Origin of the sequence: Mycolicibacterium novocastrense (assembly GCF_001499835.1) — a bacterium.
In the GTDB taxonomy this organism is placed as follows: domain Bacteria; phylum Actinomycetota; class Actinomycetes; order Mycobacteriales; family Mycobacteriaceae; genus Mycobacterium; species Mycobacterium novocastrense.
Map to the genome: position 1 here is coordinate 1 of NZ_LQIH01000066.1, position 57469 is coordinate 57469.

The 57469-nt window shown below is 67.1% G+C and carries 54 protein-coding genes and 3 pseudogenes (1 of these 57 cut by a window edge); 40 read left to right on the forward strand and 17 right to left on the reverse strand.

All coding sequences use genetic code 11. The annotated features are described in order from the left end of the window. The 3 genes and pseudogenes from AU072_RS26360 to AU072_RS26370 form a co-directional block, all read right to left on the reverse strand. A pseudogene (locus AU072_RS26360) lies at positions 1–220 on the reverse strand (phosphatidylserine decarboxylase family protein); the annotation flags it as partial. 68 nt (positions 221–288) lie between these two features. Further along, positions 289–1482, reverse strand: a complete 1194-nt coding sequence (gene moeA / locus AU072_RS26365; RefSeq protein ID WP_064416497.1) for a molybdopterin molybdotransferase MoeA — start codon at positions 1480–1482, stop codon at positions 289–291. Further along, a complete protein-coding gene (locus AU072_RS26370; RefSeq protein ID WP_064416654.1) occupies positions 1482–2393 on the reverse strand; it encodes an SDR family NAD(P)-dependent oxidoreductase in 912 nt (303 codons plus the stop codon). The genes moeA and AU072_RS26370 overlap by 1 nt, the downstream gene beginning before the upstream one ends. 55 nt (positions 2394–2448) lie before the next feature. On the opposite strand from AU072_RS26370, the gene AU072_RS26375 reads away from it, so the two are divergent. Both AU072_RS26375 and AU072_RS26380 read left to right on the forward strand, forming a co-directional pair. Then, on the forward strand, positions 2449–2943 hold the full coding sequence (locus tag AU072_RS26375) for a PH domain-containing protein (RefSeq protein ID WP_064416498.1): 495 nt from the start codon (positions 2449–2451) through the stop codon (positions 2941–2943). Positions 2944–2999: 56 nt separating this feature from the next. Further along, complete coding sequence (locus tag AU072_RS26380) at positions 3000–4418, forward strand: PH domain-containing protein (RefSeq protein WP_064416499.1); 1419 nt, start codon at positions 3000–3002, stop codon at positions 4416–4418. Here the strand turns inward: AU072_RS26380 and AU072_RS26385 are convergent. Beyond that, positions 4328–5755, reverse strand: a complete 1428-nt coding sequence (locus tag AU072_RS26385; RefSeq protein WP_064416500.1) for an FAD-dependent oxidoreductase — start codon at positions 5753–5755, stop codon at positions 4328–4330. The two genes, AU072_RS26380 and AU072_RS26385, sit on opposite strands and share 91 nt — an antisense overlap. A gap of 153 nt (positions 5756–5908) precedes the next feature. On the opposite strand from AU072_RS26385, the gene AU072_RS26390 reads away from it, so the two are divergent. From AU072_RS26390 to AU072_RS26400, 3 genes are read left to right on the forward strand one after another with little or no spacing between them, the layout of a single operon-like run. Then, positions 5909–6724, forward strand: coding sequence for an HAD-IIA family hydrolase (locus AU072_RS26390; RefSeq protein ID WP_064416501.1), 816 nt, complete (start codon positions 5909–5911; stop codon positions 6722–6724). 9 nt (positions 6725–6733) lie between these two features. After that, positions 6734–7000 (forward strand): hypothetical protein, encoded by a 267-nt coding sequence (locus AU072_RS26395; protein ID WP_064416502.1) that lies wholly within the window; start codon positions 6734–6736, stop codon positions 6998–7000. A gap of 36 nt (positions 7001–7036) precedes the next feature. Beyond that, positions 7037–7534, forward strand: a complete 498-nt coding sequence (locus AU072_RS26400) for an SRPBCC family protein (protein ID WP_064416503.1) — start codon at positions 7037–7039, stop codon at positions 7532–7534. A 15-nt stretch (positions 7535–7549) separates the two neighbouring features. Here the strand turns inward: AU072_RS26400 and AU072_RS26405 are convergent, their stop codons facing one another. Further along, entirely contained in the window at positions 7550–9247 is a 1698-nt protein-coding gene (locus AU072_RS26405) for a DEAD/DEAH box helicase (protein ID WP_064416504.1), read from the reverse strand. Between the two features lie 221 nt (positions 9248–9468). Here AU072_RS26405 and AU072_RS26410 point away from each other — a divergent pair, with 221 nt between their 5' ends. Beyond that, a complete protein-coding gene (locus AU072_RS26410) occupies positions 9469–12009 on the forward strand; it encodes an excinuclease ABC subunit UvrA (protein WP_064416505.1) in 2541 nt (846 codons plus the stop codon). Here the strand turns inward: AU072_RS26410 and AU072_RS26415 are convergent. After that, positions 11999–12508, reverse strand: a complete 510-nt coding sequence (locus AU072_RS26415; protein WP_064416506.1) for a cupin domain-containing protein — start codon at positions 12506–12508, stop codon at positions 11999–12001. The genes AU072_RS26410 and AU072_RS26415 overlap by 11 nt on opposite strands. 142 nt (positions 12509–12650) lie before the next feature. On the opposite strand from AU072_RS26415, the gene AU072_RS26420 reads away from it, so the two are divergent. Both AU072_RS26420 and groL read left to right on the forward strand, forming a co-directional pair. Then, positions 12651–13214 (forward strand): TetR/AcrR family transcriptional regulator, encoded by a 564-nt coding sequence (locus AU072_RS26420; protein WP_064416507.1) that lies wholly within the window; start codon positions 12651–12653, stop codon positions 13212–13214. 190 nt (positions 13215–13404) lie between these two features. Further along, a complete protein-coding gene (gene groL, locus AU072_RS26425; RefSeq protein ID WP_064351252.1) occupies positions 13405–15030 on the forward strand; it encodes a chaperonin GroEL in 1626 nt (541 codons plus the stop codon). A 142-nt stretch (positions 15031–15172) separates the two neighbouring features. Here groL and AU072_RS26430 read toward each other — a convergent pair whose 3' ends face one another. Then, positions 15173–15547 (reverse strand): hypothetical protein, encoded by a 375-nt coding sequence (locus AU072_RS26430; protein WP_064416508.1) that lies wholly within the window; start codon positions 15545–15547, stop codon positions 15173–15175. 42 nt (positions 15548–15589) lie between these two features. On the opposite strand from AU072_RS26430, the gene AU072_RS26435 reads away from it, so the two are divergent. Beyond that, positions 15590–16414, forward strand: a complete 825-nt coding sequence (locus tag AU072_RS26435; protein ID WP_064416509.1) for an SDR family NAD(P)-dependent oxidoreductase — start codon at positions 15590–15592, stop codon at positions 16412–16414. Positions 16415–16421: 7 nt separating this feature from the next. Here the strand turns inward: AU072_RS26435 and AU072_RS26440 are convergent, their stop codons facing one another. Next, entirely contained in the window at positions 16422–18146 is a 1725-nt protein-coding gene (locus AU072_RS26440; protein ID WP_064416510.1) for an N-acyl-D-amino-acid deacylase family protein, read from the reverse strand. A 22-nt stretch (positions 18147–18168) separates the two neighbouring features. On the opposite strand from AU072_RS26440, the gene AU072_RS26445 reads away from it, so the two are divergent. From AU072_RS26445 to AU072_RS26475, 7 genes are all read left to right on the forward strand, one after another. After that, positions 18169–18558 carry a VOC family protein gene (locus AU072_RS26445; RefSeq protein ID WP_064416511.1) on the forward strand — a complete coding sequence of 130 codons (390 nt, stop codon included), beginning with the start codon at positions 18169–18171 and terminating at the stop codon, positions 18556–18558. A gap of 17 nt (positions 18559–18575) precedes the next feature. Then, positions 18576–19091 carry a mycothiol transferase gene (locus AU072_RS26450; protein WP_064416512.1) on the forward strand — a complete coding sequence of 172 codons (516 nt, stop codon included), beginning with the start codon at positions 18576–18578 and terminating at the stop codon, positions 19089–19091. Then, a complete protein-coding gene (locus tag AU072_RS26455) occupies positions 19088–19648 on the forward strand; it encodes a phosphatase PAP2 family protein (protein ID WP_082680707.1) in 561 nt (186 codons plus the stop codon). Before AU072_RS26450 ends, AU072_RS26455 begins: the two co-directional genes overlap by 4 nt. 25 nt (positions 19649–19673) lie before the next feature. Further along, positions 19674–20267 (forward strand): TetR family transcriptional regulator, encoded by a 594-nt coding sequence (locus tag AU072_RS26460; protein WP_064416513.1) that lies wholly within the window; start codon positions 19674–19676, stop codon positions 20265–20267. A 53-nt stretch (positions 20268–20320) separates the two neighbouring features. After that, positions 20321–21838, forward strand: a complete 1518-nt coding sequence (locus AU072_RS26465; protein ID WP_064416514.1) for an aldehyde dehydrogenase family protein — start codon at positions 20321–20323, stop codon at positions 21836–21838. A 92-nt stretch (positions 21839–21930) separates the two neighbouring features. Next, on the forward strand, positions 21931–22776 hold the full coding sequence (locus AU072_RS26470) for a hypothetical protein (protein ID WP_064416656.1): 846 nt from the start codon (positions 21931–21933) through the stop codon (positions 22774–22776). A 28-nt stretch (positions 22777–22804) separates the two neighbouring features. Continuing rightward, positions 22805–23794, forward strand: a complete 990-nt coding sequence (locus tag AU072_RS26475) for a DUF2889 domain-containing protein (RefSeq protein ID WP_064416515.1) — start codon at positions 22805–22807, stop codon at positions 23792–23794. Here the strand turns inward: AU072_RS26475 and AU072_RS26480 are convergent. Beyond that, complete coding sequence (locus tag AU072_RS26480; RefSeq protein WP_064416516.1) at positions 23774–24688, reverse strand: crotonase/enoyl-CoA hydratase family protein; 915 nt, start codon at positions 24686–24688, stop codon at positions 23774–23776. The two genes, AU072_RS26475 and AU072_RS26480, sit on opposite strands and share 21 nt — an antisense overlap. A 41-nt stretch (positions 24689–24729) precedes the next feature. Between AU072_RS26480 and AU072_RS26485 the strand changes: the two genes are divergently transcribed. The 3 genes from AU072_RS26485 (at position 24730) to AU072_RS26495 (ending at position 28365) form a co-directional block, all read left to right on the forward strand. Then, positions 24730–26073 (forward strand): cytochrome P450, encoded by a 1344-nt coding sequence (locus tag AU072_RS26485; protein ID WP_064416517.1) that lies wholly within the window; start codon positions 24730–24732, stop codon positions 26071–26073. A gap of 106 nt (positions 26074–26179) precedes the next feature. Further along, entirely contained in the window at positions 26180–27112 is a 933-nt protein-coding gene (locus AU072_RS26490) for an EfeM/EfeO family lipoprotein (protein ID WP_064416518.1), read from the forward strand. Next, positions 27109–28365, forward strand: a complete 1257-nt coding sequence (locus AU072_RS26495; protein ID WP_064416519.1) for a Dyp-type peroxidase — start codon at positions 27109–27111, stop codon at positions 28363–28365. The genes AU072_RS26490 and AU072_RS26495 overlap by 4 nt, the downstream gene beginning before the upstream one ends. Here AU072_RS26495 and AU072_RS26500 read toward each other — a convergent pair. Next, the gene (locus AU072_RS26500; RefSeq protein ID WP_064416520.1) at positions 28358–30364 is read right to left on the reverse strand and encodes a prolyl oligopeptidase family serine peptidase; all 2007 of its coding nucleotides are present in this window, start codon (positions 30362–30364) and stop codon (positions 28358–28360) included. The two genes, AU072_RS26495 and AU072_RS26500, sit on opposite strands and share 8 nt — an antisense overlap. Before the next feature lie 251 nt (positions 30365–30615). Here AU072_RS26500 and AU072_RS26505 point away from each other — a divergent pair, with 251 nt between their 5' ends. Next, the gene (locus AU072_RS26505; RefSeq protein ID WP_064416521.1) at positions 30616–31491 is read left to right on the forward strand and encodes a phytanoyl-CoA dioxygenase family protein; all 876 of its coding nucleotides are present in this window, start codon (positions 30616–30618) and stop codon (positions 31489–31491) included. Here the strand turns inward: AU072_RS26505 and AU072_RS26510 are convergent. Beyond that, positions 31481–32968 carry an MFS transporter gene (locus AU072_RS26510; RefSeq protein ID WP_064416522.1) on the reverse strand — a complete coding sequence of 496 codons (1488 nt, stop codon included), beginning with the start codon at positions 32966–32968 and terminating at the stop codon, positions 31481–31483. The genes AU072_RS26505 and AU072_RS26510 overlap by 11 nt on opposite strands. A 164-nt stretch (positions 32969–33132) precedes the next feature. Between AU072_RS26510 and adh the strand changes: the two genes are divergently transcribed. The 4 genes from adh (at position 33133) to AU072_RS26530 (ending at position 36033) form a co-directional block, all read left to right on the forward strand. Beyond that, complete coding sequence (gene adh / locus AU072_RS26515; RefSeq protein ID WP_064416523.1) at positions 33133–34656, forward strand: aldehyde dehydrogenase; 1524 nt, start codon at positions 33133–33135, stop codon at positions 34654–34656. 119 nt (positions 34657–34775) lie between these two features. Next, positions 34776–35240, forward strand: coding sequence for a DUF779 domain-containing protein (locus AU072_RS26520; protein WP_064416524.1), 465 nt, complete (start codon positions 34776–34778; stop codon positions 35238–35240). Between the two features lie 36 nt (positions 35241–35276). Beyond that, positions 35277–35555: a putative holin gene (locus tag AU072_RS26525; RefSeq protein ID WP_064351265.1), complete on the forward strand. Its 279-nt coding sequence runs from the start codon at positions 35277–35279 to the stop codon at positions 35553–35555. After that, complete coding sequence (locus tag AU072_RS26530; protein ID WP_064416525.1) at positions 35548–36033, forward strand: hypothetical protein; 486 nt, start codon at positions 35548–35550, stop codon at positions 36031–36033. The genes AU072_RS26525 and AU072_RS26530 overlap by 8 nt, the downstream gene beginning before the upstream one ends. Before the next feature lie 8 nt (positions 36034–36041). On the opposite strand, the gene AU072_RS26535 is transcribed toward AU072_RS26530, so the two are convergent. Continuing rightward, complete coding sequence (locus AU072_RS26535; RefSeq protein WP_235629814.1) at positions 36042–36722, reverse strand: TetR/AcrR family transcriptional regulator; 681 nt, start codon at positions 36720–36722, stop codon at positions 36042–36044. A gap of 188 nt (positions 36723–36910) precedes the next feature. Between AU072_RS26535 and AU072_RS26540 the strand changes: the two genes are divergently transcribed. The 4 genes from AU072_RS26540 to AU072_RS26555 are packed head-to-tail and all read left to right on the forward strand — an operon-like array spanning position 36911 to position 41954. Next, a complete protein-coding gene (locus AU072_RS26540) occupies positions 36911–37330 on the forward strand; it encodes an MmpS family transport accessory protein (protein ID WP_064416526.1) in 420 nt (139 codons plus the stop codon). Further along, positions 37327–40239 carry an MMPL/RND family transporter gene (locus AU072_RS26545; RefSeq protein WP_064416527.1) on the forward strand — a complete coding sequence of 971 codons (2913 nt, stop codon included), beginning with the start codon at positions 37327–37329 and terminating at the stop codon, positions 40237–40239. The genes AU072_RS26540 and AU072_RS26545 overlap by 4 nt, the downstream gene beginning before the upstream one ends. 9 nt (positions 40240–40248) lie before the next feature. Further along, a complete protein-coding gene (gene lpdA / locus AU072_RS26550; RefSeq protein ID WP_064416528.1) occupies positions 40249–41643 on the forward strand; it encodes a dihydrolipoyl dehydrogenase in 1395 nt (464 codons plus the stop codon). A 20-nt stretch (positions 41644–41663) separates the two neighbouring features. Beyond that, the gene (locus AU072_RS26555; protein WP_082680703.1) at positions 41664–41954 is read left to right on the forward strand and encodes a hypothetical protein; all 291 of its coding nucleotides are present in this window, start codon (positions 41664–41666) and stop codon (positions 41952–41954) included. Here the strand turns inward: AU072_RS26555 and AU072_RS26560 are convergent. Together AU072_RS26560 and ramB are read right to left on the reverse strand one after the other, a co-directional pair. Beyond that, on the reverse strand, positions 41951–42502 hold the full coding sequence (locus AU072_RS26560) for a carboxymuconolactone decarboxylase family protein (protein ID WP_064416529.1): 552 nt from the start codon (positions 42500–42502) through the stop codon (positions 41951–41953). The two genes, AU072_RS26555 and AU072_RS26560, sit on opposite strands and share 4 nt — an antisense overlap. A gap of 28 nt (positions 42503–42530) precedes the next feature. After that, entirely contained in the window at positions 42531–43958 is a 1428-nt protein-coding gene (gene ramB, locus AU072_RS26565; protein WP_064416530.1) for an acetate metabolism transcriptional regulator RamB, read from the reverse strand. A 131-nt stretch (positions 43959–44089) separates the two neighbouring features. Here ramB and AU072_RS26570 point away from each other — a divergent pair, with 131 nt between their 5' ends. The 3 genes and pseudogenes from AU072_RS26570 to AU072_RS26580 all read left to right on the forward strand — a co-directional run. Continuing rightward, positions 44090–44866 (forward strand): acyl-[acyl-carrier-protein] thioesterase, encoded by a 777-nt coding sequence (locus AU072_RS26570; RefSeq protein ID WP_064416659.1) that lies wholly within the window; start codon positions 44090–44092, stop codon positions 44864–44866. 267 nt (positions 44867–45133) lie between these two features. Further along, positions 45134–46420 (forward strand): isocitrate lyase, encoded by a 1287-nt coding sequence (aceA, locus tag AU072_RS26575; protein WP_064416531.1) that lies wholly within the window; start codon positions 45134–45136, stop codon positions 46418–46420. Between the two features lie 82 nt (positions 46421–46502). Then, a pseudogene (locus tag AU072_RS26580) lies at positions 46503–47378 on the forward strand (3-hydroxybutyryl-CoA dehydrogenase); the annotation flags it as partial. 16 nt (positions 47379–47394) lie between these two features. On the opposite strand, the pseudogene AU072_RS26585 reads toward AU072_RS26580, so the two are convergent. The 3 genes and pseudogenes from AU072_RS26585 to AU072_RS26595 form a co-directional block, all read right to left on the reverse strand. Further along, a pseudogene (locus AU072_RS26585) lies at positions 47395–48234 on the reverse strand (endonuclease domain-containing protein). Between the two features lie 95 nt (positions 48235–48329). After that, a complete protein-coding gene (locus tag AU072_RS26590; RefSeq protein ID WP_064416533.1) occupies positions 48330–49184 on the reverse strand; it encodes a polyphosphate kinase 2 family protein in 855 nt (284 codons plus the stop codon). After that, positions 49181–49888 carry a TetR/AcrR family transcriptional regulator gene (locus AU072_RS26595; protein ID WP_064416534.1) on the reverse strand — a complete coding sequence of 236 codons (708 nt, stop codon included), beginning with the start codon at positions 49886–49888 and terminating at the stop codon, positions 49181–49183. The genes AU072_RS26590 and AU072_RS26595 overlap by 4 nt, the downstream gene beginning before the upstream one ends. A gap of 103 nt (positions 49889–49991) precedes the next feature. Between AU072_RS26595 and AU072_RS26600 the strand changes: the two genes are divergently transcribed. From AU072_RS26600 to AU072_RS26640, 9 genes are all read left to right on the forward strand, one after another. Continuing rightward, on the forward strand, positions 49992–51332 hold the full coding sequence (locus tag AU072_RS26600) for a DUF445 domain-containing protein (RefSeq protein ID WP_064416535.1): 1341 nt from the start codon (positions 49992–49994) through the stop codon (positions 51330–51332). A gap of 89 nt (positions 51333–51421) precedes the next feature. After that, entirely contained in the window at positions 51422–51850 is a 429-nt protein-coding gene (locus AU072_RS26605; protein WP_064416536.1) for a helix-turn-helix domain-containing protein, read from the forward strand. 57 nt (positions 51851–51907) lie between these two features. After that, complete coding sequence (locus tag AU072_RS26610; RefSeq protein ID WP_064416537.1) at positions 51908–52540, forward strand: hypothetical protein; 633 nt, start codon at positions 51908–51910, stop codon at positions 52538–52540. 66 nt (positions 52541–52606) lie between these two features. Continuing rightward, complete coding sequence (locus tag AU072_RS26615) at positions 52607–52891, forward strand: DUF2516 family protein (RefSeq protein ID WP_064351279.1); 285 nt, start codon at positions 52607–52609, stop codon at positions 52889–52891. Beyond that, a complete protein-coding gene (locus tag AU072_RS26620; protein ID WP_407937629.1) occupies positions 52891–53325 on the forward strand; it encodes a DUF2599 domain-containing protein in 435 nt (144 codons plus the stop codon). The genes AU072_RS26615 and AU072_RS26620 overlap by 1 nt, the downstream gene beginning before the upstream one ends. After that, positions 53325–54017, forward strand: a complete 693-nt coding sequence (gene deoC, locus AU072_RS26625; RefSeq protein ID WP_064416538.1) for a deoxyribose-phosphate aldolase — start codon at positions 53325–53327, stop codon at positions 54015–54017. The genes AU072_RS26620 and deoC overlap by 1 nt, the downstream gene beginning before the upstream one ends. A 101-nt stretch (positions 54018–54118) precedes the next feature. Continuing rightward, positions 54119–54415: a hypothetical protein gene (locus AU072_RS27815; protein WP_407937630.1), complete on the forward strand. Its 297-nt coding sequence runs from the start codon at positions 54119–54121 to the stop codon at positions 54413–54415. Further along, entirely contained in the window at positions 54357–55985 is a 1629-nt protein-coding gene (locus tag AU072_RS26635) for a S53 family peptidase (RefSeq protein ID WP_064416540.1), read from the forward strand. The genes AU072_RS27815 and AU072_RS26635 overlap by 59 nt, the downstream gene beginning before the upstream one ends. Positions 55986–56050: 65 nt before the next feature. Continuing rightward, a protein-coding gene (locus tag AU072_RS26640; protein WP_235629813.1) for a zinc ribbon domain-containing protein crosses the window boundary here: on the forward strand, positions 56051–57469 show its 5' portion. The gene runs 33 nt beyond the window's last position; the window shows 1419 of its 1452 coding nt (coding positions 1–1419); it begins with the start codon at positions 56051–56053; its stop codon lies beyond the right edge, outside the window.

The following is a 57469-nucleotide window of genomic DNA, read 5'->3' on the forward strand; positions in this document are numbered from 1 at the left end:
GGGGGGGGGGCGGGCGGGGGGGGTGGCGGAAGAACGCCGCGTTGGCCGCGGCCGATGCGAGCCCGGCGCCGCGTAGCCACCGGTTCCTGCTCCCGAGGGCGGCCAGCGCCAGGCTTGCGCCGACGAAGGGCAGCCCCGCCGGATGCATCGGAGGGATCGTGGTACGGGCCAGCGCCAAAAGCCGCGCGGGGCCGGATTTCAGGTCGGGGCGTCTGGCCATCGTCCCGCGATTCTACGGGCCGGGTCTCGATCGAGGCATGCGCCGCCTCGGCGCGGAGATTGCGGGGGTCAGGTCAGGTCCCACACCTGAACAGTCGACCCGGCCGAGAGTGCGTCGACATCCTCGGCGATCTCCAGCAGACAGTTCGCCGAGGCCAGCCACCTCAGGTGGTGCGAGGCGGGCGGGCCGTAGCTGGTCACCGTGCCAGCGGCGGCATCCAGCACGCCGCGGCGGAACTGGCGTTTCCCGCGTGGCGAGGTGAGGTCCTCGGTCAGCACGGCCGCGCGGCGGGGCCGGGCGGGGTTGGGTAGCCCCATCGCGGCGCGCAACGGGGCCCGCAGGAACACTTCGAACGACACGAGCGCGCTGACGGGGTTGCCGGGCAGGGTCACGATCGGAACGCCGTCGACGACGCCACAACCCTGCGGCATGCCCGGTTGCATGGCCACCTTGACGAACTCGACGCCTCCCGCGAGCGCGTCCTTGACGACTTCGTACGCACCCGCGCTCACCCCTCCCGTCGTGATGATCAGGTCGGCGTCACCGGTGTGCTCCGCCAGGGCCGCGCGGAAGGATGCGACGTCGTCGCCGGTCATGGGGGAGGCCACCACGTCGGCGCCGGCGTCGCGCAGCGCCGCGGCGAGCATCACCGCGTTCGATTCGTAGATCTGACCGGGTGCCAGCGGTGTGCCGGGCGCGACGAGTTCGGTGCCGGTCGACATCACCAGCACGCGCTGGCGCGGTATCACGGTCAGCTCGGCAAGGCCCAGTGCGGCGGCCAATCCGAGTGCGGCCGGTGTGACGACCTGCCCGCCGCGCAGCACGGCCGTACCGGCGGTGACGTCCTCACCGGCGCGCCGGATGTGCTGGGCGTCTCTGGCGGCCGAGCGGATCTCCACGGTGTCGACCGCCGCATTCGTCGCCTCCACCGGCACCACCGCCGTCGCACCCGCCGGAAGCATCGCGCCGGTCATGATCCGGTGCGCCGTACCGGGTTTCAGCGTCAGAAGGTCGGTGCGGCCGGCGGGGATGTCCTCGGCCACGGGCAGCCGGACCGGGTTTTCGGGCGTGGCCGACGCCACGTCGTCGACCATGACGGCGTACCCGTCCATCGCGGAGTTGTCGAAGCCGGGCAGCGACAACGGCGCGACGACGTCTTGCGCCAACACCAGGCCCAGCGCGTCGGCGATGGGCACGGCGACCGGTGAGCGGGCGGTGATCAACGCGGCGACCACGCGCTGATGTTCCTCGACGGTTCGCATCAGACGGGGTACGTGACGCCGGTCAGTTCCTCGGACATGTTCCACAACCGGCGCTGAATGTCTTGGTCGCGCGATTGTGCGCTCGAGGCAACGAGTTTCGGATGGCCCTTCACCTCGCCGATCCCGTCGGGGCCGTAGTACTGGCCACCCTGCGCATTCGGGTCGGTGGCCGCGCGAAGCGTCGGCAACGCACCCTTGTCTGCGGGCTGGGTGAAGATCTTCCACACGATGTCCGGTACGAAAACCGGTATGTAGCGCATCAATTCGGTGTCTGAGAAGCCGGGGTGGGCGGCGGTCGCGATGGTCGGAGCGCCCGCGGCCGCCAGGCGCCGCTGCAGTTCGAAGGTGAACAGCAGGTTGGCCAGCTTGGACTGTCCATAGGCTTGCACCCTGTTGTATCCGGTCTCGAAGTGGGGGTCCTCGAAGCGGATTCGGGCCATGATCCGGTGGCCGACGCTGCTGACCGTCACGACACGTGACCCCTCGACGCTGCGCAGGTTGTCCAGCAGCAGGCCCGTCAACGCGAAGTGGCCGAGGTGGTTGGTGCCGAACTGCATCTCGAAACCGTCTTCGGTGGTTTCGCGGGTCGGCACGTACATCACGCCCGCGTTGTTGATCAGCAGATCGATACGCGGGTGCGCGGCGCGCAGCTCGTCGGCGGCCCTGCGCACGCTGTCCAGCGCGGACAGGTCGAGTGCCTGCACGCTGACCGCGGCCTCGGGGTTCGACCTCTTGATGCGGTCGAGAGCCTCGTTGCCCTTGTCGAGGTTGCGCACCGCGAGCACCACCGTGGCGCCCGCGCCGGCCAGGGCGGCCGCGGTGTCATAACCGAGCCCGCTGTTCGCGCCGGTCACGATCGCGGTCCGCCCGGACTGGTCCGGAATGTCGGCCACGGTCCATTTGCTGCCCATGACGATCAACATACTCAGCGGCCGATGGACTCGCGGTTACCTAGGCTGACCCCTGATGACCGATCTCGTGGATTTCTCGGACCCCGCGAACAAGCCGAGTCGCAAGGCCCCGCTGGTATGGGCGATCGGCGCGGCGATCTCGTGGTCGTTCCTGGTGCTCGGCCAACTGGTGTGGTACGCGGTCGACCCGCGCCCGTGGTGGGTGCATGCGCTCGCGGCGCTGGGCACGCTGCTCGGCATCCTGCTGTTCGTCGTCGTCGTCCCGTGGTGGCGCTACCGGGTGCACCGGTGGGCCATCGATCCGCGCGCGGTGTACACCCGCACCGGTTGGCTGACCCAGGAGCGCCGCATCGCGCCGATCTCGCGCGTGCAAACCGTCGACACCGAACGCGGTCCGCTGGACCGGTTGTTCGGGCTCGCCAACGTGACGGTGACGACCGCGTCGTCGGCGGGCGCGGTCCGCATCATCGCGCTGGACACCGAGGTGGCCGACGCGGTCGTCGCCCGGCTCACCGACATCGCCGCGCTGGGAACCGAGGACGCGACGTGACAGACGTCGGTTGGGCACAGCCCCCTGCCGAGTCGTGGCAGCGTCTGAGCCCCCGGATGCTGTTGGTGCACCCCGTGCACGAGGTGGTGCGCCAGATTCCGGTGATCGCAGGGACGCTGGTGCTCGGGACGGCGACCGGCAACCCGCTTCTGGCCGTTGCGGTAGTGGGGATCACCGTCGCCGTCGGCCTGGCCCGCTGGTTCACCACCACCTACCGCGTCGGGCCGAGCGACGTGCAGCTGCGCACCGGTGTGTTGCAACGCAAGGTGCTCTCGGTGCCGCGCAACAGGATTCGGTCGGTATCCACCGACGCCCGACTGCTGCACCGGTTGCTGGGTCTGACGGTGCTGCGGGTCAGCACCGGCCAGGAGGCCAGGGGCGACGCCGCATTCGCGCTCGACGCCGTGCCCACCGACCAGGTCGGCAGGCTGCGCGCACTATTACTGGCCGAATCCCTTGCGGCAGAGGAGGACAAGCCATCGGCGCCCGGTCGCGTGCTTGCGCGGTGGACGCCGTCGTGGTTGCGCTACAGCCCGCTGAGCTTCACCGGGCTGGCGATGATCGCCGCCGCGGTCGGCGTGGTGTATCAGGTGGGCGTCGACACCGGCGTGCACGAATCGGGCCTGGCCCAGTCGTGGCTCGACACGGCCAGGGGTCTCGGGGCGGCGGCGGGCATCGCGCTGGGGGCGACGGTACTGCTGCTGGCCTCCGTCGTGCTCTCGGTGCTGCAGTCGTTGTTGACCTACGGCAACCTCGAACTGCGACGCGACTTCGAGGTGCTGCATCTGAAGTACGGGCTGATTCGCATCCGCGAACACACTTTCGACATGCGCCGCCTGCGCGGGGGCACGCTGCGGGAACCGTTGCTGGTGAGGCTGTTCGGCGGCGCCCGCCTCGACGCCGTGATGACCGGCGTCGGCGGCGAGGGTGAATCGTCGTTGTTGTTGCCGCCCTGTCCCAAGCGCACCGCCGACGAAGTCCTGACGGGTCTGATCGAGCGCCCCGACGCGGTGACCGGGCCGCTTCGCGCACACGGCCCGGTCGCCTCTCGAAGGCGCTGGACCCGGGCGATGGCGCTGCCCGCTGCGGTGGCGGTGGCGCTGCTGGTGGCGCCGACCCTGGTCGCGTCGCCGCCGCTATGGGTGTGGGTGCTCTGGGTCGTGCTCACCGGGTGTTGCGCGCTGCTCGCGTTCGACCGCGCACGGTCGTTGGGGCACCGCGTGGGCGACGGTTGGTTGGTCGCGCGCACGGGGAGCCTGCAGCGCCGCCGCGACTGCATCGACGCCTCGGGCATCATCGGCTGGACCGTGCGGCAGACCTGGATGCAGCGGCGCGCGGGGGTGGCGACACTGGTGGCCGCGACGGCCGCCGGGGTCAAGCACTATCAGGTGATCGATGTACCCGCGGCACTGGCATGGTCGATCGTGGCGGAGGCGTCGCCGTGGGTGGCCGACACGGCTTGGATGCGACGATAACCGGACCCCTGGGCTCGCAGGACCCGCCACATGAACGAGGGTGAGAAGAGTTTCGCCGGCGGATCCACCATGCCCAGCACGCGCAGGAATCGCAGCGTGACGGCCTCGTCTGTCTCGCATGCCGTCAACACGCGGTCCAGGTAGGCGTTGCTGAGCCGTATCGACAGCGGCGCAGTCCCTTCGACTTCGGGCAACGCCAGATCCGATCCGACGGCGGTCTGCCACGCGATGCGGATCGGCTTGACGCTGGATCGGAAGAAGCGGCGGGCCAGATCGTCGTTGCCGTGCCGCAGGCAGTCTCGCAGCACGGTCGCCTCGACGGCCGCGACGGTCATGCCCTGTCCGTAGATCGGATTGAAGCTGCAAACCGCGTCGCCGAGCACCAGCAACCCGTCGGGTAACCGGCGCAGCTTGTCGTAGCGGCGCCAGCGGTTGGACGGCACCCGGTAGTTCACCACCGGCCCAAGGGGTTCGGCGTTCGCGAGGGCGGCTAACACATTTGCCGGCACGAAATCGGCTACGAAATCGCGCATTTCATCGGCCGTGTCCGGCACCTCGTGGCCCGCCATGGCTCCGATCGCGAACATCGTCGCGTCGTCCTCGTAGCACGCGGCCGCGAACATCCGGGGCCTGCCGTGCTCCGGCATGATCGCGATGAAGTGCTCCGCGATCGCGCCCGGCCTGATGCGCACCGGCTGGCAGGCATAAGTCAACCGCACAACCACTTCGTCCACCGGCGGCCGGTCATAGCCCAACTGCTCGAGGAACAGCGGTGTGCGGGAGCCACGCCCGGTCGCGTCGACGACCAGGTCGGCGTCGAGCATCGACACCTCGCGGCTGTCGCGATTGATCACGTCAACACCCATGACCCGGCTACGGTCGGCGGTCGCCGACAGAGAGACCACGTCGTGGCGCTCCAGGATCGTCACGTTGGGAACGTCGCGCATGCGCCGCAGCACATGCCAATCCAGAAACGGCCGGCTCTGGAAGTAGAACGGCATCGAGTCGGGAGACGGGCATCGGCCAGATTGCACGAGCCGGTGACCACCGGGAGAGAAGTGGAGCTTGGAGAAGTCGCCGTCCCACTTGACTGCGCCGTCCGCGACGAGTTCGTCGAGGATGCCAGGCAACAACTCCTCGAGCACCTGTGCTCCGCGCGCGAGCAGGGCGTGGATCAGCCTGCCCTGAGGGACTCCACGCCTGGGCGTCGGTTCGGTGGGCAGGGCGTCTCGCTCTACCACGGTGACGGTCCGGTAGCTGTCCGCGAGCACTCTGGCGGCGAGCAGGCCCGCCATGCTCGCGCCGAGGACCACCGCTCGTTCGCCTACGACTGGCATCGCCCACCCCTCACCTCGAAATCTGTGGCCGTTATCGGCCCTGGTAAGGGATAGTTTTCGACGAGCACCGACGGCGCACTAGCGTAGGCGACTACTCGAATTCGCGCGGCCTCCCCGATTTGCGCTGACGCATGCGCCGTTTACTGTCGGGCCATGGCTATCGGTGGGGTGCTGTTCGACATCGATGGCGTGCTGGTGACCTCGTGGCGCCCGATCGAAGGTGCGGCCCAGACCGTCGCGACGTTGACCGACAACCAGATTGCCAGCGCCTACCTGACCAATACGACGACCAAGACCCGCGTGCAGATCGCCGAACTGCTTTCCGCAGCGGGGATGGCCGTCCGCCCCGACGAGGTCATCACCGCCGCGGTGCTGACCGCGCAATACGTGCGCGACCGGTATCCCGATGCGCGGTGCTTCCTCGTCAACAGCGGGCAGATCGCCGAGGACATGCCCGGCATCGACATCGTCTATTCGCACGAGTACAGCGGTCCGCGCGCACCGGAGACCCCGGACGTCATCCTCCTTGGCGGCGCGGGCCCGGAGTACAGCCACCTGACGTTGTCGTGGGTCTACGACTGGATGGCCCACGGCGTGCCGGTGGTCGCGATGCATCGCAGCACCGCATGGACGACGACCGACGGGTTGCGCGTGGACACCGGCATGTACCTGCTCGGCATGGAGGAGACCTCCGGGCGCAAGGCCACAGCGGTCGGCAAGCCCGCCCCCGAGGGCTTCCTCGCCGCGGCGAGGCGGCTCGGGGTAGAACCCGACGAGATGTACATGGTCGGCGACGATCTCAACAACGACGTGCTGGCAGCGCAGGTGGTCGGTATGACCGGCGTGTTGGTGCGTACGGGCAAGTTCCGACAGGATACGTTGGATCGTTGGGCGGCAGACGAATTCGCGATGCAACCGAATCATGTGATCGACTCCGTGGCCGACCTGCCGCAGCTTCTCGGACTGTAGGGGGCATCGATGTGGGAGCGGGTGCAGCAGATGTTGCTGCAGCGCGGTATCAACACCTACCTGGAGCTGGTGCTGTGGATCACGTTGGTCTACATCGTGATCGGAGTCGTGTATGCGGCGTTTCACATCGAGCTGATCGGACAGCTCGAGGCGGCGCTGTCCGGCGACTTCACGATCTTCGCCAACATCGCGGCTCTGGTCGTGGCCGTCGTGCTGTGGCCGCTGCTGCTGATCAGCTCTTGGGTGTGTGGGGTGGCCGGGTGTGGGGTGTTCTGACGATGACTTTTCGGGCCCGCCGCGGTCTGTATCGACATGACAGAACAACGCGTCCACGCGACCACAACCGTCAACGCCCCGATAGAGACCGTGTTCGAGGTGCTCGCCGACCCGTCGACGCACCAGGCGATCGACGGCACCGGATGGGTACGCGAGCCGCTCGACGGTGAACGCCTGACCGGGGTCGGCCAGGTGTTCCGGATGGGCATGTACCACGACAACCATCCCGAGAAGTACTACGAGATGGCCAACCGGGTCGAGGTTTTCGACCGGCCGCGTGCCATCGCCTGGCAGCCGGGCCAGGGTCCCGAGCAGCGCGGTTATCTGATGAACGGCACCGAGCTGCAATGGGGCGGCTGGATCTGGCGATACGACCTCGAAGCGGCGGGGCCGGCGCAGACGGCGGTCACGCTGACCTACGACTGGTCGAACGTGGCGCCGCACATGCGCGACATCGAGTTCCCGCCGTTCGAACCGCAGCACCTCGACAACTCGCTGAAGAACCTCGCTTCGATCGCCGAGGCGCGCGGCTAGGCCCACACGGCGCGGCTAGGACTGCAGCTTGCGTACCGCCTCGATGCGGGCGCGCAGCTGATCGGTCGTCGCCGCCGCGACCGCCGGGCCGCCGCAGATCCGGCGCAGTTCCTTGTGGATCCAGCCGTGCGGTTTGCCGGTGCGGTGATGTGCGATGGACACCAGCGTGTTGAGTTCCTTGCGCAGTTCGCGCAGTTGGCCGTGCGTGGAGACCCGCGGCACCTCACCCGAGGCGGTCTGACGGGTCAGTTGCTGTTCCTGCCTGTGCCGCAACAGGTCCCGCATCTGGTCGGGGGCGAGCAGGCCGGGAATGCCGAGGTAGTCGGCCTCGTCCTCGCTGCCGACGGCCGCCGCGGTGCCGAACGAGGAACCGTCGAAGATCACCTGGTCGAGCTCGGCGTCGGCACCCAGCATCTCGAAGCCGTTGTCGGGCTCGCCCGGCTCGTCCTTCTTCTTGTTGGCGTCCTCGAGGGCCGCGTCGTCCCACTCGCCCTGCGACTCGCGGTGCGGTTTGCCGAGCACGTGGTCGCGCTGTGCCTCCATCTCGCTGGCCAGGTCGAGCAGCGCGGGCACCGACGGCAGGAAGATGCTCGCGGTCTCGCCGGGCCGCCGGGAGCGGACGTAGCGGCCGATCGCCTGGGCGAAGAACAGCGGGGTGGACGCGGAAGTCGCATATACGCCGACGGCCAGGCGGGGCACGTCGACGCCCTCGGAGACCATGCGCACTGCGACCAGCCAACGACTCGTGCCCGCCGCGTATTCGGCGATGCGGTCCGAGGAACCGGGGTCGTCGGACAAGACGAGCGTCGGCGCCTCGCCGGTCAGCGTCGTCAACACCTTGGCGTAGGCGCGGGCGGCCTTCTGGTCCGACGCGATCACCATCGCGCCCGCGTCGGGCACCCCGCCGTTGCGCAGCTGGCTGAGCCGGGTGTCGGCGGCCTGCAGCACCGCCGGGATCCACTCGCCGTTCGGGTCGAGCACCGTGCGCCAGGCCCGCGCGGTCTGCTCGGCGTTGAGCGGTTCGCCGAGCCGCGCCGAGTACTCCTCACCGGCACTGGTACGCCAGCGGGCCTCGCCGGAATAGGCCATGAACACCACGGGCCGCACCACGCCGTCGGCCAGCGCGTCGGAGTACCCGTAGACGTGATCGGCGCGTGAGCGCATCACCCCGGTGCCGTCGGGTTCGTAGGTGACGAACGGGATCGGGCTGTCGTCGCTGCGGAACGGTGTGCCGGTCAGCGCCAGTCGGCGGGTGGCGTCGTTGAACGCCTCACGCATCGCCTCGCCCCAACTCTTCGCATCGCCGCCATGGTGGATCTCGTCGAAGATGACAAGGGTGCGGTAGTTCTCGGTGCGCACCCGGTGCCGGGTGGGGTGGCTGGCCACCTGGGCATAGGTGACGACGACGCCGTGGTACTCCGAGGAGTGGTGCGCGGCGCTGTTGGAGAACTTCGGGTCCAGGGACAGGCCGAGCCTGGCGGCGGCCAGCGCCCACTGGATTTTGAGATGCTCGGTCGGCACGACGACGGTGACGCGCTCGACGGTGCCGTCAGCCAACAGCTCGCCGGCCACGCGCAGGGCAAACGTCGTCTTACCCGCACCCGGGGTCGCCACGGCGAGGAAATCGCGCGGTTTGGCGCCAAGATACCGCACCAATGCCCGACGCTGCCAGCCTCGCAAAGCCTGGGTGTCGGGCGCTGTGTCTGCCCGCACCCAAAGACTCCTCACTGATCGGACAGCAGCCTAACGCAACGGATTACGGCCGCGCATCTCTGTGTGGCGTGTCGCCGGACAGCCGGTGTGTCGAGCGTCGCCGGCGGCTGCGGTCCACTTCTGAGCACCCAGCGGCTGACGGCGCGTCACGACCCGCAGGGACATGTCCTCCAGCAAACGCGGTGCTTGTGGTGGCGCGACGTGGGTACTCTGCGCCAACCATGTCGGCAACCCCCACTACGCCCAGCGACGACGACATCGATCCGTGCGTTCGTGTCTTCGGTACCCGCGTACACAACCTACGTGGCGTCGACGTCGCCGCACCGCGCGACGCGCTGGTGGCGTTCACCGGTATCTCCGGTTCCGGCAAATCGTCGCTGGCCTTCGGCACCATCTACGCCGAGGCGCAGCGCAGGTACTTCGAGTCGGTCGCTCCGTACGCGCGACGACTGCTGCTGCCGACCGGCGCGCCCAAGGTGGACGACATCACCGGGCTGCCCCCTGCCGTGGCGTTGCAGCAGCGCAGGGGGGCGGCCACGTCACGATCCACGGTCGGCACCGTCACCACCCTGTCCAACCTCCTGAGGATGCTGTTCTCCCGCGCCGGGACGTATCCGCGCGGCGCCACCGAACGACTCGACTCCGACGCGTTCTCCCCGAATACGGCCGTCGGTGCCTGCCCGAAGTGTCACGGCCTCGGCCGGATCCACGAGGTGACCGAGCAGACGCTCGTGCCGGATCCCTCGTTGACCATCCGCGAGGGCGCCGTGGCGGCGTGGCCGGGTGCCTGGCAGGGACAGAACCTGCGCGACATCCTCATCACGCTCGGGTTCGACATCGACAAGCCGTGGCGGAAACTGCCCAAGCGTCAACGTGATTGGATTTTGTTCACCGACGAGCAGCCCACCGTCGAGATCGATCCGAGCCAACATCCGGTCACCGCGGAGTACTACTACAACGGGACCTTCTCCAGTGCCGAACGTCACGTCAGGCACACGCTGGCGAACTCGCAGAGCGCGATGATGCGCCGCCGCGTGCTGCAGTACGTCGACAGCGTGGACTGCGGGTTGTGCCACGGTTCGGGCTTGCGGCCCGAGGCACTGAAGGTGACGTTCGCGGGTCGGACCATCGCCGACTATGTGGCGATGCCGCTGGTCGAACTCGCCGATGCGCTGCGGCCGACCGCGTCCCGCACCGATGTCGCCCCCGCCTTCGAGTCGACAGAGTCCGGAGAGCACACCGAGGTTGCCACGATGATCGCCGCCGATCTGGTCGCGCGCATCGGTGTCCTCGTCGACCTCGGCCTCGGGTATCTGACGCTGAACCGTCGCACCCCGACCGTGTCGCCGGGTGAACTGCAGCGGCTGCGACTGGCCACGCAGTTGCGAGCCGGATTGTTCGGGGTGCTCTACGTGCTGGACGAGCCGTCGGCCGGTCTGCACCCCGCCGATGCGGAGCCGCTGCTCGACGTGCTGGATCGCCTTCGGCGAGCCGGCAATTCACTGTTCATCGTCGAACACGACATGGACGTCGTGCGCCGCGCCGACTGGATCGTCGACGTCGGCCCCGGCGCCGGCGAGCTCGGAGGGCGGGTGCTCTACAGCGGGCCCGTCGACGGCCTGAAGGATGTCTCCGAGTCGATCACCCGTCGCTACCTGTTCGATGCCGAGGCAGCCGAACCGCGGACCACCCGCGGGCCGTCGTCCTGGCTTCGATTGCGGGGTATCGGTTTTCACAACCTGCGCGGCGTGGACGTCGACCTGCCGCTGGGCGTCTACACCGCGGTCACCGGCGTCTCCGGTTCGGGGAAGTCGACGCTCGTGGTCAAGGTGCTCGGTGATGTGGTGAACCGTCATCTGGGCCGCGCCGTGGGCCTGGCCGAAAGTGACAGCGACAGCGATGATTCCGACGCCGAGGTCGTCGATCTCGATCGCGACGCCAGCATCGGGGTGACGGCCGAGGGCGTCGATGCGATCGATCGACTGGTCGCTGTCGACCAGCGGCCGATCGGGCGCACCCCGCGTTCGACCCTGGCGACCTACACCGGCCTGTTCGACGCCGTGCGACGGGAGTTCGCCGCGACCCCGGCGGCGCGTCGCAGGGGCTGGACGGCGGGCCGGTTCTCGTTCAACGTCGCAGAAGGCCGATGCGAGACCTGCCAGGGAGAGGGTTTCGTATCGGTCGAACTGCTGTTCCTGCCAGGCACTTACGCCACCTGCCCGACCTGCGGAGGCGCCCGCTACAACGAAGCCACGCTGCGGGTGCGCTACCGCGACCACACCATCGCCGACGTCCTGGCCATGACCGTCGACGAGGCCGCACAGTTCCTCGGGGACATCGCGGGCGCGTCCCGTAGCCTGGCAACGCTGCGGGAGGTAGGGCTGGGATATCTGCGTCTCGGCCAGCCCGCCACCGAACTGTCCGGCGGGGAGGCCCAGCGCATCAAGCTGGCATCGGAATTGCAGCGGCCCCGTCGCGGCCACACGCTCTACGTCCTCGACGAGCCGACGACCGGCCTGCATCCGGCGGATGTGGATCTGCTCGACGGGCAACTGCATCGCCTTGTCGATGCGGGTAACACGGTGGTGGTGGCCGAACACGACATGCGGATGGTCGCCGGGGCGGACTGGGTGATCGACCTCGGACCGGGTGCGGGACACGACGGCGGCCGCGTCGTCGCGGCGGGCACACCGCACAAGGTGAGTCGGGCGAAGGGCAGCCGCACGGCGCCGTATCTGGCCGCGCGGCTGGTCACTCGATGAAGAAGTTGTCGTTGCGGATGAACCACGTCCGGCGCTCGTCGTCGGTCAAGTCGCCCAATGCGGCGAAACCCTCGAAATAATGCTCGCGCGGCGCGCCGGGAGCGAACAGCATCAACAGCGACGTCGGCGCATCGGCCTCGTTGCGGAAGCCGTGGATGCCCCCGGGCGGCACGTAGAAGAAGTCGTTGGGATTGCCGTCGAGCCACTCGGTGCCGTTGTAGAGCCGCACGGTCCCCGACAGCACGAAGAAGGCCTCCGAGATCGCGCGGTGAAAGTGGGGTCCCGGTCCGCCGCCGTTCGGTGCGATGTCGACGCGGTACAGCCCGTAGTCGCCCTCGGTGGCGTTCTGGTCGGCGAGGTAGTGGTATTTCACGAGCCCGAACGAGTCGTAGTCGGCCGGCTCGGTGCCGCGTCGCACCCAGGCGCTGGCCTCCGGTTCGGGCGCGGTGTATCGCGCAGGCGGGTAGGGCGGCACCTGCCGGGGATCGACGAGTGACATGCCTACCCACCCTGCCACTGTCCGACCGTCGTGGATACCGGGTTTGTGATGGCATGACCCCCTCCTCGGTACAGTGTTAACCGGAGCGGGCACTCCGGTTCCTTGTGGATATGCGGAACGAACGCCCCCCCGAGGTGATGATGTGAGTGCGACCGACCGACCCCTACGCGCCGATGCCCTACGCAATCGTGGCCGCGTGCTGGAGGTGGCCTACGACGCCTTCGCGGCCGACGGGCTCTCAGTGCCCATCGACGAGATCGCCCGCCGTGCCGGCGTCGGCGCCGGAACGGTGTACCGCCACTTCCCGACCAAGGTGGACCTGTACCGCGCGGTCGTCGAGAACCGGATCGAGAGCCTCGTCGCGGAGGGACGGGCCCTGGCCGAGGGCGTGCCGCCCGGGGAGGCGCTGTTCGTCGTGCTGCGCTCGCTGGTCCTGCACTGGGGAGCGGCCGATCGCGGCCTGAAGGACGCCATCGCGGGGGAGGGTATCGACGTCGCGGAAGTCATCCCGCAGACCGAGCGGACCTTCCTCGAATTCCTCGGCGGCCTGCTGAAGGCGGCCCATGACGCCGGGACCGCGCGGCGCGACGTCGACGTGCGCGACGTGAAGGCGATCCTCGCCGGTTGCTTTGCGATCCAAGACGCCAACCCCGAGCAGGCCGAGCGGCTCACCGAGGTGGTGCTGGACGGCCTGCGAGCGGCCTGAACGGGTCGCATGCGATCTTGCACTCGCCATGCCCGAGTGCTAGAAAGGCAGTTGGCACTCGCGACCGGCGAGTGCTAGGTCGGGCCGGTGAGGCAGGGGCCGCACCTGCGGGAGCACACCCCAGCCGTCCGTCGCGGGCACTGCACCCGACCGCAGACGTGCCATCCCCAATCCGGAGGAACACTTCGCAATGGCCAAGACAATTGCGTATGACGAAGAGGCCCGCCGCGGCCTCGAGCGGGGCCTCAACAGCCTCGCCGACGCGGTAAAGGTGACGCTGGGCCCCAAGGGTCGCAACGTCGTCCTGGAGAAGAAGTGGGGCGCCCCCACGATCACCAACGATGGTGTGTCCATCGCCAAGGAGATCGAGCTGGAGGACCCGTACGAGAAGATCGGCGCTGAGCTGGTCAAGGAAGTCGCTAAGAAGACCGACGACGTCGCCGGCGACGGCACCACCACCGCCACCGTGCTGGCCCAGGCGCTCGTGCGCGAGGGTCTGCGCAACGTCGCGGCCGGCGCCAACCCGCTCGGCCTCAAGCGCGGCATTGAGAAGGCCGTCGAGAAGATCACCGAGACGCTGCTGAAGTCGGCCAAGGAGGTCGAGACCAAGGACCAGATCGCCGCCACCGCCGCGATCTCGGCCGGCGACACCCAGATCGGTGAGCTGATCGCCGAGGCCATGGACAAGGTCGGCAACGAGGGTGTCATCACCGTCGAGGAGTCCAACACCTTCGGCCTGCAGCTCGAGCTCACCGAGGGCATGCGCTTCGACAAGGGCTACATCTCGGGTTACTTCGTGACCGACGCCGAGCGTCAGGAAGCGGTCCTCGAGGACCCGTACATCCTGCTCGTGTCGTCCAAGGTGTCGACCGTCAAGGATCTGCTGCCGCTGCTGGAGAAGGTCATCCAGTCCGGCAAGCCGCTGCTGATCATCGCCGAGGACGTCGAGGGTGAGGCCCTGTCCACGCTGGTCGTCAACAAGATCCGTGGCACCTTCAAGTCCGTCGCCGTCAAGGCCCCGGGCTTCGGTGACCGCCGCAAGGCGATGCTGCAGGACATGGCCATCCTCACCGGTGGTCAGGTCATCAGCGAAGAGGTCGGTCTGTCGCTCGAGACCGCCGACGTCTCGCTGCTGGGCAAGGCGCGCAAGGTCGTCGTCACCAAGGACGAGACCACGATCGTCGAGGGCGCCGGTGACTCCGACGCCATCGCCGGCCGCGTGGCTCAGATCCGCGCCGAGATCGAGAACAGCGACAGCGATTACGACCGCGAGAAGCTGCAGGAGCGCCTGGCCAAGCTGGCCGGCGGTGTTGCGGTGATCAAGGCCGGCGCTGCCACCGAGGTCGAGCTCAAGGAGCGCAAGCACCGCATCGAGGACGCCGTCCGCAACGCCAAGGCGGCCGTCGAGGAGGGCATCGTCGCCGGCGGTGGCGTGGCCCTGCTGCAGGCCTCCCCGGCGCTGGACGAGCTCAAGCTGGAGGGCGACGAGTCCACCGGTGCGAACATCGTCCGCGTGGCGCTCGAGGCTCCGCTGAAGCAGATCGCCTTCAACGGTGGCCTGGAGCCCGGCGTGGTGGCCGAGAAGGTCCGCAACTCGGAGAAGGGCGTCGGCCTCAATGCCGCGACCGGCGAGTACGAGGACCTGCTCAAGGCCGGCGTCGCCGACCCGGTCAAGGTGACGCGTTCGGCGCTGCAGAACGCGGCGTCCATCGCGGCGCTGTTCCTGACCACCGAGGCTGTCGTCGCCGACAAGCCGGAGAAGGCGGCCGCTGGTCCGGCCGACCCGACCGGCGGCATGGGCGGCATGGACTTCTAAGTCCCGGTCATTACGGAAAAGCCCGGCTCCTCACAAGGGGGCCGGGCTCTTTCGTTTCATCGCCGAACGTGGGTTACCCGCACGCGTTTTTCGCGCGGACCGTGACACAGGCCCACATTCGGCGGGGTGTGGGCGACGGGGGTTACTCCTTGAGCGGCACGCAGTCGTGCAGGCAGTCCGGGCTCGTCGACGGCGACTCCGGCGTGGCCTTGCGATGCAGTACCGCGCGCGACGGCTGGACCGACAACGCCTCGCCGGCCCGGTGCGCCTGGCCGTCGACGATCAGCGAATATCCACCGGGCTCGCTCGGCGGCCAGACGATGGTGACGTCACCGTGGCGGTCGGTGTTCTCCCGTGTGTGCCGACCGACGGTGCCGACGTCGAGCCTGCCGTCGCGCAACACCGGGTCGACGGCGACGGTGTGCGCGCGGTAGTCGTCGCCGACGGAGATCAGATAGGCGAAACCGAAGTCGGCCAGTACGTCGGTCAAGCGGTCGAGATCCACCTTCACGCTCATAGGGCGAGAATACGTCCGCGCTGCGGCGCGTTAGGTTCGTGTATGCCTTTACCGCAGCCTTCGTCCACCACCACAGCCGTCGTCACCGGGGCCTCGGCGGGCATCGGCGCTGACATCGCCCGCGAGCTGGCCGCGCGTGGCCACGGCGTCACCCTCGTCGCCCGCCGCGAGGACCGGTTGCGGGACCTGGCCACCGAACTCGGCGACACTGTCCGCGCCGAGACCATCGCGTGCGACGTCGCCGACCCCGACGCCCGCGCGGGCCTGTTCGACCAGATCGCCGACCGCGGGCTGACCGTCGACATCCTCGTCAACAACGCGGGGATCGGCACGATCGGATCAGTGACGAAATCGCCTGTGGCCGAGGAGATCGCGCAGGTACGCGTCAACGTCGAGGCCGTCATCGACCTCACCACCCGCGCGGTCCAGCAGATGGTGCCCCGCGGTCGCGGCGCGATCCTCAACGTCGGGTCCACCGCCGGCTATCACGGGTTCCCCGGACAGGCGGGCTATGCGGGAACGAAGGCGTTCGTCAAGACCTACACCGAAGGTGTGCGGGCCGAACTGGAGGGCACCGGCGTCACCGTCGCAATGCTCGCGCCCGGGCCAGTGCGCACCGAGTTCCTCCAGGCGGCGGGCATGGACGAGCGCACTTTCGCGGCGGCTTTCCCCAAGTTCATGTGGCTGCCGTCGCGCGAGGTGGCCAGGATCGGCGTCGAGGCGCTCGAACGCGACCGCGGCTCCGTGATCGCCGGACGCCAGAACGTGCTGAGTACCCGCCTGCTGCAAGCGATTCCGCGCCAGTTGCTACTCAGGACGCTCAGCCGTCAGCACCCCGCGCTGCGCCGCGACCGCTCAGCGGTCTGACAGCGGGTCATGCGGTGGGCGCGGGTCGACGGCCCCGGATCAGCTTGCCGGGACGCGCGTCGGTGGGAGTCCCGTTCTCGGCGATGATCTCGCCGGACACCACGGTCGCGACGTATCCCTCGGCGCTCTGGTCCAGACGCCGGCCTCCAGCGGGAAGGTCATAGGCGATCACCGGCCGGTGCAGGCGCAGGGCGTCGTGGTCGATGACGTTGAGGTCGGCCTTGTACCCGACGGCGATCCGGCCGCGATCGGCCAGGCCGGCGACCCGGGCCGGCACCGAGGTCAGTTCGCGCACCGCCTCGGCGACCGCCAGCCGGCCGGCCGCGCGGTCCCGCGACCAGTGCGTCAGCATGTACGTGGGAAAGCTTGCGTCGCAGATCATTCCGTAGTGCGCGCCGCCGTCGCCGAGCCCGAGCACCACATCATCGCGACGGATCAGCTCTGCGACCGTGTCCAGGGTTCCGTCGCGGAAGTTGGCCAGCGTCACCAGAAGCATGGCGTGACCGTCGTTGTCGAGCAGCCGGTCGTAGGCCTCCTCGAGCGGGCTCACGCCCCTGGCCCGGGCGCGGCTCGCAATGCTTTCGGACTGCGGCGGTTCGTAGTTCGGTGGATCGCTGAGCGGGAACATCCACTCGAACGCCTGCGCCGCGAACATCAGCGGGTGACCCTCTCCCGCCGGTTGATCCGACAGAATCCGTTGCCGCACCTCGGGTTTACGCATCTCGGCGACACGTTCGGCCAACGGTAAGGAGGCCAGCTCCTGATAGCTCGGGTACATCACGAACGGATTGCCCGACAGTTCCAGGCCCAACACCAACCCGATCGGCCGGGGGAAGATCTGCGCGGTGATCTCGCCGCCGTCGATGTTGGCCTTCTCGACCATGGTCAGCGCGTCGAGGAAGAACGGGTCACCGGCGTTGCCGATCGCCAACGTGAACGTCACGGGCAGGCCGACCTCGGCGGCGACCTCGAACACCGTCCGCAGCACGGGCTCGTAGTCGCCGGCCACCAGATCGGGCACGAACTGGATCAGCCCGCCACCGGCGTCGTCGACTCCGCGGGCGATGGCCTCGATCTCGGCGCGATCGGCGTCATAGCTGGGAATCGGCCGCCCGCTCTCGGTCTTGTGCAGCGTGAACCGCGACGACGCGAAGCCCAGCGCGCCGGCCTGAACGGCTTCGGCGGCGAGTTTGCGCATCATCGCCAGGTCCTCGGCGGTGGCCGGTTCGCGGTCGACACCGCGCTGCCCCATCACGTACACCCGCAGCGGCGAGTGCGGCAAGAGCGCTGCCACATCAATGTCTCGGTGCCGCGTTTCCAAGGCGTCGAGGAACTCCGGGAACGTCTCCCAGTGCCACGGCAGGCCGTCGACCATCACCACACCGGGGATGTCCTCGACCCCGGCCATCACGTCGACGAGTACGTCGTGGTCCTCGGGCCGGCACGGCGCGAAGCCCACCCCGCAGTTGCCCATCACCACGGTGGTCACACCGTGCGCCGATGACGGGGTCAGCCGGTCCGACCAGATGGCCTGGCCGTCGTAGTGGGTGTGCAGGTCGACGAAACCGGGGGTGACCAGGAGGCCCGCCGCATCGATCTCCCGCGTGCCGGGCTCGTCGACCTGCCCGACGGCCGCTATCACTCCTGCCGAAACCGCCACGTCGCCGACGAACGGCTCACCTCCGAGGCCGTCGACGATGGTGCCGCCCCTGATGACGAGTTCGTATGTCATACGTCGAATCTACGATGTGCCCGTGATCGATCACTTCGGAATCAACTGCGCGGACTTCCAGAGATCGAAGGCGTTCTACGACACGGTCCTGGGCGTGCTCGGCTACACCCGCCAACTCGACTATCAGGTCGCCATCGGCTACGGCCGCGACGGCAAACCCGACTTCTGGATCGCGGATATGAACGCCGGTGACGCTGCGGGTCCCAACCGCGAGGTGCACTTCGCGTTCCAGGCCGCCGACACCGATGCCGTGCAGGCGTTCTACGACGCCGCGATCCAGGCCGGCGCAGAGTCGCTGCACGCCCCGCGGCTGTGGCCGGAGTATCACTCCGGTTACTACGGCGCCTTCGTCCGCGATCCGGACGGCAACAACATCGAGGCCGTCTTTCACGGGGCGCGACCACCGCACTGACGTATACCGTCGAGGCCATGGCTGACTCAGACGTGGCTGTGGCCCGTGAGATTCTGCGCGACGCGTTCACACGGCTCAGCGAGCACGTGGAGAACCTCACCGACGGGTTGACCGACGAGACGGCGTTCTTCCGTCCCACGCCCACCGCCAACAGCATCGCGTGGCTGGTGTGGCACAGCGCCCGTCAACAGGACCTTCAGCTCGCCGACCTCGCCGGCACCGAGCAGGTCTGGTTGCGCGACGGCTGGGTCGACCGGTTCGGGCTCGACCTGCCCCGCGAAGACATGGGTTACGGGCACAGCCCCGAGGAGGTGGGCCGCGTCCGCGCCCCGGCGGATCTGCTCGCGGGCTACGCGCACGCCGTGCACAAGGCGACGCTGGAGTACATCGCGTCAGTCACCTCCGAAGAACTGAGCCGCGTCGTCGACGAGAACTGGGACCCACCGGTGACGGCGAGCGTGCGGCTGGTGAGCATCATCGACGACGGCGCCCAACACCTCGGCCAGGCGGCCTACATCCGCGGAATCACGTGACCCGGTGGTGGCCGGCGCTCGCGCTGGTGGCGATGCTGCTGCTCGGCTGGGTGGTCGGCAAATCCTCGACGCCGGTCGACGCGTGGTTCCAGGATTTGGGCGACACCCCGGTGCGGCGCCTGGCCGTGATCGCCGATACCCGCGTGCTGTTCGCCGCGGCTGTCGTGGTTCTTGCCGCGGCCTGCCTGCAACGCCGGTGGTGGCTGGCGCTGGTGACTGTCGTCGCGCCGGTGGCCGGAATCGCCGCCGTCCGGGTGCTCAAACCGATCTTCGGCCGGGAGAAGGGAGGCGGGCTCGCCTATCCGAGTGGACATCTCACCGCGACGACCATCGTGTGGGGGCTGGCCGTTGTGGTGGCCGGTGCGGCCTGGTGGGTCGTGGTGACCGCGGTTCTCGCCGTGGCGCTGGCGATGCTCGGAGTCGCCGTCACCTTCCACTACTTCACCGACGTGGTCGGCGGCGTTCTGCTCGGCTGGGCAGTCGTGTGGGCCGCCGCGATCATCGCCCGGCGCGACCACAGCGGGGCGCGCGATACCTCGGCGGCCTCGGCTGGCTAACTCAACGCGGTGCAACAATTGGGTGATGGCGTTGTCCGATAAGCCTTTGGGCTTGCGCGAGCGAAAGAAACTTCGAACCCGCGCGACGATCCGGCGTGAAGCTTTTCGCCTGATCCAGGAGCGGGGCTACCAGGCCACCACCGTCGAGCAGATCTCCGCTGCCGCCGACATCTCGCCGCGAACCTTCTCCCGCTACTTCCCGACCAAAGAAGCGGTGCTGATCTCCGACGATCACATCCCGCCGATCATCGACGCGTTCGTCGCCGCGCCCGCGGACATGTCGGTCATCGACGCCTACCGGCACGCCGTCGAGACCACGTTCAACTCGCTGACCGCCGAGCAGCGCGAAGAGGCGATCATCGGACAGCAGCTGATGTACACCGTGCCCGAGGTGGCCGGTCTGCTCTACGCCGAATATGTCCGGTTGATCGGCCTGATCGAAGAGGCGCTGACCAAACGTCGCGGCGCGCCGACCGACCCCCTCGAGCGGCGCGTGCTGGCCGGGGCGATCGTCGGCGTGCTGATCGGCGCATCTCACGGCACCCCGCTACCCGGTGACCCGATCTCGGACAGCCTTCAGGCGCTCGACCGGATCATGAACAGGCCCCCGCAAACTTGACACCTGTCAACCCCCGTGCGATCTAGATCACACACGACGGTTAGCATGGGGTCATGACTGCGACGTCCGACGTTGAGCTGCCCGAGACCAGCACAATCCGCAATCCCGCGACCGGAGCCGTCGCGGGCACCGTGCGATGGACCGATCCCGCCGACGTGCCGCGCATCGCGGCCGGCCTGCGCGAGGCGCAGCGGCAGTGGGAGGCCCGCGGCGCCAAGGGTCGGGCCAAGGTGCTGGCCCGCTACGCCATCTGGCTCGGCGAGCACCGCGACGAGATCGAGTCGCTGCTGATCAAGGAGACCGGCAAGTCCGCGGTCGACGCGGCGCAGGAAGTGCCGCTGCTGATCATGATCGCGTCGTACTACATCAAGACCATGGACAAGGCGCTGGCACCCGAGAAGCGTCCCGCGCCGCTCCCGTTCCTGTCGATCAAGAAGATCGAGGTGCACTACCGGCCCCGCCCCGTGGTGGGGATCATCGCGCCGTGGAACTACCCGGTGGCCAATGCCCTGATGGACGCCATCGGTGCGCTGGCGGCGGGCTGCGCCGTGCTGCTCAAACCGTCGGAGCGCACGCCGCTGACGGCCGAGCTGCTGCTGCGCGGCTGGCTGGACTCGGGGGCGCCGGAGGTGCTGGCGTTGGCCCAAGGCGCCCGTGAGGTCTCCGAGGCCGTCATCGACAACGCCGACTTCATCCAGTTCACCGGCTCCAGCGCCACGGGTGCGAAGGTCATGGAGCGCGCCGCTCGCCGGCTCACCCCGGTCAGCCTCGAACTCGGCGGCAAGGACCCGATGATCGTGCTCGAGGACGCCGACATCGACCTGGCCGCGCACGCCGCGGTGTGGGGTGCGTTCTTCAACGCCGGGCAGACGTGTGTGTCGGTGGAGCGCGTGTACGTGCTCGAATCCGTCTACGACGAGTTCGTCGCCGCGGTGGTGCGCGATGTCGAGAAGCTCAAGATGGGTGCGGGCGAAGGCTTCGACTTCGGTTCGATGATCGACGAGTCGCAGGTCGCCGTCGCCGCCCGGCACGTCGACGATGCGCTGGCCAAGGGTGCGCGGGCGTTGACCGGCGGTAAGCGGCCCGAGGGCGAAGGCAGCTTCTATCCACCCACGGTCCTCGTCGACGTGGACCATTCGATGCTCTGCATGACAGAGGAGACGTTCGGGCCGACGCTGCCGATCATGAAGGTCGCCAGTGTGGACGAGGCCATCCGGCTGGCCAACGACAGCCCGTATGGGTTGAGCGCCGCGGTGTTCTCCAAGGACATCGAGCGGGCCAACGACATTGCGGTCGAACTGGATTGCGGTGCCGTCAACATCAATGACGTCATCTCGAACCTGATGTGCACGACGGCGCCGATGGGCGGGTGGAAGACGTCGGGTCTGGGCGCGCGGTTCGGCGGAGCGGAGGGCTTGCGCAAGTACTGCCGCCAGGAGGTCGTGGTCGCGCCGCGAACGAATGTCGGTGCGGGCGGCAACTACTACAACAATTCGCCCAAGGCGCTGAAGCGGATGAACACGTTGATGACGAAGCTGGCGCTGATCACCCCGAAGCGGGCCGCCAAGTAGCGACCTTCGCGCCATCGCGTCGAGGCTACGGTTTCTGAGGCGGTTACTCGCGGTTCGTGTCAGAAACCGCAGTTTCGGGTAGGAGGATGCGCGTGCGCGTGGTGGTGACGGTCTTCTTGTGGCTCGTCACGACGGCGTTGCTGGCCGTCGCCGTCCCGACCATGTGGGCGCAGCGCAATGTCGTCGACGACGGTGGATTCGCGGCGTTGGCCGAATCGGCGGCCGACGAGCCGCAACTGCAGCACGCGATGGCGCGGATCCTCGCCACCGAAGTGTCCACTGCCATGGACGGCACCGGGTACGACGTCGACTACGACCTCATCATCGGCACGGCCTCGGCCTACACGGCCAACCCCACGTTCCCCGGGCAGTTCGCGCTGGCCACCAAGGTCGGGCATCGGTGGATGTTCACCGACGCGGCGCAGCGTGTCGAGGGCACCGACCGGTGGATGCTCGACCTCGCGCCGATGCTCGCCGACGAGTCGTTCCGGAACACGCTGGGGAACTTCGGTGTCTCGCCCGTCGAGTCTCTGCCGGTCCCCGTCACGATCTCGGAGGACTGGCGACCCGGTCAGCTGACGTGGGCGTCGACGTGGGGCCCGTGGGTCAGCGTCGGCGCGACGATCCTGACGGGCGTGTTCGCACTGCTGACGCTCGCGGCCGCCCGTAGTCGGGGCAGAGCCCTTGCCGCCCTGGGTGTTTCGGCGCTCCTGGTGGGTGCCGCCGGGTGGGCGGGCCTGGAGGTGGCGCGTCGCTCTGTCAACGACGCGTTGAACCGACTGACCGGGGACATCCGAGTGGTAGCCGACGTGATGGTGGCCCACGCCGAGGACAGCCTGCACCACTGGCTGAACCTGACATTGGCCGCAGGTGGAGTGCTGGTGGTGTTCGGCGTGCTCGTGGCGATGCTCGGCGGGTTGCGGCGACGCGACGTTTAGCCCACCTCGGCATTGCTACCGTCGAGCCATGCCGTTCGTCACCGACATCGTGGGCCCGCAGCGCCCCGTCACGACGTGGCCACCGTTGGAGGCGGGCGCCCTGCGGCGGACCAGCACGATTGACACCCATCCCGATGGCGCCGCTGATTCCGACGTCGACCTGAGGGCTCGTGACGTCGTCCGGCGCGGTGAGGTGGACGTGCTCGACGAGATCGCTGTGCGCGCCCACCTGGCCGACCGCACCATCGAGAAGATCGCAGCCGTTCCGGGCGACGACCGGCTCGATCACCTCATCGGTGAGCGGGTCGGTCCCGGCTTTCGGTCCACGGTCGGTGAACTGCTGGGAGAGGAGGTCCGGCGATCGAGCCTGCTGCACCTGCTGCTCGACGACTGGGTCGGTGCGGCGCTGGTCTCGGGTTATGCGCTGCAGCACGCGGCGATCGTCGCGGGTGCGGAGGAGAAGTTGCCGCCCGGCACCGCCGATCGCATGGCCAGTATCTGTGCGGGTTTCGCGCCCGAGGCATCGCTCGTGGGCTACGCGCGACGCCTCGGCACCATCCCCTCGGTGCACGGGCCGGAGGCCCCGCCGATCGACACCGATGGCATGCACGCCGTCGAACCCCTTCGCGCACACGGCATGCGGCGGTTGCGGCGGCTTGATCTGCTGGCGCCCGAGCGGGGCTCGGCCCGCTTTGACGCCCACTTCCGCGACTCCCATGTCGACGGTGACGGGATCGAGACGATCGTGCACGAATACACGATCACCGGTGCTGTCGATGAGGCGACGAGAACCATCACCGCGATCAGCGCAGACGTGCGCGTGCTGCCGTGGCAGGAATGTCCGGGCGCCATCGGCAGCGCGCAGCGGGCGCAGGGGATGCGGCTCGTCGAGGTTCGCGACCGGGTCCGAGCGGAGTTCGTCGGCACCAGCACATGCACCCACCTCAACGACACCTTGCGCGCGATCGGCGACCTCGAGGCGCTGTTCGAGCTGCGCTCAGGGCTCGATGACGTGTGACGGGTCGGGCCGTTTGTCCGGCGGAGCCTGGCTGTAATCGCCCCACGGGCCGTCGCGTTGCTCGACAGCGGCTCGGACACCTTGTGCCGCAGCGGTTTCGACGAACTCGAGCGCATCGGGCGTATTGCGCATCAGCCCGTCGAGAATACCGCCGAGTGTCTGGGTGGAGGCCAACCCCATGTTCTCGTAGGCCTGGTTGACGATCAGCTTCTGCGCTTGAAGTTGCGACAGCGGAATCGCGGCCAGCTTCAGCGCGATCTCTTTGACGCGGGCCTCGAGGTTCTCGAACGGCACCGACTCGTTGATGAGTTCGACTGCGGCGGCTTCCTTTCCGGTCAGCGGCTCACCGGTCAACGAGTGCCACTTCACCTTCGCCAGGCTCAGCCGGTACAGCCACATCCCGGTGAGGTAGGCACCCCACATGCGGGCGTAGGGAGTGCCTATGACCGCGTCGTCGCTGGCGATAACGAGGTCGGCGCACAGCGCGTAGTCGCTCGCGCCGCCCACACACCAGCCGTGCACCTGGGAGATCACCGGCTTGGATGCCCGCCAGATCGCCATGAACTTCTGGGTGGGCCCGGTTTCGCGGGCACTGACCATGGCGAAGTCCTTACCCGGATCCCAGCGGCCGTCGGTGTTCATCGCTTCGCCCCAGTGCGTGAAGCCGCCGCCGAAGTCGTAGCCGCCTGAGAACGCGCGCCCAGCACCGCGCAACACGATCACCTTGACGGCGGGATCCCGCTCGGCCACACCGATGGCCTTCTCGATCTCGTCCGGCATCGGCGGGACGATGGTGTTGAGGTGGTCGGGGCGGTTGAGGGTGATGGTGGCAACGGGTGGTTCGGCGGAATACAGCAAGGTCTCGAACTGCGGCCCGGATTCTGGCGGCGTCATGGCCCAAGTTTGGCAGAGAAGGCGCCGGGTAAACGAGGGCAGTGACGAAACGAGTGACCGGCGCTCGTGCTGCCACGACGCTGCTCGACCTCGGTGCGGCATCCATCGCGGCCGGTGTCATTTCCCGGCGCCGACCGGTCATCCGTGCCCTGGAAGCCGCGCAGGCCGACTCGCGGGCCGTGCAGCGCATGCAACGGCTACGACGCGAATTCGGGCGCGGACCCGTGGAATTGGTGTTTCCGGGCCGCCGGATGGTGGTGATTCTGGACCCAGAGGACGTGGGAAGGGTCCTCGCGGAAGCGCCCACACCGTTTCACCCCGCGAACACCGAGAAACGTAAGGCGCTGCAGTGGTTTCAGCCCCATGGCGTGCTGATCTCGCAGGGACCGATCCGCCAGCAGCGCCGTGAATTCAATGAGGCCGCGCTCGACAGCGGAGTCGAGGTGCACCGTCTCGCGGAGCCGTTCACGCGCGTCGTCGCCGAGGAAGCGCGCGCGCTGGTCGCAGACGCCGCCGCCCGCGGGAACCTGGATTCAGCGCGGTTCATGACGACGTGGTGGCGCATCGTGCGCCGACTGGTGCTCGGCGACCGCGCGCGAGACGACGAGCTGATCACCGACGCGCTGATGCGATTGCGGAAGGCGGGCAACTGGTCGTTTCTGTCGCTGCCGCACTATCGCGCTCGCGCGAAATTCCTCGAGGGACTGTATCGCTACGTCGAAGACCCCGAGCCGGGAAGCCTCGCAGCCGTCGTCGCCCAGACACCGTCGAGTGGAGCGGTGGATCCGGTCGGTCAGATGCCGCAGTGGATCTTCGCATTCGACGCCGCAGGTATGGCGTCGTTGAGGGTGATGGCGCTGTTGGCCACGCATCCGAGCGAGCGGGCGCTCGCCGTCGAGGACGCAGCAGAACCCGACCGGGTTGCGGTGCGGCCCTATCTTCGCGGCTGCGTGCTGGAGTCGGTGCGGTTGTGGCCGACCACGCCGACGATCCTGCGTGACACAACCGAAGAGACCCGGTGGGCTGACGGGTCGACCGTCGCAAAAGGTGCTGGACTAATGATCGTCACGCCGGCCTTCCACCGCGACGACGAACTGCTGCCGTTTGCGCATTCGTTCTCACCGCAGATCTGGCTCGACGGGACCGCGAAGAACCATCCGCAGCTGGTGCCATTCTCGGCGGGGCCGGCCGAGTGCCCGGGACGCAATCTCGTTCTGCTGGTGACGAGCACGCTGCTGGCGCAGGTGCTCTCTGCGTTGGAGCTCGACCTGACGTCGGAACCGAAGCCCGTGCCCGAGCGACCGCTGCCGATGACGCTGAACCAGATGACGCTGGAGTTCGGCGCGCGGCGTGCGAGTCAGTCCGTGTCGTCTTCCGAGCGGTAGGTGAGCTGGAAGGACCCGCCCGCCAGGCTCGCACCTAGATTAGGCATGCCTCGCCTCTGACCAGCTAGAAGTGCTATGTTCAGCCTCTCCTAACTTCGAGGTGCTAATGAACCGGTATCTTGCCTGGGCAACCCCCATCGCCATCGTCGGCCTGATCATGTCCGGATGTTCGAACGAGAGCTCGTCTTCCGGCAGTGGTACGACATCTGCCGCTGAAACCGCGGCCGAGACCACCAGCGCCGCTCCCGCGGTCGATCCCGCGATCCTCGACAAAGCCGCGGCCGACTACAAGGCCTACGCCCAGAGCAACATCGACGAACTTCAGCGCGTGGTCAAGGTCTTCACCGATGCCGTGCGCGCCGGAGACCTCAAGGCCGCCCAGGACGCGTACGCACCGTCCCGCCTCCCGTGGGAACGCATCGAGCCCATCGCCGGCCTTGTCGAGGAGATCGACGGCAAGATAGACGCACGCGTGGACGACTTCGCGGGTGTCGACGACCCGAAGTTCACCGGGTGGCATCGCCTCGAGTTCCTGCTGTTCGAGAAGAACACCACCGAAGGCGGAGCACCGTTCGCCGACCAACTCGACAAGGACGTCGCCGATCTGAAGGCGCAGTTCCCGGCGGTCGAGGTGAAGCCGATCGACGTGTCCAACGGTGCGGCCGAGCTGATCGAAGAGGTGTCCGAAGGCAAGATCACCGGCGAGGAGGACCGCTACTCCAAGACCGATCTGTGGGACTTCGACGCCAACCTGCAGGGCTCGCGCGACGCCGTCAACACGTTGAGTGCTGCTCTGGTACAAGCCGATCCGGCGCTGCTGGGCAAGATCGAAGCGGGACTCAATTCGGTGTTCGACACGATGCGTCCGCTGCGTCGCGGTGACGGCTGGGTGTTGTTCTGCACCGAGAACGACCCCTACCCGTCGCCGCGCTGCCCCGAGGTCACCGTGACACCGGACGTCATCGACAAGCTCAAGGCCGAACTCGCCGGGCTGTCGGAGAACCTGTCGCAGGTGTCGGGAGTGCTGAAACTGAAGTGACGGAAGGCCACTCGGGTCTCTCGCGCCGGGGCTTCATCACCGGCGCGCTGGGCACGGGTGCCGCGGTGGGTGCCGGCGCGGCCCTCGCCGGGTGCTCGAAGCAGGACGACGCTCCGCCGACTGCGACCGCGGGGGCGCTCGTCCCGTTCGAAGGAACTCACCAATCCGGCATCACCGCACTGCCCATCCCCGAACAGGGGCTGATCGCCTCGTTCAACGTGTTGTCGAAGGATCGCGACGGCCTCAAGCGCACCCTCCAGGAACTCACCGAAGAGATCCGCGGGCTGATGGCGGGCAGACCGCCGGAAGTGCGCGACCCGGAGTACCCGCCCGTCGACTCCGGCATCCTCGGCGAGCAGCCTCCCGCGGACAACCTGTCGGTCGTGGTCGGGGTGGGCGCGTCGCTGTTCGACGACCGGTTCGGGCTGGCCGATCGCAAGCCCAGGGAACTGGTCACGATGCCGTTTCTGGCCAACGACCGGCTGGATCCCAAACTGTCGCACGGTGATCTGTCGATCGTCATCGAGGCCGGGCACAGCGACACCGTCATCTTCGCGCTGCGCCAGCTGATGCGTCGCGCGCGCAGCGATCTGGTGATGCGGTGGATGGTCGACGGCTACGCCAGGGGGATCGGCGCCGGGCGGGCGTCGGAAGCGGCGACACCGCGAAACCTGTTGGGCTTCAAGGATGGGACGGCCAACCTCGATGTCGACGACGGTGCCGTCATGGACCGTCACGTCTGGGTAGGCCCGCAGGACGGTGAACCGGAGTGGGCGGTCGGCGGCTCGTATCAGGCGATCCGCATCATCCGCATGTTCGTCGAGTTCTGGGACCGCACCCAGCTCGTCGAGCAGGAGGCGCTGATCGGGCGCAGCAAGCTCAGCGGTGCTCCGCTCGGGCTCAGCGGCGAATTCACCGATCCCGACTATCCAGAAGACCCGGACGGCAAGCGAATTCCGCTCACGGCCCACATTCGGCTGGCGAACCCCCGAACACCGGAGACGGATGAGAACCTGATCCTGCGAAGAGGCTTCAACTACTCCCGCGGTTTCGACGGGGCGGGCCGGCTGGACCAGGGTTTGGCCTTCATCGCCTATCAGCGCAGCCTGGAGAAGGGCTTTTTGACCGTCCAGCGCCGCCTCGCCGGCGAACCGCTCGAGGAATACATCCTTCCGGTGGGCGGAGGTTTCTTCTTCATCCTGCCGGGAGTCACCGGACCGGACCGGTTCCTCGGCGATCAGCTGTTCAGCTGAGCATCGACCACAGGAACTCGTAGATCAACGCCGAACGGAACGCGGTCTGGGGGTTGTCGGCCGCGCCCGCGTGACCGCCCTCGATGTTCTCGTAGTAGTAGACCGGATGGCCCGCATCCTCCAGGGCCGCAGTCATCTTGCGGGCGTGTCCGGGGTGCACACGGTCGTCCCGAGTCGACGTGGTGATCAGCACGGGCGGGTACCGGCGGTCCGCCGAAATATTCTGATATGGCGAGTATTTCGAGATGAACTCCCAATCGTCGGGATCGTCGGGATCTCCGTACTCGGCCATCCAGGAGGCGCCCGCGAGCAGAAGGTGGAACCGTCGCATGTCGAGTAGCGGCACACTGCACACCAACGCGCCGAACAGTTCCGGGTACCGCGTCAGCATCACGCCCATCAACAGGCCGCCATTGCTTCCGCCTTGTGCGCCGAGTTGCTCGACGGTGGTTATACCGCGCGCGACCAGATCGCGTGCCACAGCGGCGAAATCCTCGTAGACGAGGTGCCGGTTCTCACGCATCGCCTGCGTGTGCCACGTCGGCCCGTACTCCCCTCCGCCGCGGATGTTCGCCAACACGTACGTGCCACCACGGCTCAACCACAGCCGGCCCAACACGCCGGCGTAGCTTGGCGTGTTGGCCACCTCGAAGCCGCCGTACCCACCCAGCAGGGTGGGGCCCGGTGCTTGGTTGTAGCGGTGGCCCACAACGAAATAGGGGATCATGGTGCCGTCGTCGGAGGCGACGAAGAACTGCTCCACCTGCAGGTCGGCCGCGTCGAAGAACGACGGCGCGCGTTTGACCTCCGCGACGGTGCCGCCGGCCACCCCCCACAACAGCCGCGACGGGGTGTCGAAACCGCTGGAGTCGACGAAGATCTCGTCGCCGTATTCGTCGGCGTCGACCAGCACCGTGTTGGTGTTGGGCGGTATCCCCGGAATCGCGGCTCGCTGCCAGGCTCCGGGCGTCACGACCTCGACGTGGCTGACCACATCGACGAGCGTGACGAGGATCAGGCGGTCCCGCGTCCACGCGTAGTCCTCCAGGCTGGAGTGCTCGTCGGGCTCGAACACCACCTGCAGATCCCTTGCACCGTCGAGGTATTCAAGGTATTTCGCGGCAAGCAGGGAGCCGGCGCGATACGTCGTCGAGCCCACGGTCCAATCTGTGCGTGGCCGGACCAACAGCCACTCGCGGTGTACGGAGATCCCGGCGTCGGTGGGCACGTCGATGGGCATCAGTGTTTCGCCGCGCAACTCGTAACGCTCGCGGTTGAAGAAGTCGAACGATCGTGTGATCAGCAACCGCTCGAACCCCGGCGTCGCGTCGTAGCCGCAACCGACGCTGACGTCGGCGGCCTCCCCCTCGAACAGGGTCTGAGCATCGGCGAGCGGTTGTCCGCGCCGCCAGCGTTTCACGATGCGGGGATAGCCGGAGTCGGTCAACGAGCCCGGCCCGAAGTCGGTGCCCACCAGCACGGTATCGCGGTCCTGCCAGGTGACGCTCGACTTCGCCTCGGGAAGCGCAAAGCCGTCTGTGACGAACTGCCGTGTGTCCATGTCGAATTCGCGAACGACGGTGGCATCGGCGCCACCGCGGGACAGTTCGACGAGCGCGAGGGAGAAGTCGGGCTCGAGCACGTCGGCGCCGGCCCACACCCAGTTCTCGTCGTCTTCGTCGGCGAGCGCGTCGACATCGATCAGGACGTCCCACTCCGGCTGCTCGGTGCGGTAGCTGTCCAGCGTCGTGCGCCGCCACAGACCTCGCGGGTGGTCCGCGTCGCGCCAGAAGTTGAACAGATGGTCACCCCGCCTGCGGACATAGGGGATGCGCGCGTCGGTGTCGAGTACCTCCAGCGCCTCGCGTCGCATCTGCTCGAAGCGCTCACCGCCGAAGCGCGCGATCGTCGGCTCGTTGTGCTTGCGCACCCAGTTCAGCGCGTCGTCACCGGTGATGTCCTCGAGCCACAGATAGGGGTCCTCATCCACGCGACCCATTGTCGCGGTCCGGTGTCCGAGCGATTCAGCCGGTGTTCCCGTGCCGGGTGTGACGGCCGTCTGGATCCCGACTTGCGGCAGAGTCAATTTTCTGTCCGAATGCGCCGCATCAGCGCCCAGCGTGAGTGATCATGACCTGGTCAACCTTTCGCCTTGCCGAAGGAGGTCGTCATGGCCGACCCGCAGATCGTCGACACCGATGAGGTTCGAGAAGAAGAGGTTCAGCAGGAAATCGACCTGCTGCCGTCCTGATGGCCGACGACTCATCGACCGCTCGACACGTCGGTGAGATCGAAGAACTCGGCTACACCGTCGTCAGGGGAGTCCTCGACGATGCCGCGGTCGACGGTTATCTGAGCGATACGCGTCGGCTCGAGCGTGAACTACCGACGGTGATCGCCAACTCGAACACCGTCGTCAAGGGCTTTCCCCGCCCGGGACAGAAGCCGCTCAACGGCGCTGATCATGACTGGGTCCGGATCGACAACCTGCTGCTGCACGGCGCCCGATACGAAGCGCTGCCCACCAACCCGCGGTTGTTGCCGATCATCGAGGGTGTCCTCGGGCGGGACTGCCTGCTGTCGTGGTTCATGACGAGCAACCAGCTGCCAGGGGCGGTCGAGCAGCGGCTGCACTGCGACGACGAGATGTATCCGATTCCGCGGCCACACCAACCGCTGCTCTGCAACGCGCTGATCGCGCTGTGCGACTTCACCGATGAGAACGGCGCGACGCGCGTCGTCCCTGGCACCCACCGGCTGGCAGCGATGCCTTCGGAGCCATATCCGCCGAGCACTCCGGTGCAGATGGCGGCCGGTGACGCCCTGGTGTGGAACGGCAGCCTGTGGCATACGGCCGGCGCCAACCGGACGAACAGCCCGCGGCCCGCTCTCACCGTCAACTACTGCGCAGGGTTTTTGCGGCAGCAGATCAATCAGCAGCTGAGCATTCCTCGGGAATTGGTGCGACGGCTGGATCCGCGACTCCGCGAACTCATCGGCTATGGGTTGTTCGCGGGCAAGATGGGTCGGATCGATTGGCGTCCGCCCGCCGATTACCTTGGTTCGGAGGAGCATCCGTTCCTCGACTCGGTTCGCGACCGTTTGGAGCGGCCGCTCACGATCTGACGGTGGGCTGTTCGGGCAGCCGAAAGGCGATGATGAGCGCGACGGCCGTGATGGCGGCTGCGACGGCGATCGTCGCCTGGGCTCCTGTCGACAGTGCCGTCGCGAGCGCAGAAGTGTCCGACGAAGGTGTGAGGCGCGAATGCGACGGCATGGCCGCGTCCAGCGCCGAGCGGCCGGCCACCCCGCTGAAGACGGCCGTCAACACACCCGCGCCCAGGGCTCCGGCCATTAGCCGCAGCGCACTCTGAACGCCGCCCGCAACCGCTGAGTCCTGTTCGGGCACTTCGTAGTACGACATGTTCACCAGGCGTGCGTAGGCGACACCCCAAGCCACTCCATAGGCGACCAGCACCGCTCCGACGGCGACCAGCGGTGTCTCTTCAGAGAGCAGCCCGATCAGCCCGATCAGCAGAAGTGGCAGCGCAGCAAGGGCGTACCTGGCCACCGTGCGGTCATCGAGTCGCTTGGCAAGCGCCGCGGCCGCCGGGCCGCTGAGTACCGCCCCTGCGCCGTAGCAGGCCAGGACGACGCCGACACCCAGTTGGCCGACCCCGAGAACGAACCCCAGGACCAGCGGCAGGGCCAGTTGGAATCCGGTGTCGCCGATGGACATGAACGCAGAACTGAACGTGGCCAACCGAAAAAACTTGTACCGGAACAACTGTGGCGGGGCGATGGTTTGCTGTCGCCGGCGAATGCGTCTGCGTTGCACTGCGGCGAAGACCGCTGCGGCAGCGATCGTGACACCGAAAAGCCCGATAGCCGTCTGCACTTGGTCGTCGTAGCCGCCTCCGAGGTCCACGGCCAATGCCAGGCTGCCCGCGCTTGCCGCCAGCAGGAGCGCACCCGAGACGTCGATGTCGGCAAGGCGCTTGCGGGGGTTCTCGGCCAGGGTGGCGGCGATACCGGCGGCGGCCAGCGCGCCGAGTAGCGCCGATCCGAAAAAGGCCCAGCGCCAACTGATCGCGGTGGCTGCGGCCGCGCCGCCGACAAGAGGTCCGATCACCGCCGCCAGCCCGATCGCCGCCGCCCACAAGCCGAAGGCGCGCTCGCGCTGCGGCCCGCGTTGCGCAAACAGGGTGTTGAGCACGCCGAGACCGTTCGGCAGGGTCGCCGCCAACGCCAACCCGGACAGCACCCGGCCGCCGAAGAAGGACGGTAGATCCCATGCGATGCCGCTGAGCACGCTTCCCGCGATGAACAGAGCGGTGGAGACGAGGAGCACGAGGCGTCGTCCGAGGACGTCACCGAGCCTGCCGAACAGGACCATGAACGCCGCCGCGGCGGCGAAGTATGCCGTGAACGCCAGGCCGAGATCGGCCACGGACAAACCGAGATCCCGTACCAGCGAGGGGATGACGGCGTCGGCGATCGTGAAATCGCTGATCGCCAACGTCACCGCCAGCAACACGAATCCGTAGCCTGTCGAGGGCCGCGAACCGGACGCGCGGTGCCCGACCGTCGATGACGGATCCACGCGACCATTGTGGAGGCCGCGAGGCACGGTAGGGGGCACGCTGGCGCACCGATGTGATCGCGAGCACAATCGGCCATGATGCGAGAGACCGACGGTCCGCCGCCCGTCACCGACGGCGCCCGGCTGTCACAGGTCTCGCCAGATGTCTCAACGAGGAGGACACGATGACCGTTTACGCCCGCCCGGGTGCCGCCGATGCCCTGATGTCGTTCGAGTCGCGCTACGGCAATTTCATCGGGGGAGAGTGGGTGGCGCCGGCCTCCGGTGAGTACTTCGAGAACCCGACGCCGGTGACGGGCCAGCCGTTCTGCGAGGTCGCGCGCTCCAACGAGACCGATATCGAGGCGGCGCTGGACGCCGCACACGGCGCGGCCACCGCATGGGGCAAGACAGCCGCGGGGGAGCGCGCCGTCATCCTCAACAAGATCGCCGACCGCATCGAGGCCAATCTCGAATCCCTGGCGCTCGCGGAATCATGGGACAACGGCAAACCCATCCGCGAGACACTGAACGCCGACCTGCCACTGGCCGTCGACCACTTCCGCTACTTCGCGGGAGCGATCCGGGCGCAGGAGGGTTCGCTGTCCCAGATCGACGACGACACCGTCGCCTATCACTTCCACGAACCGCTCGGCGTGGTCGGGCAGATCATCCCGTGGAACTTCCCGATCCTGATGGCGACGTGGAAGCTGGCCCCCGCGTTGGCCGCCGGTAACGCCGTCGTGCTCAAACCGGCCGAGCAGACGCCGGCGTCGATCCTGTATCTGATGAGCCTGATCGGCGACCTACTGCCCGCAGGTGTGCTCAACGTCGTCAACGGCTTCGGGTTCGAGGCCGGCAAGCCGCTGGCGTCGAGCAACCGCATCGCCAAGATCGCGTTCACCGGCGAGACCACCACCGGCCGGCTGATCATGCAGTACGCCTCGCAGAACCTCATCCCCGTCACGCTCGAGCTCGGCGGCAAGAGCCCCAACATCTTCTTCTCCGACGTGATGGCCGCCGCTGACGACTACCAGGACAAGGCGCTCGAAGGGTTCACGATGTTCGCCCTCAACCAGGGCGAGGTGTGCACATGTCCGTCGCGCAGCCTGATCCAGGCCGACATCTACGACGAGTTCCTGGAACTGGCCGCGATCCGCACCAAGGCCGTGCGGCAGGGCGATCCGCTGGACACCGAGACCATGATCGGATCGCAGGCCTCCAACGACCAGCTCGAAAAGGTGTTGTCCTACATCGCGATCGGTAAAGACGAAGGTGCCCGCGTCGTCACCGGCGGCGAGCGCGCCGAACTCGGCGGCGACCTGTCCGGCGGCTACTACGTCCAGCCGACGATCTTCGAGGGCAACAACAAGATGCGGATCTTCCAGGAGGAGATCTTCGGGCCCGTCGTCGCGGTCACCTCGTTCACCGATTACGACGACGCGATCTCCATCGCCAACGACACCCTGTACGGGTTGGGCGCCGGCGTGTGGAGTCGCGACGGCAACACCGCCTACCGTGCCGGTCGCGACATCAAGGCGGGCCGAGTGTGGACGAACTGCTACCACGCGTATCCGGCGCATGCGGCGTTCGGCGGTTACAAGCAGTCCGGTATCGGCCGCGAGAACCACAGGATGATGCTCGACCACTACCAGCAGACGAAGAACCTGCTGGTGTCCTACAGCGACAAGGCGCAGGGTTTCTTCTGATCATGCCTCGGCGCGAACGTGGGTTACCCGCACACCAAACTGAACTTTCACGTGCGGGTAACCCACGTTCGGCGCACTCGGCGCCACCGCACTCGGCGCACTCGCCGCCGCATCGGGCATTGATCACCACGGCCGCGGCCGAGTTGTTGGCCAAGTTGCAGGACAAGCACGGCGCGCTGATGTTTCACCAGTCCGGCGGCTGCTGCGACGGGTCCTCGCCGATGTGCTACCCCGAGGGAGAATTCATCGTGGGCGACCGCGACGTGCTTCTGGCAATCCTCGACGTCGGCGGCGGGGTGCCGGTGTGGATCTCCGGTTCGCAGTTCGAGGCGTGGAAGCACACCCAACTCGTGATCGACGTCGTCGAAGGCCGCGGCGGGGGCTTCAGCGTCGAAGCGCCCGAAGGGGTGCGATTCCTGAGCCGAGGGCGGGCGTTCACGGAGGAAGAGATGCAGGCACTGGCCGCCACGCCGCCTGCGACCGGGGCGGAATTTGCGCGGGGTATTCGACCGCCGCCGTCTGTATCGCACATCGTCGGTAATCCAATCGATGCCTGTCCGATACCTGACGCGCCGGGCGGGTGAGCGGGCCGAAGGCGCTGTCCGCGTAGCCTTTCAGGCGTGATACCGCTTCCCCGTGCATGGGTACTGACCAGCGCGTTGCTGGTCGGTACGGCAGTGGGGCTGATCCTGGGGGTCGCCGCCACGCTGGTGGTTGACGCCCCCATCCGTCCCGACGTCGTCGTCGCGCTCGTCGTCGGCGTACCTGCCGCGCTCGGCATGCTGGCGATCCTGGTGTCGGGTCGGCGGTGGGTGACGACTGCCGGTGCCTTCCTGCTCGGCGTTGCGCCCGGCTGGTTCGGCGTGCTGGTGGCGATCCAGGCGGTGCACGGTGCCTGAGACCACCGAGACGCTGCCCGGCGATCCGACGGAGCCCTACACCCCGACGTTCACCACGGGTGAGTTCCAGGCAGTGGTCGGGACGACGGCCGTCGCCGAACACCCGTCCGAGCCAGTACCTGTCCCGGCGCAGCCCGTGGTGGTTCCCGGCAACTACCAGTACCTCAAACGCTGGATGTTCGTGCTCGTCGTCGCGGGGGTCTGGCTGATCGCCGCGGTGGCGGGATGGGGTCTGTACCACTGGTGGTACCACTCGATGGACAAGACGGCGCCGGTCTTCGTCGCGCTGGTCTTCGGGGTCACGTCGACGGTGGCGGGCCTGCTCCTTGCGATGGTGCCGGATCGGCCACCGGTGTCCGCGCTTGCGATCGCGGTGATCTCCGCGCCGTTCGGAGCGGTCGCGGGTGCAGCGGTCCTGCACGGTCTGTACTTCTGCGAGTGGGCCGCTCGGTGTTTTGCGGGGGTCATCCCCTACTGACCCGCGCTTCAGCGGCCGCCAGTCGGCTCCCACGTCCGCATCGCCGCCTCGAGGCCCTGATCGTCCAGCGCGCGCACGGGCAACGGTTCGTTGTCGGCGTGGGAACGCATACCGTCCAACAGAATTCCGACGTAGCGACGCCACAGGTCGGTGTTCACGTGTCCGGCGAACTCGCTGACCATACCGGCGAGCAGGCTGAGCAGAGGCAGGTCGGTATGGGAGATGTCCGACCGTAGGCGGCCGTCGTTCTGCGCTCGCTCGACGACCTGCACGGCGACCGGGTGAAGACGTTCCTGTGCCGCCACCACGCGCTCACCGCCATAGGCTTTGCTGAACGCGATTTCGCGCAAGCCCCGGTCGGTAGCGGTCATGGCGCACAGCTGCTCGACGAACCACACGAAGCCGTCCCACGGATCGTCATGCTGCAGCGCGGTCTCGGCCAAGGCGGTCATCTGGTCTAGACCGTCGACGAATATCGCCTCAAGCAGTTCGTCTTTGGTGGCGAACCGCCGGTACACCGTTCCCACTCCCACCCCTGCATGCCGGGCGACGTCATTGAGGTTGGGATCCAAGCCTTTTGCGGCGAACAACTCCCGGGCCGCTTGCAGAACGCGGGTGCGGTTGCGTTCAGCGTCTTTGCGCAGCGGGCGGTGGTCGAGCCCCCGCGACTCCATCTCACCCACGTCCATCGGCCGAGTGTAATGCGCTCCACAGAAAAGCGGATTGACCTTGTCCGCTTCGTTCGTTAGCTTGGCTGAGCATCGCGCCCCTTGAGCCCGGGGTCGTCACAACGCCGGAAGGCCCGCACATTGACTCCCGTCGATCGAGTTCACGCACTACTGGTACGCGCTGGTGCCGACCCGTTGGCGCTGCGGTCATGAAGCTTCTCACGCGTCTCTGGCTCCCGACCATGATCGTGATCGCCGTATCCGCGGGCGTGCTCGCCGTGTCGAACTTCCGGGGTGTCTTCGGTGCCGAGCCCGCCCTGAAGACTCCGATCGGTGCCGACACCGCGGAGAAGTTCATCCCGAAGGTCGTGACCTACGAGGTGTTCGGTTCGGGCACCGCCGTGGTCAACTACCTGGACCTGGACGGCAAGCCTGTGCGCGCGGGAAGCGTGAGCCTGCCGTGGTCGCTGACGTTGCAGACCACAGCGCCGTCGGTAGCACCGAACGTCATCGCCCAGACCGACGGCCAGTCCATCGGCTGCCGGATCACCGTGGACGACGAGCTCAAGGATGAGAAGACGGCTCAGGGTGTGAACGCTCAGACCTTTTGTCTGGTGAAATCCGCATGAGCACATCGGTCGACGACGCGCCGACGAACCCCAGCCCGATCGCCCGGCCGAAACGTCCGTGGCTTCCGCGGTTGATCCGCCTTTTCGCTCTGCCGATCATCGTGGGTTGGGTCGTCATCATCGGCTTCCTCAACACCGCGGTGCCGCAGCTGGAAGTGGTCGGCAAGCAGCGCGCGGTGTCGATGAGCCCGCAGGATGCGCCGTCGATGATCGCGATGAAGCGCGTCGGCACCACGTTCGAGGAATACGACACCAGCAGCTCGGTCATGGTCGTGCTCGAGGGCGAGAAGAAGCTGGGCGTCGAAGCGCTCGAGTTCTACGAACAGATGGTGCGTGACCTGCGCGCCGACACCGCACACGTGCAGTATGTGCAGGATCTGTGGTCCGACTCGTTCACCGCGGCGGGCGCCCAAAGCGTCGACGGTAAGGCCGCCTACACCCAGGTGTACATCGCCGGCGATCAGGGCGAGAGATTGGCCAACGAGTCGGTGCGCGCCGTGCGCGACATCGTCGCCAAACACCCGACACCCCCCGGTGTCGGGGTTTACGTCACCGGGGCCGCGGCGACGACGACGGACCAGAACGCCGTCGGCGACAAGAGCATGCGGACCATCGAGTTGCTCACGTTCGGCGTCATCGTCGTCATGCTGTTGGTGATCTACCGGTCCGTCGCCACGACACTGGTGCTGCTCAGCATGCTGGCGATGGGCCTGCTGGGCGCGCGCGGGTTGATCTCATTTTTGGGCTACCACAACGTCTTTGGCCTGACGACCTTCGCCACGAACCTGGTGGTCACCTTGACCATCGCCACCGCGGTCGACTACGGAATCTTCCTGGTCGGCCGGTACCAGGAGGCACGCCGATCCGGTGAGGACCGAGAATCGGCGTACTACACGATGTTTCACGGAACCGCCCACGTCGTGGCGGCGTCCGGGTTGACCATCGCGGGAGCCACCTTCTGCCTGAACTTCACCCGACTGCCCTACTTCCAGAGCATGGGCTATCCGATGGGCGCGGCGATGGTGTTCGGCATCGTGGTGGCCTTGACGTTCGGTCCCGCGCTGATCTCGGTGGTCAGCCGGTTCGGCCGCATTCTCGAACCCAGGACCCAGTCCTCGGCCCGGGCGTGGCGGCGGATCGGCACCTCGACCGTCCGCTGGCCGGGTGCGTTCGTGGTGGTGGCTGTCGCGGCGTGCCTGGTCGGCTTGCTCGCGCTGCCCAGCTACCACACGAGCTACAACGACCGGCTGTATCTGCCCGACGACATCTCGGCCAACATCGGTTACGCGGCCGCGACCCGGCACTTCTCCGAGGCCCGGATGAACCCGGATGTGCTGATGGTCGAGACCGACCGGGACCTGCGCAACCCGGCGGGGTTCCTGATGATCGACAAGATCGCGAAGGCCCTGGCCAAGGTTGAGGGAATCGCCCAGGTGCAGGCCATCACCCGACCCGACGGCAAACCGATCGAACACACGACGATCCCCTACATGATCGGCCAGCAGGGCGTCGGCCAGCTGATGTCCAACGACTACCAACAGGGCGTCATCGACAACATCATGGCCCAGGCCGACGAGATGGCGCACACCATCGAGTCGATGGAGAAGATGAACGCGATCACCCGCGAGCTGTCGGTGGTGTCGCGAAGTATGGCCGACAAGATGACCGACACCTCGCTGACGGTGCAGGAAGTGCGCGACAACATCGCCAATTTCGATGACTTCTTCCGCCCGATGCGCAACTACTTCTACTGGGAGCCACACTGTTTCAACATCCCGGTCTGCTGGTCGCTGCGTTCCATCTTCAATAGCCTCGACGGCATCTCGACCATGTCCGACGACTTCCAGGCCATGGTTCCTGACATCAACCGGATGGCCGACCTGACGCTGGAGATGACCGCGGTGATGCCCGGGATGATTCAGTCGATGAAGAACCAGCGCCAGATGATGCTGAACCAATATCAGGTCCAGAAGGCGCAGCAGGACCAGACCATGGAACAGCAGGAGGACAGCGCGGCGATGGGGGAGGCGTTCGACGAAGCCCTCAACGACGATTCCTTCTACGTCCCGCCGGAAGCGTTCACCAACGCCGACTTCATCCGCGGTATGGACCTGATGATGTCGCCGGACGGACACGCCGTCCGGTTCACGATCATCCACCAGGGCGATCCGCTGACCGAGGAAGGCATTTCGCGGATCGAACCGCTCAAGAAGGCCGCGGCCGCGGCGATCAAGGGCACACCGCTGGAAGGGTCGTGGATCTACGTCGGCGGCGCCGCGGCGATGTTCGACGACATGCAGCAGGGCGCCGACTACGACCTGCTGATCGCGGTCACGGCGGCGCTCCTGCTGATCCTCGTCATCATGATGGTCATCACCCGAGCGCTGGTCGCCGCCCTGGTCATCGTCGGAACCGTGGCGCTCAGCCTGGGCACCGCATTCGGGATGTCAGTGGTGCTGTGGCAGCACATCGTCGGCATCCCCCTGCACTGGATGGTCCTGCCGATGGCGATCATCGTGCTGGTGGCCGTCGGCGCGGACTACAACCTGCTGCTGGTGTCGAGGATGAAGGAGGAAGTGCACGCGGGGCTGCGCACCGGCACCATCCGCGCCATGGCAGGCAGCGGTCCCGTCGTCACGGCCGCCGGGCTGGTGTTCGCCTTCACCATGGCCACGATGGCGGTCAGCGACCTGATCGTCATCGGCCAGGTCGGCACCACCATCGCCCTGGGCCTGATGTTCGACACGTTCGTGATCAGGGGATTGATGACGCCGTCGGTGGCCACGCTGCTCGGACGATGGTTCTGGTGGCCGCTGCAGGTGCGTCAACGTCCGCGCCCGGCGCCGTGGCCCCAGCCGATCCAACGCGATCCCGCAGGACATGGCGGACCGTTCGCCGACGCCCATTAGTGTGGGGGCGTGACCCACTATGACGTCGTCGTTCTCGGAGCAGGTCCCGGCGGGTACGTCGCGGCCATCCGTGCCGCGCAGCTCGGACTGAACACCGCCATCGTCGAACCCAAGTACTGGGGCGGCGTCTGCCTCAACGTCGGGTGCATCCCGTCCAAGGCGCTGCTGCGCAATGCCGAGCTCGCGCACATCTTCACCAAGGAAGCCAAGCAGTTCGGCATCAACGGGGAGGCGACGTTCGACTACGGCGCCGCCTTCGACCGCAGCCGCAAGATCGCCGACGGCCGCGTCGCCGGTGTGCACTATCTGATGAAGAAGAACAAGATCACCGAGATCCACGGCTACGGCAAGTTCAAAGACGATCACACGCTCGAGGTCGACCTGAACGAAGGCGGCACCGAGACGGTCGAATTCGACAACATCATCATCGCCACCGGCAGCAGCACCCGTCTGGTTCCCGGCACGTCGCTGTCCGAAAACGTGGTCACCTACGAAGAACTCATCATGACGCGCGAGCTGCCGTCCTCGATCGTCATCGCCGGCGCCGGTGCCATCGGCATGGAGTTCGGCTACGTGATGAAGAACTACGGCGTCGACGTCACGATCGTCGAGTTCCTGCCCCGCGCGCTGCCCAACGAGGACGCCGAGGTCTCCAAGGAGATCGAGAAGCAGTTCAAGAAACTGGGCGTCAAGGTGTTGACCGGAACCAAGGTGGAATCGATCAAAGACAGCGGTGACGAGGTCACCGTGTCCGTGAGCAAGGACGGCAAGTCGGAGGACATAAAGGCCGAAAAGGTGCTCCAGGCAATCGGTTTCGCGCCCAACCTGGAGGGCTACGGGCTGGACAACACGGGCGTCGGGATCACCGAGCGCAAAGCGATCGACATCGACGACTACATGCGCACCAGCGTGCCGCACATCTACGCGATCGGCGACGTGACCGGTAAGTTGCAGTTGGCGCACGTGGCCGAGGCGCAGGGTGTCATCGCCGCCGAAACCATCGCCGGCGCAGAGACTCTGCCGCTCGGGGACTACCGGATGCTGCCGCGGGCGACGTTCTGTCAGCCGCAGGTCGCCAGCTTCGGGCTCACCGAGGAGCAGGCCCGCGAAGAGGGTTACGACGTCAAGGTCGCCAAGTTCCCGTTCACCGCCAACGCCAAGGCGCACGGTGCGGGCGATCCCAGCGGCTTCGTCAAGCTGATCGCCGACGGCAAGTACGGCGAGTTGATCGGCGGCCACCTGATCGGCCACGACGTCTCCGAACTGCTGCCCGAGCTGACGCTGGCCCAGAAGTGGGACCTCACCGCAACCGAACTCGCGCGCAACGTGCACACGCACCCGACCATGTCCGAAGCCCTGCAGGAATGCTTCCACGGGCTGCTCGGCCACATGATCAACTTCTGAGCCGGGGTCGACACAGCAGCGTGGTCCAGACATCCAGCACGGCGAGGGCATTGTGGGTCGCCGGCATCGGCGGCTTGGTGATCGGCCATATCCTCTGGCTGGCCGGAATCTCCTTCGCCACCTCGACGTCGAACGTCAGCACCTGGGTGCTCGTGGTGGCCGCGGTGTCGTTCGTCGTGGGCGGCGCGGTCGGCTGGCTGGGCTGGCGGGCGTATCAGCGCAGGAGCGAGGTGTGGGCGGCGTTCCTGTGCGCGCTGCCGGTCTCCCCGGTGCTGCTGTCGCTGATCGTGCTGGGGATCACGTACCTCTAGTCCGGAAAGTCCAGCGGCACTTTCAAAGTGGTGATCGTTGCCGCCAGCCCGTCGTACTGCGCGGCCAGCATGCAGAACTCGATCAGCTGCGGTTTGGTCAGGTGCCGCGTCAACACGGCCCACGTCTCGGGTGAGACGCCGCGGGTCACGACGAACTCGTCGGTGGCGGTGATCAGCGCGCGCTGGCGGTCGGTCAACCCGTCGGCGTCGGGGCCCTCGAAGATCTTCTTCTGGACGTCCGGGCCGATCCCGCGGGTACGGGCCAGGCGGCGGTGCTGCTGCAGTTCGTACTCGCAGTCGCGCAGATGCCCCACGCGCAGGATGACGGTCTCGGCGTCCTGCACCGACAGTTTACTCAGCATGCCGAGCAGCACGCCGCTGTACGGCAACCACGCCAGGAACAGAAGCCGGTGTTGGCCAAGCACATTGAAGAGGCTGAACCGGGGCGCCCTGATCGCGCGGGCGCCGAGCTTGGCGATGGCCCAGTTCACCGGGCCGAGTTCCTTGAATCCACCTGGCGCGATACGTGCCGACTCGGGTGCGCTCATCACAGCGAGTCTACGTGTGGACCTGTCATCAGGGTCGACGTACCAGGTAGGGCGAGACGGTGCTGCGGTGCTCGTTGATGTCGAGGGCACGGCCGAGCGCGGGGAAGGCGCGTTGCGGGCAATTGTCGCGTTCGCATACCCGGCAACCGGCGCCGATCGGCGTCGACACCTCCCCGGACAGGTCGAGCCCCTCCGAATACACCAGGCGATGCGCGTGGCGCAGCTCGCAGCCCAGGCCGATCGCGAACGTCTTACCGGGCTGGCCGTAGCGCTGCGCGCGCCGCTCGACGGTGCGGGCCACCCACAGGTAGTTGCGCCCGTCGGGCATCTGAGCGACCTGCACCAAGATCTTGCCGGGGTTGGCGAACGTCTCGTAGACGTTCCAGAGCGGGCAGGTTCCTCCGCTGGAGGAGAAGTGGAAACCGGTGGCGGACTGGCGCTTTGACATGTTGCCGGCGCGATCGACACGTACGAAGGACAGCGGCACACCGCGCATCGACGGCCGCTGCAGTGTCGACAGCCGGTGGGCGATCGTCTCGTAGCTCACCGAGTAGAACCCTGAGAGCCGCTCGACGTCGTAGCGGAAGTTCTCCGCGACATCGTGAAACTGCGCGTACGGCAACACCATTGCGGCGGCGAAGTAGTTGGCCAGGCCCAGTCGCGCCAGCCGCGTCGACTCGTCGCTGGTGAACTTGCCCTCGTCGACGAGCTTGTCGATGAGGCCGCCGAATTCCAGATACGCCAGTTCGACGGCCATCTTGAACACGGTCTGCCCGGACGAGAGATGGTTGTTGAGCTCGAGGGTCTTCCTCTCGGGGTCGTAGCGGTGCAAAACCGATTCCCCGAGGTCCATGCGGTGCACGATGCGCACGCCGTGCACCATCGTCAGTCGGTCCGACAGTTGGCGCGCGAGCTCCGAGCGGTGCATCCGCATGCGGGTGGTGAGGTCTTCGGCCGCGGTATCGAGTTCGTGCAGATAGTTCTGGCGGTCGTAGAAGTAGTCGCGTACCTCCTCGTGCGGCATGGTGATCGCGCCCGAACCCGAACTGAAGCCGCCGCCTGCGGCGAACCTGTCCTCGGTGGCCGCCGCCAGCCGGGTGGTGGTCAGCTGGTAGCGCCGGTGCAGGTTGACCATCGCGCGGGCCAGATTGGGGTGCGCGGCCACCATATCCGCGATTTCGGCCAGATCGACGTCGATATCGAGGTCACGGTCGAGGGTGACTTCGCGAAGCTCCGCGACCAGACGGGTGTCGTCCTCGGAGGCGAAGAATGTCGCGTCGACCCCGAACACCTCGGTGATGCGCAGCAGGACGGCCACGGTCAGCGGCCGCACGTCGTGCTCGATCTGGTTGAGGTAGCTCGGCGAGATGTCGAGCATCTGGGCGAGCGCCGCCTGGCTGAACCCGCGCTCGCTGCGAAGTTGCCGAACCCGTGAGCCGACAAACGTTTTCGCCACGTCAACCAGCGTAGCAACGATGCAAAGGTTGTCTTCGCATTGTTGGCAGATCGGCCGCTGTGGCAGGATCGGCGGGCGTGAGTACGAAGCGGGGATCGGGCGCGAGCTCAGCGCACGGGCTGGCCAAGACCATGATGCCCGTCCCTGACCCGCACCCCGACGTCTTCGACATCGAATGGCCGCTGCGGGTCGCCGACGTGGACCGCGAAGGCCGGCTCAAATTCGACGCCGCGACGCGTCACATCCAGGACATCGGATCCGACCAGCTGCGCCAACTGGGTTTCCAGGAGACCCATCCGCTGTGGATCGTGCGCCGCACGATGATCGACATGATTCGCCCGATCGAGTTCCAAGACATCCTGCGGTTGCGCCGTTGGTGTTCGGGCACGTCGAACCGGTGGTGCGAGATGCGGGTACGCATCGACGGGCGAAAGGGCGGCCTGATCGAATCCGAGGCGTTCTGGATCAACATCAATCGCGAGACGCAGGGACCGGCGCGCATATCCGATGACTTCCTCGAGGGGTTGCGGCGCACGACCGACGTCGACCGGCTGCGGTGGAAGGCCTACCTGTCGGCCGGCAGCCGCGAGGACGCCGACGAGATCCGCGAGTTTCCCACACGGGTCAGCGACATCGACATCTTCGACCACATGAACAACGCGGTGTACTGGTCGGTGATCGAGGACTACCTGCACCACCATCCCGAGTTGGCGCGGTACCCGTTGCGCGCGACGATCGAACACGACGCCGCGGTGGCCCTTGGCGACAAGATGGAGATCCTCAGCCACACCTATCCGCCGGGTTCGACGGACAAATTCGGCCCGGAGCTGACGGACCGTACTGTTACAACGCTCACATATGCGGTCGGCGACGAGGCCAAGGCCGTCGCATCGATCTTCAATCTCTGATCATCGCCCGTTTAACAGTACGGGCGTACTGACCTGCGACTATCCGCTACTCCTCGGTAACTTCTGAACCGGTCAAGCGGTCGCTGTTCTTCGCAAAATTTGCAAACTCCGGCCGTGGGTTGGCGAAAGTTGGCATTCGAAACGGCTGGACCTGCGCTAATGGACTGAGGCATTCTCGTAGTAGCCAAACCGCAAAACCGTTTGGGCGTTAACAAGCCGGGTATGCCGGCCGCGCCGCAGCGATAGTGAACAGATCGAAGGAGCGCCATGTCAACCGTGGGCAAGCCGAAGAGCGCCGAGGAAATCCAGCGCGACTGGGACACCAATCCCCGCTGGAAGAACGTGACCCGCGACTACTCCGCAGCCGACGTCGTCGCGCTGCAGGGCACCGTCGTCGAGGAGTCCACGCTGGCCAAGCGCGGGGCGGAGATCCTGTGGAACCAGCTGCACGACATGGAGTTCGTCAACGCGCTCGGCGCGCTGACCGGCAACATGGCCGTCCAGCAGGTCCGCGCCGGGTTGAAGGCCATCTACCTGTCCGGCTGGCAGGTCGCCGGTGACGCGAACCTGTCCGGCCACACGTATCCCGACCAGAGCCTGTACCCGGCCAACTCGGTGCCGCAGGTGGTGCGGCGCATCAACAACGCGCTGCTGCGCGCCGACGAGATCGCCAAGGTCGAGGGCGACACCTCGGTGGAGAACTGGCTGGTGCCGATCGTCGCCGACGGTGAGGCCGGCTTCGGCGGCGCGCTCAACGTCTACGAGCTGCAGAAGGCGATGATCGCCGCCGGTGTCGCGGGTTCGCACTGGGAGGATCAGCTGGCGTCGGAGAAGAAGTGCGGCCACCTCGGCGGCAAGGTGCTGATCCCGACCCAGCAGCACATCCGCACCCTGACTTCGGCGCGCCTGGCCGCCGACGTCGCCGATGTCCCGACCGTGGTGATCGCCCGCACCGACGCCGAGGCGGCGACCTTGATCACCTCCGACGTCGACGAGCGCGACCAGCCGTTCATCACCGGTGAGCGGACCAAGGAAGGCTTCTACCGCGTGAAGAACGGCATCGAGCCGTGCATCGCGCGCGCCAAGGCGTACGCGCCGTACGCCGACCTGATCTGGATGGAGACCGGCACCCCCGATCTCGAGCTCGCCAAGAAGTTCGCCGAGGGCGTGCAGGCCGAGTTCCCGGACCAGATGCTGGCCTACAACTGCTCGCCGTCCTTCAACTGGAAGAAGCACCTCGACGACGCGACGATCGCGAAGTTCCAGAAGGAGCTGGGCGCGATGGGCTTCAAGTTCCAGTTCATCACCCTGGCCGGCTTCCACGCGCTGAACTACTCGATGTTCGACCTGGCTTACGGCTACGCCCGCAACCAGATGTCGGCCTACGTCGAGCTGCAGGAGCGCGAGTTCGCCGCCGAGGAGCGCGGTTACACGGCGACCAAGCACCAGCGTGAGGTCGGCGCCGGCTACTTCGACCGGATCGCCACGACGGTGGACCCGAACAGCTCGACCACCGCGCTGAAGGGTTCGACCGAAGAGGGTCAGTTCCACTGATCGCCGCACCAGACCAAGCCCAGTAGGCTCACGAGGCCCAACGGCTTGTCATCAGGCCCCGTCCTTATATTGGGCGGGGCCTGATGTTGTGGAGAGGACACAAGTGAGCATTGAGCGAGTCGGCGTGGTCGGCGCCGGGCAGATGGGCAGCGGTATCGCGGAAGTCGCCGCGAAAGCCGGCGCCAACGTCATCGTCTACGAGCCGTCCGAGGAACTCGTCGAGGCGGGGCGCAAGCGGATCACCGGATCGTTGGAGCGGGCGGCCGACAAGGGCAAGCTCTCCGAGAGTGACCGCGACGCCACCTTGGCGCGGTTGTCCTACACCACCACCGTGGCCGACCTGGCCGACCGTCAGCTCGTGATCGAGGCCGTCGTCGAAGACGAGACGGTCAAGGGCAAGATCTTCGCACAGCTCGACGAGATCATCACCGACCCCGATGCGGTCCTCGCGTCCAACACGTCGAGCATCCCGATCATGAAAATCGCTGCGGCAACGAAGAATCCGAGCCGGGTACTGGGCCTGCACTTCTTCAACCCGGTGCCCGTGCTGCCGCTGGTCGAACTCGTCAACACGCTGGTGACCTCGGAGGAGGCGCTCGCACGGACCGAACAGTTCGCCGGCGAGGTGCTCGGCAAGCAGGTGGTGCGATGCAGCGACCGCTCCGGGTTCGTCGTCAATGCGCTGCTGGTGCCCTACCTGCTCTCGGCGATCCGGATGGTGGAGGCGGGCGTCGCCACGGTCGAGGACGTCGACAAGGCGATCGTGGCCGGGCTCTCGCATCCGATGGGGCCGCTGCGGCTTTCGGATCTGATTGGCCTGGACACCATGAAGCTGATCGCGGACTCGATGTTCGACGAACTCAAGGATCCGCATTACGCCCCGCCGCCGCTGCTGCTGCGGATGGTCGAGGCGGGTCAGCTCGGCAAGAAGTCAGGCCAGGGCTTCTACAGCTACTAGCGCCGAGCGCACACCATCAAACGGGGCAGCCGCGGCTCCTGAGCGCCTCGCATACCCGGCGCACTATCTCTGCTCGTCGACACCGTAGGTGACGCGCGCTGACCCGCACGATGAGCCAGCCTTGCGCCGCCAAGAACTCCAGCCGTTCGATGTCGCCGGCGTGAATGTCGGGACTCGTCCAATGCTGCACTCCGTCGTACTCGACGCCCACTTTCGGATGGCGCCAGCCCATATCGATTCGGCGATTGCCAACGCGAATCTGCGTGGCCGGGCGAGGCAACCCGGCACGGACGAGCAGCAGGCGAAGCTCGGTCTCTTTCGGCGATTCCGCGCCGCCATCGACGAGATCCAACGTCGCGCGCAGTTCACGGATGCCCCGTGCGCCGGGATAGCGGTTCGCGATGCCCTGCACTTCGGCGATGGTGCACCCGGTCGCGTTGAGCACGGCGTCGATTCGCATGATCCCCAGATCCCCCGGCACGCGCCGGCCTAGGTCATAAGCCGTGCGAGCGGGTGTCGTACAGTCGAAACCACCTCGCAGGCAGACCTCGTCATCGGCGAGCGTCCCACTGTAGATGACGATTGCGCGCGGAGATCGATGCCGTATACGTGCCAGTTCCGCCGGTCTGTCGGGCGGTAGTCAGCGAGTTCCGAACATCGCCGCGGCCGAATGGCCGAATAGTGTCGCTTGTCCGCGAGACCAGAGCCAAGCTGCGACGGCGCGGTCTTTCGCGTCGAGTTCCATTCCCGTCGGCGCGTATACGTTGTGGTGCACCTTGAAGTATTTGGTGCGCAGGTCGTGACGTGTCACGATGCCAGCCGTGAGTGCGTCGCTGCCCACGATGAGACGGTCCATATCCAGTTAGATGCGCCAAGCCCCCAAACGGTTCCACGAGACTGCGGTTTATGACAGGAATCGGCCGAAATTCGTCAGAAACCGCAGTCTCGGCGCTAAGACGAGAGGAGCCGCTTGCGCTCGGCCTCGACATCGAAATCGGCAGGCGGATACGACAAGTCAAGACCCTCGAGCGCTCCGATCAGCAGTTCGGTGACGGCCAGCCGTCCGTACCATCGCCGATCGCAGGGCACCACATGCCATGGCGCATAGTCCGTCGACGTGCGGTCCAGGACCGCCTGGTAAGCCTCCTGATACCGGGGCCACTCGAGCCGCTCGTCGATGTCGCCCGGGTTGTACTTCCAGTATTTCGTGGGGTCGTCGAGGCGTTCCAGTAGCTGCTTTTTCTGCTCCTCGAGCGAGATGAACATCGCGACCTTCACCAGAGTCGTTCCCCCATCGACGAGTTCGCGCTCGAAGGCGTTGATCTCGTCGTAGCGCGCCCCCCACACCTCCGGCGGCACCAGGTTGTGCACTCGAACGATCAGCACATCCTCATAATGCGACCGGTCGAAGACGCCGATGTGTCCCGGCGGCGGCAATGCGCGCCTGATGCGCCACAGGAAGTGGTGCGCCAACTCCTCCGACGTCGGCTTGCCGAACGCGGTGTAGCGCACGCCCATCGGATTGACGGCGCCGACAACATGTTTGACGATCCCACCCTTGCCCGCGGCATCCATGCCCTGTAGCACCAGCAGGACCGAGCGGGCGTCGTCACGGCCCTTGGAACTGGCGTAGAGCATCTCCTGCAGTTCGGCGAGGCGGCTGCTGCGGGCCGCTTGCACCGGTGCCGCGTCAGCCTTGGAGCCGTCGAAACCCGGTGTCGCAGAAGTGTTCAGATCGGCCACCTTGTCGCCGTGCCGATACCGCACCGCGTCGGCGATGGCCGAGGTGGCCGGGTCCGAGCTCACTGGTCGACTTGCGTCGGCGGCAGCACCGGCGACGGGTGTGGCCGGCTACGGAACGCCTCGAGTGAGCCGCCCACTTCGACGATGCCGCACAACGCATTCCACGACAGCATGGTCAGGTAGTCGATCAGCTCGTCGGAGCTCATGCGCCGATTCGACATCCACGAGTGCGTGGCCAGCTGGACACCGCCGACGGTGTGGTAAGCCCACGGCTCGACACCGCCGGTGTCCATTCCGGCCTCCTGCATCCGGCGTCGCAGCATCACCGCCAGCATGCGGGCGATGATCTGCTCGGACGTTGCGACCGCGCGGCTCCTGCTCGCCGAGTTGTTGGCCATCACAAACTGATAGGGCTCGGGTTCGGCGGCCACCGTCTCGACGTAGACCCGGATGACTTCGCGGGTCAGCTCGTAGCCGTCCAGGTTCGACGACAGCGCCGCGGCCATGTTGGGGATCAGTGTGGTCTGCGCGAACCGCATCATCACCGCGGTCGTGAGGTCGTTCTTGTCGACGAAGTAGCGATACAACACGGTCTTGGAGACGCCGATCTCGGCCGCGATCTCGTCCATGCTGACGCCGCTACCGAGGCGGCGGATCGCCTCCAGGGTGCCATCCACCAGCTCGTTGCGGCGCTCCACCTTGTGCTTGTGCCAACGCCGCTTGCGGCCGTCTGTTTTGACCGCGATCGCTTCGGACTGTTGTGCCACTATCCCCGTGATCCGTTCCGTAGTTCCCCTTGATAGTACGGCTGATCTTGACACCGCGGGTTGTCGGACCGAGGTGCCGCACGTCGTAGCGGATGATGGTGGAGTGGCACACAGACCGAGCGCCGGGCGAGGCGCCCCGGCGGCGACATCCGCTCCGCGGAGAAGCTTCGCCGAGTCCCTGGCCGGGGCGGATTCCGTCGGCGATGCGGAGCGCCGCCGCTCGCTGCGGCGCATGAAGGTCGTCGCGCTGAGCTTCCTCATCGGCGCCTCGGTCGTCTTCCTGGTCTGCACATGGGTCCAGTCCACCGGTGATGCGCCGGCCTGGGTGGGCTATGTGCGCGCTGCCGCCGAGGCCGGCATGGTCGGCGCGCTCGCGGACTGGTTCGCGGTCACCGCGCTGTTCAAACACCCGCTCGGCATCCCGATCCCGCACACCGCGATCATCAAGCGCAAGAAGGACCAACTCGGCGAGGGCCTCGGCACCTTCGTCCGCGAGAACTTCCTGTCTCCCGAAGTCGTGTCGGCCAAGCTGCGCAACGCCGAGGTGGCCGGGCGGCTGGGAAAGTGGCTCTCCGAACGCTCGCACGCCGAACGCGTTGCCGCCGAGACCGCCACGGTGCTGCGGGTTCTCGTGGAGATGCTGCGCGACGAGGATGTGCAGCAGGTGCTCGACCGGATGATCGTCAAGCGCATCGCCGAACCGCAGTGGGGTCCGCCGATCGGTCGCGTGCTGGCCACGCTGCTGGCCGAACACCGGCAGGAGGCCCTGTTGCAATTGCTGGCCGACCGCGCCTTCCAGTGGTCGCTGAACGCCGGGCCCGTGATCGACCGGGTGATCGAACGCGATTCGCCCACCTGGTCCCCCCGCTGGGTGGACCACCTCGTCGGCGACCGCATCCATCGCGAGTTGATGGACTTCACCGACAAGGTGCGCCGCAACCCGGACCACGAACTGCGGCGGTCGGCGACCCGGTTCCTGTTCGAGTTCGCCGACGACCTCCAGCACGATCAGGCGACCATCGATCGCGCCGAGAACGTCAAGGAACAGGTCATGGCCCGCGACGAAGTCACCCGCGCGGCGGAGACGGCCTGGACGGCGGCCAAGCGCATCCTGTTCGAGTCGGTCGACGACCCCTCATCGACGCTGCGCACGCGGATCGCGGACTCCGTGATGCTCATCGGGGAGTCGTTGCGCGACGACGCCGACCTGCGCGACAAGGTGGACAACTGGATCATCCGGGCGGCCCAGCACCTGGTCGCCCAGTACGGGGTGGAGATCACCGCGATCATCACCGAAACCATCGAGCGGTGGGACGCCGACGAGGCCAGCCGCCGCATCGAACTCCACGTCGGACGCGATCTGCAATTCATCCGGATCAACGGAACCGTGGTCGGCGCGCTGGCGGGCCTGGTCATCTATTCCGTAGCCCAACTTATATTCTGACCTGCGCTAACGAGTGCTTGCAAAAGTTAGCACTCCGTCGTACGGTAGGGCTGTCGCTTATTGGATACCCGACGCGTGGAGGGCTTCGTATGTCGCAGGATGACAATCTTGCCGTCGTCGTGTCCAACGCTGCGCAGACCGCCGCCCAGGACATCGGCACCTTCATCCGGACGCAGCGCGAGGCCGCCCAGGTATCCGTACGACAGTTGGCCGAGAAGGCCGGCGTCAGCAATCCCTACCTCAGCCAGATCGAGCGGGGATTGCGCAAACCCTCCGCCGACGTGCTCAACCAGATCGCCAAGGCGTTGCGCTTGTCGGCGGAGGTGCTCTACGTGCGGGCCGGGATTCTCGAGCCCAGCGAAAAGAGCGAGGTGCGCGACGCCATCGTCAACGACACGGCGATCACCGAGCGGCAGAAGCAGGTGCTGCTCGACATCTACACCTCGTTCTGTCAGCAGAACGAGGCCGAAGTTGACGAAGCAGGTAGCGACACAGAACAGGAGTCGTCGACTGAATAGAGACTCCACCTTCTGAACAGAACGCAAGCCAACGACAAACTTTGAGAAAGGAACACCATGGCCAAGAACACCCCCGCCAAGAACCAGCCCACCCCCGACGACCTCAAGGCGCCGTTGCTCGCCGCCGTCGGTGCCGCCGACCTCGCGCTCGAGCGGGTCAACGAGATCGTCGCCGCCCTTCGTGAGCGCGCCGACGACGCCCGCACCGACTCGCGTAGCCGCGTCGAGGAGACCCGCGCGCGGATCGACCGGCTGCAGGAGGACCTGCCGACGCAGTTCGGTGAGCTGCGCGACCGTCTGAGCTCCGACGAGCTGCGCAAGTTCGCCGAGACCTACGCCGAGGCGGCGCAGACCACCTACAACAAGCTCGTCGAGCGCGGCGAGGCCGCACTCGAGCGCCTGCGCAGCCAGTCCGGCTTCAGCGAGGCCGCCGGCCGCGTCGAGGGCTACACCGACCAGGCCGTCGAGCTGACCCAGGAGGCGCTGGGCAACGTGGCCGCGCAGACCCGCGCCGTGGGTGAGCGTGCCGCCAAGCTGGTCGGCGTCGAGCTGCCGAAGAAGGCAGACAAGGGTGCCGCGCCGGTGAAGAACACCGCCAAGAAGGCTCCGGCCAAGACCCCGGCGAAGAAGACCCCGGCCAAGAAGGCCCCCGCCAAGAAGGCTGCGGCCAAGAAGGTCACCCAGAAGTAAGGACTCGACAGCGGGTCTGAAGGCCCAAAGTCGACCGAGGGGACGTAACCCGCTTAGTCTTGAAGCGTGCAGCTCCAAGGCTTGGTGGGTTACGTCCTCTTCTTTTTGCAGATCGCCGTGCTCGCGACGACGGTGTACGCGTTCGTTCATGCGGCGATGCAACGGCCAGACGCTTATCCGGCCGCCGACAAACTGACCAAGCCGGTCTGGTTGGTCATCCTCGGGGTCGCCGGGCTGCTGGCGCTAGTGCTCGGTTCCGTGCTGGGGCCCGCCATCGCAGCCGTCGCGGCCGGCGTCTACCTGGTCGACGTCCGACCCAAGCTGCTCGAGGTCCAGGGGAAGTCCCGGTAGTGCATCGCCTCGTCGCGGTCGTCATCATGGCGGCCGGCCTCATCGTGCCCGCGCTGGCCGGCCCCGTGGCGTCGGCGAATCCGGCGCAGCCTGCCAACCCGACCGTTCCTGCCCCGCCGCTCGTCGATCACGTCGAATGGGCCAAGTGGGGCGACCTGTCGAGTCTGCGGGTGTATCCGACCGCGGCCGGACGGCAGGCCTCCGGGCTGTCCGCCCCCGCTCAGGGCGAGGCGGCCTGGGCCGAGGTGTTGACGCTCGCGCCCGATGCGGACATCCCGGGTATGAAGCCGCAATTCGTCTGTCACTGGGAATTCGCCGAGTACTACCAACCCGGCAAGGTCAGTTGGAATCTCGAGCCGTGGCGTCCCGAGGTCTCCTACGAGGAGATGGTGGAGACCGGCTGCAACCCCGGCGGTACCGAAGAGCCGTTCTGATGAATCGCAGCTACCGACGCGACGAGGTCGCAGGACTGGTCGATCACACACTGCTCAAGCCCGAGGCGACCGAGGCCGACGTCGCGGCGGTCGCCGAGGAGGCTGCGGCGCTCGGGGTTTACGCGGTCTGCGTGTCGCCGTCGATGGTTTCGGTCGCCAGACGGTCGGGTTCGCCCTCGCAGGTGGTGTGTGCGGTGGTCGGATTCCCCTCGGGCAAGCATCTTTCGGCGATCAAAGCCTCCGAGGCGCGGCTCGCGGTCGAAGACGGCGCCGGCGAGATCGACATGGTGATCGATGTGGGGGCGGCGCTGCACGGGGACCTCGCGGCGGTGCGCGCCGATGTCGAGGCGGTGCGTGCCGAGATCGGTGCCCGCGCAACACTGAAAGTGATCGTCGAGTCCGCCGCGCTTCTACTGCTCGGTGACGAGCAGACCTTGCTCGGCACCTGCCGGGCCGCGGCGGATGCGGGCGCCGATTTCATCAAGACCTCCACGGGATTTCATCCCGCAGGCGGGGCGTCGGTGCGCGGAGTGGAATTGATGGCGACGGTGGGGCCACAGGTCAAGGCCAGTGGCGGTATCCGGACCGCCGATGACGCGATCGCGATGCTCAACGCCGGTGCCACCCGACTGGGACTGTCGGGAACGCGGGCGGTACTCGAGGGCTTCCCGAAAGCCGACCGCCGACAGTAATTTACGCCGCTAACCGATATTTGCCGTATAGTGACGTCCGCCCCCGACGGCTGGAACCATCGCCATCTGCGCACACGGGAAACCGTGGATAGGATCTGATCATGATGACTCAAAGCGGTTTGCTACGTCGAACGCTGGCCGGAGCGGGGGTGACCGCGGTGCTGGCGATGGGTGCATTCACCGCCGGCTGCTCCAGCGAAGAGGGACAGGCGCCCGAGACGTCGACAACGACGACGACAACGACCACCACCACTACGGCGCCGCCTCCTCCCGCCACGCCGACGGAGAAGGCGCCGCGCATCGATCCCAATGAGCCGAACCCGTTCTCGCCCACCGTTCATGCGCCGCCTGCTCCCGGTCCGACGCCCGGTCGGCACCGCGGTCCTCACGGCCAGTAGGCCCGGGGTCGCGGCCGTCCTCACCGCCGCGCTGCTGATCGCGGCGTCGGGTGCGTGTGCATCGCGCACCCCGGCGGTGATCACCGGCGCCTATGCGGCATTGTTGGCGAGTTCGACAGACCTGGGCCCGTCACGTTCGGCGGACGCGCAAGTCACCGTCACGCTCGGCGCACCGGAACGCCCAGCCGCCTTGATGGGCTGGGCGGACGCCCGCGACCTCTGGGTGCGCTGGCGGCCCGGTGACGGATGGGCGATCGTCGAGGGGGCGGCCGGGGATCTCGCGCGGGCGTTCGGGATTCCGGTGCGCGACTACCGGACTCCGAAAGGCGAGGAGTTCTACGCTTCGCCCGAGCAGCCGGCGATACCGGCGGCACTGCGCGACGACGTCACCGCGGTCGGACGGGTGATGAGCTACACCCCGTACCGCATGAAGCGGCCCGACATCGTTCCCCTCGACGTGCCCAAGGGCGGGCTGACACCCGACGGATTGTTGTCGGCGTACAACGCCACGCCGTTGGCCGACGCCGGTTTCACCGGTGAGGGCGCAACGATCGTCATCTTCGCGTTCGACAGCGTCGAACAGGAGGACCTCGACCTGTTCGCCGACACATCCGGGTTACCGCGGTTCACACCCGAGATCGTGGGCGGCAAACCGTCCGAGGTGCACGGTGAGACGGCGATGGATCTGCAAGTGGCGCACGCGATTGCGCCCGATGCGCGGCTTGTGGTGGTCAACGCCAGGCCGACGGTCGAGGGTGACGGCACCTACGAGAAGCTCGGACGACTGTTCGAACAGGTCGACCGTGACTACCCCGGGGCCGTGTGGAGCCTGTCGATCGGATGGGGATGCGAGGCGTTCGTCACCGCGGCCGATCTGGCTCCGGTCGAGGCGGCCCTGATGGCCGCTCAGCGGCGCGGCACCACGGCGTTCGACGCCAGCGGGGACTCCGCCGGTCTGGAGTGCAAAGGCGGCGACCGCTGGTCGGCTCCGCCGGGACCGGACGACATCGGTGTCGACGCGGTCGCCTCGCTTCCCACGATGACGTCGGTCGGAGGCACGACGCTGTCGACAGGTACGCGCGGGCAGTGGCTGGCCGAACACGCGTGGGTGGATTCCCCACTGTCGCAGGGCAGTAGCGGCGGGGTGGCGAAGTTGTTCGCCCGGCCGGCGTGGCAGCAGAAATTGGACGTCGAGCGTGACACCGAGCGCCGCCGTCTGCTCCCCGACGTCTCCGCGGTCGCCGATCCCTTCACCGGTGTGCGGTTCATCTTCGGCCAGCGCGAGGTCGTCGGCGGCGGCACATCGCAATCGGCCCCGATCTGGGCGGCCCTCACCGTGCTGATGAACCAGTACCTGTTGGCCAACGGTGGGCGACAGGTCGGAAACCTCAATCCCGTGCTCTACCAAGTGGCCTCCGGGTCGCGTCTGCCCGGCTTCCGTGATGTGACCAAGGGCGGCAACGCCGTCGATCTGGCGTCGCCGGGGTACGACTTGGTGACGGGCCTCGGCAGCCCGAACACCGAGAACCTCGCGCGCAACATCCTCGACCTGCAGAAGACGTCGCGTTGACCGAAGCGTCACCGCGCCGCCGACGTCGGTGGCGAGATCCCCTGACGAGCTTGTTGTTTCCGCATGTGTCGGCTCGATCGAGGGCGACGTTCGGGCTCGCGCTGGCAGCACTGGCGACGATGCTCGTCGGCTTCGCGCTACTGCGTTGGCAGGCGCCGCTGATCGCGATCGGAGCGGTCGGTGTGGCGCTGGTGTTCATCGGCTATCTGCGTCAGGCAGGTCACGACCTACCGGCACGGCAGCTGATTCAGACCGCTGCGCTGGCCGCGGTGCTCGGTGTCGGGTGGGCGTTGGCGACCGGCAGCATCGTCGCCGAGTCCCACGATGTCGCACTCAGCGGCGGCGAGCTGGATCGCGAAAAACTGTTGACAGGCATTGCGATACCGGTCGGTAGTGCGATCGCGATGCTGATTCCGGCGGCGGTGCTGCGGTTCCGCCGCGGGGTGACTCGCCTGCCGTTCGACGGTTACGCGGTCGGGGCGTTGAGCGCCGTCGTCTTCACATCGGCAGCGACGTCAACCAGATTGGTTCCGCAGTTCGCGACCGGTTTCAGAGCCGAAGACCTGTGGGTCAGCGCGCTTCTGGTACAGGCCGGTATCCAGGGGTTGACCCTGCCGTTGACCGCGCTGACGCTCGGCGGGCTCGTCGGCCTCGCGCTGTGGGCGGAGCGTCGGAGGATGATCGTCGCCAGTGTGATTGTGACGCTGGTGCTTTACACGATCATGGGTGTCACCGAGTACACCCCGGCGCCGCACATCGTGCATCTGATCGTGCATGCCGCCATCGCCGTGGTCGCACTGGCTGCGCTGCGCGGTGGGCAGCGTGCCGCGGGCCCATTGCCACAGGAGCCGAACCCCGAGGGGGAGGCCGGCCGCGCGCGGGTGCTCGTGACGCTGGGTGTGGGCGCGGCCATCGCGGTCACGGCCGGTGCGGTGACGGCCGTGCTCACCACCCCCGACGTCCCGAAGATCGTGTGCCCGCCCGATTGTGGGCGGCCTCCGATCGGCGAGCCCATCGAATCCAACCCGCGGTTCTATGCCGCCGACGGGTCGTTCTCCGTCCAATACCCGGGACCCGGTAGCGCGTACGAGGCGACGCTGCTCCCCGATGGGGTCGAGCTGGAGTTCACCGGCGGGGACACCGGCATGCTCGAGCTGTTCGGACTGCCCGCCGCAAACCGGACCGCCAAGCAGGTCGCCGAGGACCTGATCGACGAGTACTACCCGGACGCCGCAACCGAATACGAGATCCCCAACGCGATGGTCGGCTATGAACCCGGCTACGGCGTCGTCGCCGATGACTATCCCCAGGACGCCAGCGGCAGCTTCACCCGGCTCCGGCTGATCGTGATGGTCGCCGTCAAAAACGATGTCGCCCTGGTGGCCTCGGCGATCGGCCCCTACCGCGAATTCACACCCGACTTCGGCACGGGCCATCCGTCGGGTGCCAACTTGCAGCTGGCGATCGATATGGGCAAGTACGTC

What these genes read in the sequence shown, in the direction of transcription:
- moeA (WP_064416497.1), bottom strand. Translation starts at nt 1,482, where the DNA reads ATGCGAACCGTCGAGGAACATCAGCGCGTGGTCGCCGCGTTGATCACC.
- AU072_RS26370 (WP_064416654.1), bottom strand. Translation starts at nt 2,393, where the DNA reads ATGGGCAGCAAATGGACCGTGGCCGACATTCCGGACCAGTCCGGGCGG.
- AU072_RS26375 (WP_064416498.1), top strand. Translation starts at nt 2,449, where the DNA reads ATGACCGATCTCGTGGATTTCTCGGACCCCGCGAACAAGCCGAGTCGC.
- AU072_RS26380 (WP_064416499.1), top strand. Translation starts at nt 3,000, where the DNA reads ATGCTGTTGGTGCACCCCGTGCACGAGGTGGTGCGCCAGATTCCGGTG.
- AU072_RS26385 (WP_064416500.1), bottom strand. Translation starts at nt 5,755, where the DNA reads ATGCCAGTCGTAGGCGAACGAGCGGTGGTCCTCGGCGCGAGCATGGCG.
- AU072_RS26390 (WP_064416501.1), top strand. Translation starts at nt 5,909, where the DNA reads ATGGCTATCGGTGGGGTGCTGTTCGACATCGATGGCGTGCTGGTGACC.
- AU072_RS26395 (WP_064416502.1), top strand. Translation starts at nt 6,734, where the DNA reads ATGTGGGAGCGGGTGCAGCAGATGTTGCTGCAGCGCGGTATCAACACC.
- AU072_RS26400 (WP_064416503.1), top strand. Translation starts at nt 7,037, where the DNA reads ATGACAGAACAACGCGTCCACGCGACCACAACCGTCAACGCCCCGATA.
- AU072_RS26410 (WP_064416505.1), top strand. Translation starts at nt 9,469, where the DNA reads ATGTCGGCAACCCCCACTACGCCCAGCGACGACGACATCGATCCGTGC.
- AU072_RS26415 (WP_064416506.1), bottom strand. Translation starts at nt 12,508, where the DNA reads ATGTCACTCGTCGATCCCCGGCAGGTGCCGCCCTACCCGCCTGCGCGA.
- groL (WP_064351252.1), top strand. Translation starts at nt 13,405, where the DNA reads ATGGCCAAGACAATTGCGTATGACGAAGAGGCCCGCCGCGGCCTCGAG.
- AU072_RS26430 (WP_064416508.1), bottom strand. Translation starts at nt 15,547, where the DNA reads ATGAGCGTGAAGGTGGATCTCGACCGCTTGACCGACGTACTGGCCGAC.
- AU072_RS26435 (WP_064416509.1), top strand. Translation starts at nt 15,590, where the DNA reads ATGCCTTTACCGCAGCCTTCGTCCACCACCACAGCCGTCGTCACCGGG.
- AU072_RS26440 (WP_064416510.1), bottom strand. Translation starts at nt 18,146, where the DNA reads ATGACATACGAACTCGTCATCAGGGGCGGCACCATCGTCGACGGCCTC.
- AU072_RS26450 (WP_064416512.1), top strand. Translation starts at nt 18,576, where the DNA reads ATGGCTGACTCAGACGTGGCTGTGGCCCGTGAGATTCTGCGCGACGCG.
- AU072_RS26460 (WP_064416513.1), top strand. Translation starts at nt 19,674, where the DNA reads ATGGCGTTGTCCGATAAGCCTTTGGGCTTGCGCGAGCGAAAGAAACTT.
- AU072_RS26465 (WP_064416514.1), top strand. Translation starts at nt 20,321, where the DNA reads ATGACTGCGACGTCCGACGTTGAGCTGCCCGAGACCAGCACAATCCGC.
- AU072_RS26475 (WP_064416515.1), top strand. Translation starts at nt 22,805, where the DNA reads ATGCCGTTCGTCACCGACATCGTGGGCCCGCAGCGCCCCGTCACGACG.
- AU072_RS26480 (WP_064416516.1), bottom strand. Translation starts at nt 24,688, where the DNA reads ATGACGCCGCCAGAATCCGGGCCGCAGTTCGAGACCTTGCTGTATTCC.
- AU072_RS26490 (WP_064416518.1), top strand. Translation starts at nt 26,180, where the DNA reads ATGAACCGGTATCTTGCCTGGGCAACCCCCATCGCCATCGTCGGCCTG.
- AU072_RS26500 (WP_064416520.1), bottom strand. Translation starts at nt 30,364, where the DNA reads ATGGGTCGCGTGGATGAGGACCCCTATCTGTGGCTCGAGGACATCACC.
- AU072_RS26505 (WP_064416521.1), top strand. Translation starts at nt 30,616, where the DNA reads ATGGCCGACGACTCATCGACCGCTCGACACGTCGGTGAGATCGAAGAA.
- adh (WP_064416523.1), top strand. Translation starts at nt 33,133, where the DNA reads ATGACCGTTTACGCCCGCCCGGGTGCCGCCGATGCCCTGATGTCGTTC.
- AU072_RS26535 (WP_235629814.1), bottom strand. Translation starts at nt 36,722, where the DNA reads ATGGACGTGGGTGAGATGGAGTCGCGGGGGCTCGACCACCGCCCGCTG.
- AU072_RS26540 (WP_064416526.1), top strand. Translation starts at nt 36,911, where the DNA reads ATGAAGCTTCTCACGCGTCTCTGGCTCCCGACCATGATCGTGATCGCC.
- AU072_RS26545 (WP_064416527.1), top strand. Translation starts at nt 37,327, where the DNA reads ATGAGCACATCGGTCGACGACGCGCCGACGAACCCCAGCCCGATCGCC.
- AU072_RS26560 (WP_064416529.1), bottom strand. Translation starts at nt 42,502, where the DNA reads ATGAGCGCACCCGAGTCGGCACGTATCGCGCCAGGTGGATTCAAGGAA.
- AU072_RS26570 (WP_064416659.1), top strand. Translation starts at nt 44,090, where the DNA reads ATGATGCCCGTCCCTGACCCGCACCCCGACGTCTTCGACATCGAATGG.
- aceA (WP_064416531.1), top strand. Translation starts at nt 45,134, where the DNA reads ATGTCAACCGTGGGCAAGCCGAAGAGCGCCGAGGAAATCCAGCGCGAC.
- AU072_RS26605 (WP_064416536.1), top strand. Translation starts at nt 51,422, where the DNA reads ATGTCGCAGGATGACAATCTTGCCGTCGTCGTGTCCAACGCTGCGCAG.
- AU072_RS26610 (WP_064416537.1), top strand. Translation starts at nt 51,908, where the DNA reads ATGGCCAAGAACACCCCCGCCAAGAACCAGCCCACCCCCGACGACCTC.
- deoC (WP_064416538.1), top strand. Translation starts at nt 53,325, where the DNA reads ATGAATCGCAGCTACCGACGCGACGAGGTCGCAGGACTGGTCGATCAC.
- AU072_RS27815 (WP_407937630.1), top strand. Translation starts at nt 54,119, where the DNA reads ATGATGACTCAAAGCGGTTTGCTACGTCGAACGCTGGCCGGAGCGGGG.
- AU072_RS26635 (WP_064416540.1), top strand. Translation starts at nt 54,357, where the DNA reads ATGCGCCGCCTGCTCCCGGTCCGACGCCCGGTCGGCACCGCGGTCCTC.